Origin of the sequence: Thauera sedimentorum (assembly GCF_014489115.1) — a bacterium.
GTDB classification, from domain to species: Bacteria; Pseudomonadota; Gammaproteobacteria; order Burkholderiales; family Rhodocyclaceae; genus Pseudothauera; species Pseudothauera sedimentorum.
Genome location: NZ_JACTAH010000001.1, coordinates 963,678 through 1,021,348 on the forward strand (window position 1 = coordinate 963,678; position 57,671 = coordinate 1,021,348).

A 57,671-nucleotide genomic window follows, 5' to 3' on the forward strand; every position below is an offset into this window, starting at 1 on the left:
CGAGCGCGAGCCGGTTGGCGAGCTGGGCGGCGCTGGAGCAGCCGGAGCAGGAATAGACCAGGGGCGGTTTGGGTCTGGCGGGGCGGGAGGCAGGGGGTGTCATGGCGGCGCTCCGGTTCACGGCGGGGGCGCGATGCCGTGTTCGACCGCGTACACCGCGGCCTGCACCCGGCTGGCCAGTCCCAGTTTGCGCAAGGTGTTCTGCACGTGGATCTTCACCGTGCTCTCGGCGAGGTCCAGCTCGCGGGCAATCTCCTTGTTGCTGCCGCCACGCGCGATGAAGCCGAGGATCTCGCGCTCGCGCGGGGTGAGGCGTTCCGGGCCTTCGCCGCGCAGCGTCGGGGTGGCGGGGCGCCCGCCGGCACGTTCGGCAGACGGCTCGGCAGGCGCGCCACGCAGGCCGCCGAGCAGCTTGCCCATCATGCGCGGCGAAACCACCGACTCGCCGTGCGCCGCGGTACGGATGGCGGACACCAGGGTGTCGGTCTCGATGTTCTTCAAGAGATAGCCGCAGGCGCCGGCGCGCAGGGTCTCCAGCAGGTCCTCGGCTTCTTCCGAGACGGTGAGCATCAGCACGTGGGAGTCGGGTGTTTCGCGGCTGATCAGCTGGGCGGCCTCGCGCCCGGAGAGGCCGGGCATGTGCAGGTCGAGCAGCACCACGTCGGGCTTGAGCTGGGCGGCGCGCTTGACGCCTTCCATGCCGTCGCCGGCCTCGCCGACGATGTCGAACTCCGGGTGGCGCTGCAGCAGCGAGCGGATGCCGCTGCGGAACAGGCTGTGGTCGTCCACCAGCAGGATGCGGATGCGTTGTTCTTCGCCGGACGCTTCCATCAGGCGGTCTCCTCTTGCTTGCGGTGCAGGTCCAGGCGGATCTCGGTGCCCTTGCCGCGCGAGGAGCGCACGAAGAACTGGGCGCCGATGCCGGCTGCGCGCTCCTTCATGATCTGCAGGCCGATGTGGGCCTGGCCGTCGTCGGCCGGGTGTTCGGGGTCGAAGCCCACGCCGTCGTCGCGCACGGTCACCGACAGGCCCTCCAGCCCGCGGCGCAGCAGCACGGTGACGGTGTGCGCATTGGCGTGCTTGCGCACATTGGACAGCGCCTCCTGCACGATGTACAGCAACTGCGTCTCGCTCTGCGGGTCGAGCGGCGCGCCGTCGCCCTGGATGTCGAGGTCGGTGGCGATGCCGCTCTGTTCGGCCAGGCGGCGCAGCGCGGCGTCGATGGCGGCGTCCAGATCCTGCTGCGCGCCCACCCGGGTGCGGAAATGCACCAGCAGCTCGCGTACGTCCTCGTAGCTCTCCTGCACGCCCTGGCGGATCATCGCCAGGATGGCGCGCATCTCGGCCTCGTCGCCGCGGCCGATGGTCTCGTCGAGCATCTGCGCCTGCAGGTTGAGGAAGGCGAGCGACTGGGCGATCGAGTCGTGCAGTTCGCGGGCCAGCAGGGTGCGTTCCTCCGACACCGCCATCTCGCGCTCGCGCGCCTGCAGGCGCAGGTTGTCGATCGCGGTGCCGAGCTGCTGGCCCAGGGTGGCGAGCAGCTGGCGCTCGGACTCGTCGGCCGGCCGCGGCTGGTCGAAGTACAGGTTGAACACGCCCATCGGGCGCCGGTTGGCGCTGATGGTGGCGGCGGCCACGGTGCGGAAACCCGCGCGCCGGCAGGTGTCCAGCGGCAGCAGCGAGGGGTTGTGGTCCACGTCGGCGATGAAGGCGACGTTGTGCTCGGCGGCCGAACCGCAGACGCACTGGCCGCAGGCGAGCACCGCCTCGTCGTCGAGGAAGCGCTCGTCCAGGCCCTCGCACACGGTGATGCACAGCTTCTGCGAGTCGCGGTCGAGCAGGCGCACCGAACTCGCGCGCGCGCCCAGGGTGTGCTGCACGCGCTGCAGGAAGCCGCGGCACAGGCCGTCGATGTCGTTGGGTTCGTGCAGGAAACCGCTGGTGGCGTAGAGGATCTCCAGCTCGCGGTTCTTCTCGGTGAGCCGGCGGGTCTTGTCCTCGACGCGCTGCTCCAGCGTGGCGTGCAGGTCCTGCACGTGGTGGGCCATGGTGTTGAAGCCTTCCGAGAGTTCGCCCAGCTCGTCGCGCGCGAACACCGGCACGCGCACCGTGAAATCCTCGGCGGCCATGCGCCGCACGCCTTCGGTGAGCTCGGACACCGGGCGGATCACCAGCACGAAGAAGAAGCGGATCAGCGCCAGCGTGCCGATCACCGCGAGCGCGATCAGCACCACCTGCGAGCTGCGCAGGATGTTGGTGCTGCGCGCGTAGCTGTGCTCCATCTTCAGCACCGCGTCGTTGATGCCGCCGACGAAGGCGGTCACCGTGGCGTCGAAGCCGTTCATGTGCAGACGCAGGGTGAAGGGTTCGGGGGTGGCCGCCAGGCGTTCGAGCAGCGGGCGGATGTCCAGCGTCCACACCTGGGCCAGGTGGGCGATGTCGGCGGGGATGTCGTCGTCGCGCGGGATGAACAGCGGGCGGGTAGGGTCGCCACGGCCGAGCTGGGCCAGGGTGTCCTCGAAACCCTGGATCTCCTCATGGATGGTGGCGGAGAAGGCGCTGCGGTCCTGCAGTTCGGCATCGGCGCGCGCCAGGTGGTAGGCGATGCGCCAGGCGCGCATGCGCAGGCTGCCGGCGTCGTTGATCGCCGCGGCCGCGCCTTCGAGTTGCCAGGAAATGAACAGGGTGAGCGCGATGGCCGACAGGGCCACCATGAAAAAGCCGAGCAGGATGCCGAGGATCTTGCCCGACAGACGCTGTCCGAACCACGCGGACGGCGGCGGCACCGGCTTCATGGCCGGCTCCGCGCACGAGGCGGGAGCCGGCCGCCGGCCTGGCGGGGAAGGGGTTGCACGCGTGCGGGGCGGATCATCGGGGTGATGCGTCCTGCGGGGAGATTCGATCTTGCGGATTGTGGAAAAGCGCCGGCCGGCACGCCTTGACCGCTGTCAATCGCATCCGGCCGGTCCGGTTCAGACCGACGCCCGCACCCGGCGCTTGCTGCGCACGATCTGGTAGGCGCGGCCCATGTAGGTGAAGGGCGCGGTCCACACGTGCACCAGGCGGGAGAACGGGAACAGCAGGAACACCGTCATGCCGAGGAACATGTGCAGGCGGAACACCGGCTCCACCTTGGCCAGCAGCTCGGGCTGCGGGTCCAGGGTGATGATGCTGTTCACCCAGCCGGCCAGCGCCAGCATGACGTCCGGATTGCCGTGGCTGGCGTGGCCGATGGACACCGGCAGGGTGGACAGGCCGAGCAGCAGGGTGATCAGGATCAGCGTCAGGATGGCGTTGTCCATGTAGCGGCTGGCCGCACGGATGCGCGGGTTGAACACCCGGCGCAGCCACAGGATCACCGCGCCGATCAGGCACATGGTGCCGAACACGCTGCCGGCGACGATGGCCAGCCACTGGTGGGCCATGTCGGAGACGCCGAGCGCGAGCCAGAAGGCGTGCGGCATCACCAGGCCGGCGAAATGGCCGAGGAAGATGGAGATGATGCCGACGTGGAAGAGGTTGCTCGCCAGCACCATGTGGCGCTTGGAGAGCAGCATCGACGAGTCGGTCTTCCAGGTGTATTGCTCGTTGTCGTAGCGGATCCAGCTGCCGACGAAGAACACCGTCAGCGCGATGTAGGGATAGACCCCGAAGATCAGTTTGAGCAGGTTCATGTGGCGCTCCTTCAGGCGGCGAGGCGGGCGAGGCTGCCCTGTTGTTCGACGATGCGCAGCAGCGGCGCGTAGCGGCTGGCGGACTTTTCCAGGTTGGCGGCGAGCACGCTGAGCACCTTGGCCACGTCGGCGAGGAACACGCGCGCCTCGTCCAGCCCCAGCGTGGACACGAACTCCAGCATCAGCGGCAGGAAGTCGGGCAGTTCGCGCTCGTCGGCCTTGAGGCCGTAGCTGCGGTAGAACTCGCCCAGGTCGATCAGCGCCGGGCCGCGGGTCTTCTCCTCGCCGAACAGGTGGTGGGTGAGGTGCAGGCTGTGCTCGGCGGTGAGGTCGAAGGTCTGCACGTACTCGGCCTGGCGCTCGGCCGGCTCGGCGGCGAGCAGCTCGGTGATGAAGGCCGCCAGCGTGGCGTGGTCCTCGGCGCCGAGGACACCGGCGGCGTCCTCGATGGCGACGAACTTGGCCGGGTCAGCGGCCTCCACGCGCAGCGCGGCCAGCATGTCGTCGGCCGGGTAGTCGAGCAGGGCGGCAAGCAGTCGGAAGATTCTCATCGTCGTTTCTCCTTATTCGCGCGGGGCGAGCGGGGCGGGTTCGCGCGATTCCACAGTCTCGCGGCGGCGCTCGGGGAACAGCGAGTTGGGCGACACGCCCGGCGAGGAGTCGTTGCCGAAGGTGAAGCCGTTCTGGCCCTGGAAGCCGTAGTAGTCGTCCAGGCGGATCTCCTCGTGCGAGGTCGGGATGACGAAGCGGTCCTCGTAGTTGGCGATCGCCAGGTAGCGGTACATCTGCTTGGCGGTGTGCTCGTCGATGCCGGCGGCCTGCAGGGGGCGGGTGTCCGGCTTGCCGTCGACGTTCACCGAGCGCATGTAGGAGCGCATGGCGATCAGGCGGTTGAGCGCCGAGGTGACGTACTCGGTCTTGCCGGCGGTGAAGAGATTCGCCAGGTACTGCACCGGCAGGCGCATCGCCTCGGCCTTGGGAATCACCCCGTCGGCCTCGGTGGGCAGATTCTTCTGGTCGATCTGCGACTGCACCGGGGAGAGCGGCGGCACGTACCAGATCATCGGCAGGGTGCGGAACTCGGGGTGCAGCGGGAAGGCGATCTTCCACTCCACGGCCATCTTGTAGATCGGCGACTTCTGCGCGGCGTCGATCCACGCCTGCGGCACGCCGTCGGCCAGCGCCTGGGCGATGACCGCCGGGTCGTAGGGGTCGACGAAGAGATCCAGGTGGGCCTTGTAGAGGTCCTGCGGATCATCGGTGCTGGCGGCGTCGAGCAGCTTGTCGGCGTCGTACAGGATGATGCCGTTGTAGCGGATGCGGCCGACGCAGGACTCCGAGCACACCGTGGGCAGGCCGGATTCCACGCGCGGGTAGCAGCCGATGCACTTCTCGGCCTTGCTTGACTCCCAGTTGAAGAACACCTTTTTGTACGGGCAGCCGGAGATGCACATGCGCCAGCCGCGGCAGCGGTCCTGGTCGGCGAGCACGATGCCGTCTTCCTCGCGCTTGTACATCGCGCCCGAGGGGCAGGAGGCCACACAGGCCGGGTTGATGCAGTGGTTGCAGATGCGCGGCAGGTAGAGATGGAAGGTGTTCTGGAACTCCTTGTACATCTCCTTTTCCATGCGCGAGAAGTTGGGGTCCTGGGCGCGTGCGGCGAATTCGCCGGCGAGGTCGTCCTCCCAGTTCGGGCCCCAGGTGATCTTGTCCATCTTCTCGCCGGTGATCTGCGACACCGGGCGCGCGGTGGGCGCCGCTTCCGACAGCGGGGCGTTCTGCAGCCGCGCGTAGTCGTAGGTGAAGGGCTCGTAGTAGTCGTCGATCTGCGGCATGTTGGGGTTGGCGAAGATCTGCACCATCTTCTTGATCTTGCCGCCGGCCTTGAGCTCCAGCTTGCCGTTGACCTTCTCCCAGCCGCCTTTCCACTTCTCCTGGTTTTCCCACTGCTTCGGGTAGCCGATGCCGGGCTTGGATTCCACGTTGTTGAACCAGGCGTACTCGATGCCCTTGCGGTTGGACCACACGTTCTTGCAGGTCACCGAGCAGGTGTGGCAGCCGATGCACTTGTCCAGGTTGAACACCATCGCGAATTGCGCGCGGATTTTCATTCGTAATCTCCGTTAGCTGATGCCTCCTCCCCCCTTCAAGGGGGGAGGCCGGGAGGGGGGATGGGTTTCGGTTCAGGCGGGCGCTTCGTGTCGTCGAAGCCGCCGCTGGAAACCCATCCCCACCCAAACCCTCCCCTTGAAGGGGAGGGCTTAACCGCCCTCGCTGTCTCTCGTCCTTACTTCGCCCCGACCCCGACCGGATTGCGCTGCTCCTCGCGCTCGGGCGTCAGCGGGCGCTCCAGCCAGTCGATGTCCTGGTCGGCCACCTTGTGCAGCACCACCACCTCGTCGCGCTGGCAGCCCACCGTGCCGTAGTAGTTGAAGCTGTAGGCGAGCTGGGCGTAGCCGCCGACCATGTTGGTCGGCTTGACGATGACCCGGGTGACCGAGTTGAGGATGCCGCCGCGCTTGCCGGTGGAGGGCGAGCCGGGCACGTTCACGTTCTTCTCCTGGGCGTGGTACATCAGCGCCATGCCGCGCGGCACGCGCTGGGAGACCACCGCGCGGGCCATGGTGGCGCCGTTGGCGTTGATCGCCTCGACCCAGTCGTTGTCGTTCAGGCCGATCGACTTGGCGTCGTCCTCGGACACCCACACGTAGGGGCCGCCACGGAACAGCGACAGCATGCGCAGGTTGTCCTGGTAGGACGAGTGGATGCCCCACTTGGAGTGCGGGGTGATCCACGACAGCGTCAGGTGCGGCTTGCGGCGCACGCTGTCGGGCACCTTGTCCTGCGCCTTCAGGTCGATCGGCGGCTTGTAGGCGCACAGGCCTTCGCCGAAGTCGAGGAACCACTCGTGATCCTGGTAGAACTGCGCGCGCCCGGTCAGCGTGCGGAACGGGATGTGCTCGTGGATGTTGGTGTAGCCGGCGGTGTAGGACACGGTCTCCGACTCGATCCCGGACCAGGTCGGCGCGGTGATGATCTTGCGCGGCTGGGCCTGGATGTCGCGGAAGGTGATCTTGTCCTCGTGGCGGCCGGCGTACAGGTGGTGGTGGTCGATGCCGGTCTTCTTGGAAAGCGCCGACCACGACTTGTGCGCCACCTCGCCGTTGGTCTCGGGGGCCATGCGCATCACCGCGTCGCACACCGAGATGTCCTCTTCCAGCGAGGGCATGCCGTAGGAGACGCCGGGCAGCTCGACGGTGCGGTTGCACTTCTTGAGCTCCTCGTACTCCTGCTCGGTGTTCCAGTCGATGCCCTTGACGTTGTTGCCGATCTTGGTCAGCAGCGGGCCCAGGGCGATGAACTTGCGGTAGGTGTTGGGGAAGTCGCGTTCGACCACCTTCAGCAGCGGCAGGGTCTTGCCCGGCACCGGCTCGCATTCGCCCTTCTTCCAGTCGCGCACTTCGCCGAACGGCTGGGCGAGCTCGAAGGGGGAGTCGTGCTGCATCGGCAGGGCCACCACGTCCTTCACCACGCCCAGGTGCTTCTCCGCCAGGTCGGAGAACTTCTTCGCGATCGAGCGGAAGATCTGCCAGTCGCTCTTCGATTCCCAGCCCGGCGTCACGGCTTCGGACAGCGGGTGGATGAAGGGGTGCATGTCGGTGGTGTTGAGGTCGTTCTTCTCGTACCAGGTAGCGGTCGGAAGGATGATGTCCGAGTAGGCGCCGGTGGAGTTGAGGCGGAAGTTGATGTCCACCATCAGGTCCAGCTTGCCGGCCGGGGCCTCGTCGCGCCACTTCACCTCATGGGTGCCCTTGCCGTCGCCGCCTTCCTGCAGAACGCCGTTCTGCGCGCCCAGCAGGTGCTTCAAGAAGTACTCGTGGCCCTTGGCCGAGGTGCCGATCAGGTTGGCGCGCCACACGAACAGGTTGCGCGGCCAGTTCTCCGGCGCGTCCGGGTCGGCGAAGGCGACGTCGAGCTTGCCGGACTTGAGCTGGTCGACCATGTACTGCGCCACGCCGGCCTCGTCCCTGGCGCCGGCCTTCTCGGCGTCGGCGACGATCTGCAGCGGGTTGGCGTTGAAGTGCGGCGCCGAGGGCAGCCAGCCCAGGCGGGTGGCGACCACGTTGTAGTCGGCCAGGCGGTAGCCCTTGTACTTGGCCTTGGCCGCCGGGTGCATCAGCTGGTCGGCGTCGATGGTCTCGTAGCGCCACTGGTCGGTGTGGAAGTACCAGTAGGAGGTCGAGTTCTGATGACGCGGCGGACGCTGCCAGTCGGTGGCGAAGGCGATCGGCGCCCAGCCGGCCTGCGGGCGCAGCTTCTCCTGGCCCACGTAGTGCGCCCAGCCGCCGCCGGTCTGGCCCACGCAGCCGCACATGTGCAGCAGGTTCATGATGGACCGGTACTGCATGTCGTTGTGGTACCAGTGGTTGATCGCCGCGCCCATGATGACCATGGACTTGCCGCGGGTCTTGGCGGCGTTGTCGGCGAACTCGCGCCCGGTGCGCTCGATGTCGGCAGCCTTCACGCCGGTGACCTTGGCGGCCCAGGCCGGGGTGTAGGCCACGCTGTCGTCGTCGTAGCCGCTGGCGACGTTGGGGCCGCCCAGGCCGCGGTCGATGCCGTACTGCGCGACCTGCAGGTCGAACACCGAGCTCACCAGCACTTCCTCGCCGGAGGCGAGCGTGATGCGGCGCGCCGGCACGTTGCGGTAGAGCAGGCCGGGTTCGCCCGGCTGGAAGTGCGGGAAGCCCACCGGCACCACTTCGTCGCGGCCGGTCAGGCAGGACAGCTCCGCCTCGATCTCGTCCTGGGTGGCGCCGTTCTTCGGCAGCAGGTTCCACTTGCCTTCCTCGCCCCAGCGGAAGCCGATCGAGCCGTTGGGGGCGACGAAGGCGCGCGCCTTGGCGTCATACACCACGGTCTTCCACTCGGGGTTGTTGGCCTCGCCCAGCGCGCCGTCGAAGTCCGAGGCGCGCAGGTTGCGCCCGGAGACGTAGCCGTCCTCGTGCGGGCGCAGGATGACCTGCATCGGCAGGTCGGTGTACTTGCGCGCGTATTCCTGGAAGTAGGGCTCCTCGCGGTCGATGAAGAACTCCTTCAGCGCGACGTGGCCCATCGCGAGGAAGGCCGCCGCGTCGGTGCCCTGGCGCACCGGCATCCACAGGTCGGCGAACTTGACGTATTCCGCGTAGTCCGGCGCCATGGAGACGACCTTGGTGCCCTTGTAGCGCACCTCGGTGGCGAAGTGGGCGTCCGGGGTGCGGGTCATCGGCAGGTTGGCGCCGGTGATGATCAGGTAGGTGGAGTTGTACCAGTCGGCCGCTTCCGGCACGTCGGTCTGCTCGCCCCAGGTCTGCGGGCTGGCCGCCGGCAGGTCGCAGTACCAGTCGTAGAAGGAGCCACAGGCGCCGCCGATCAGCGACAGGTAACGGCTGCCCGCGGCGTAGGAAATCATCGACATCGCCGGGATCGGCGAAAAACCGTAGATGCGGTCCGGGCCCCACTTCTTGATGGTGTAGATGTTGGCCGCGGCGATGATCTCCAGCACCTCGTCCCAGTTGGTGCGCAGGAAGCCGCCCAGGCCGCGCACCTTCACGTACTTGTCGCGCTTGGCGTCATCCGCCTGGATCGCTTCCCAGGCCTGCACCGGGTCCTTGCCGGCGCGCTTCTCGGCGCGGTAGAGCTCGAGCAGGCGGCCGCGGATCATCGGGTGCTTGATGCGGTGCGGCGAGTACAGGTACCAGGAGAACGAGGCGCCGCGCTGGCAGCCGCGCGGTTCATGGTTGGGCAGGTCCTCGCGGGTGCGCGGGTAGTCGGTCTGCTGCATCTCGAAGGACACCAGGCCGTTCTTGACGAAGATCTTCCAGGAGCAGCCGCCGGTGCAGTTCACGCCGTGGGTGGAGCGCACCACCTTGTCGTGGCGCCAGCGGTTGCGGTAGGCGTCCTCCCAGTTGCGGTCCTCGTTGGTGACGATGCCGTGGCCGTTCGCGAAGGTGTCCTGCACCTTGTCGAAGAACCGCAGGCGATCGAGAAAGTGACTCATGGTGTGCTCCTTGTTCCAGGGATGCGGGTATTGCCGTGTCGTGGTGCGGCGCCGTGTGTTCTGTTGTCGCGCGCCGCGTTCTCTGTTCGGGGTCGGGGGGCAGGGGTCAGGGGTTGCGGATGTAGGCCTTGCGGCGCAGGTAGAACCACCAGTTGATCAGCACGCAGGCGGCGTAGAACACCGCGAAGCCGTACATCGCGTTCTCCGGCGTGCCGGCCTTGATCTGGCCGCCGATCACCACCGGGGCGATGAAGGAGCCGTAGGCCGCCACCGCCGAGGTCCAGCCCAGCACCGGGCCGCGCTGGTCGCGGTCGAACACCACGCCGACGGTGCGGAAGGTGGAGCCGTTGCCGATGCCCGAGGCGGCGAACAGCACGACGAAGAGCAGCATGAAGAGCAGGAAGTACTGCTCGGGGGTAGCCGACTGGTAGGCCAGGTGCATGACGTAGCCGGTCGCCCCGGAAGCCACCACCAGCACGATGGAGATCCACTGGGTGACGATGGAGCCGCCCAGCTTGTCGGAGATCCAGCCGCCCACCGGGCGGATCAGCGCGCCGACGAAGGGGCCGATCCAGGCGAACATCAGCGCCGAGGGGGCGTTGGGGTTCTTGGCGTGCACCCAGGCGCCGGCATCCGCGTCGAACACGTGGGTGCTGCCGAAGATCACCGTGATCGACAGCGGCAGCGCCATCGAGAAGCCGATGAAGGAACCGAAGGTCACCACGTAGAGCGCGGTCATCGACCAGGTGTGCTTGTCGCGGAAGATCGCGAACTGCTTGCCGAGGTTGGCCTTCATCTCGCCGGTGGCGAGCGCCTTCATCGCGAACAGCGTGCCGAAGATGACCCCCGGCAGCACGATCCACATGCCGGCGCCCGACAGCAGGCCGGAGCCGCTGGGCGCGGGCAGGTAGAGCCAGAGGCCGATGCCGGCGACCACCAGCGCCATGCCGTAGAACAGCAGGATGCGGCCGAAGGCGGCGGCGGTGGAGCCGATGTTGGGCGATACGGTCTTCAGGTTGTTCATGCCGAACCAGCCCACCACCGCCAGCGGCACCAGCAGCACCAGCCAGACGAAGCCGGCGTTCTGCACCCAGGTCGGCGTGCCGGCGGCGATCGAGCCGATCAGCGTGGCCGAATCCTTGACCAGGGCGATCGGCTCGCCGGCGGCGGCGCCGAACACGCCCACCGTCATCACCGCCGGGATCAACAGCTGCGAAGTGGTGACGCCGAAGTTGCCCAGGCCGGCGTTCAGGCCCAGCGCGGTGCCCTGCAGGCGCTTCGGATAGAAGGTGGAGATGTTGGCCATCGAGCAGGCGAAGTTGCCGCCGCCGATGCCCGAGAGCAGGGCCATCAGCTGGAACACCCACAGCGGGGTGGTGGTGTCGCGCAGCGCCAGGCCGGTGCCGAGCGCCGGGATCATCAGCAGCGCGGTGGTCAGCCACACCGTGTTGCGTCCGCCGCAGATGCGGATGAAGAAGGACGCCGGGATGCGCAGCGTGGCGCCGGACAGGCCGGCGATCGCGGCGATGGTGAACAGCTGGTCGGGCTTGAAGGGGAAGCCGGCGTTGGCCATCTGCACGGTGATGATTCCCCACATCAGCCACACCGCGAAGCCGCACAGCAGGCTAGGGATGGAGATCCACAGGTTGCGGCTGGCGATGCGGCTGCCGCCGTCGCGCCAGAACTGCTCGTCCTCCGGGTTCCAGTGCTCGATGTCGACGCCGCTGGCGGCGCGCGGGGCGTGCAGCGGCTGGACCTTGACAGTGTTCATGGGCAGATCTCCAGGCAAATGGGGGCGTGCGGGTCAGCGCGAGAGGACGGTGACCGGGGCCGCGCTGCGCGCCTCGTCGGCGCCGTGCAGCACGTCGGTGCGCCGCACTTCGGTCCAGTACATCCAGATCAGCGACACCCAGGTGACGCCGTAGAGCAGCATGAAGGCGCTGGAACGCACGCCGGTGAGGTCGAGCAGGGCGCCGAACATGATCGGCAGCAGGAAGCCGCCCAGCCCGCCGATCAGGCCGACGATGCCGGACACCGCGCCGATCTCGTGGGGGAATTCGTCCGAGATGTACTTGAACACCGAGGCCTTGCCGAAGGCCCAGGCCACGCCGACGACGAACATCAGCGCGGTGAAGACCCACACGTTGTGGTGGATCTCGAAAGTGCGCGGGCCATCCACCGTTAGCACGGTGAATTCGGTGTGCGGGTAGGAGAGCAGGAACAGGCAGATCCACGACACCCACATCACCCACCAGGTGACCTTGTGCGCGCCGTAGCGGTCGGAGAGCCAGCCGCCCACCGCGCGCAGCACGCCGCCGGGCAGCGAGAAACAGGCGGCCAGCAGGGCGGCCACTTCCAGGCCGAGGCCGAACTCGGACACGTAGTACTTGGTCATCCACAGCGCCAGCGCCACGTAGCCGCCGAACACGATGGAGTAGTACTGGCAGTACTTCCACACCCGCGGGTTGCGCAGCACGCGCAGCTGGTCGGAGAAGCTCACCTGCGAGCCCACACGGTGCCCTGGGTCGTCATAGGTGAAGAACCAGAAGGCCAGGGCGACGATGAGCATCGCCGCGGCGAAGGCCTGCGGCACGAACTGCCAGCCGAAGGCCACCACCAGCGCCGGGGCGACGAACTTGGTGAGCGCCGCGCCGGAGTTGCCGGCGCCGAACACGCCCATCGCGAAGCCCTGGTTGCGGCGCTCGAACCAGCGCGCGCAGTAGGCAATGCCTACCGAGAAGGAGCCGCCGGCCACGCCCACGAACAGGCCGGCGAGCAGGAACTGCCAGTACTGGGTGGCCTGCGAGATCAGCCAGATCGGCAGCACGGTGGCGAGCATCAGAAGGAAGAACACCACGCGCCCGCCGAACTTGTCGGTCATCATTCCCAGCGGCAGGCGCACCAGCGAGCCGGTGAGCACCGGGGTGGCGGCGAGCAGGCCGAACTGGGTCTCGTTGAGCGCCAGCAGTTCCTTGATCGGGATGCCGATCACCGCGAACAGCATCCACGCGGCGAAGCACATGGTGAATGCCGTGGTGCTCATGATCAGTACCGAGAGTTGCTGCCAGCGCCGTGTTGCCATCTCCCACCTCGTTCCGTGAAAGCCCTGTGGCTCCATACGGGGAGGAAGTCTGGCGATTCGCGCGGGCGGCGACCATTCGCCGGAAGCAGGGGGTGGGGGACTAGTTCTTCCGGGTAAAGCGCAGGGCCGGGGGCGTCCGTGGATGCACGGTGGGCCGCAGCGTCAACGAAAAAAACGGCTGCCGCGGCACGATATCGCGGCAGCCGTCGGGAAAGACCAGCGCACTCAGTGTGCGTGGTCGGGGAAGGGTGCCGGGGTGGTCAGCTGCACCAGCTGTTCGCGGGCGCAGATGCGGATGCGGCGGCCCGAGACGCGCAGCACGCCGGAATCCATCATCCGGCGCAGCACGCGCGACAGGCTTTCCTTGCTCAGGTTGAGCAGCGAGGCAATGGTGGCCTTGGGTGCCGGCAGGGTCAGCCAGGGTGCAGACGGCTCGGCGCGCTCGGCCAGTTCCAGCAGGTAGGCCGCCACGCGCACGTCGGCGGTGGTCGGCGAGGCCACGCCTATGCTGTCGATCAGGCGCTGGATGCGCGCGGTCACGGTGCGCAGCATGCGCTGGCACAGCGCATGGTCGGTGGCCACGGCGGTGAGCACGCAGGCCTTGTCCACGTGCAGCAGCGTGGTCGGGGCGACCGTTTCGGTCCACGTGCGGTAGCGCTCGCCGGTGAATACGCCGATCTCGCCGAACATGCGGCCGTGCTCGAAGAGTTCCACCACCCGGCTGCGCGCATCCGCACCCAGCGCCACCAGCTTGACGCCACCGGCGACCACGAAGAACAGGCCGGTGGGCGCCGAGCCGCGGTCGAACACCGGCGTGCCCGGTTCGTACTCGATCAGGCGTGCACCGGCCGCCAGCCCGGCCAGCGAGTCCGCGTCGATGTCCTGCAGCACCGGCATCGTGGCGAGCAGTTGCGCAAGATCAGGCGCCGCCTCGGCTTCCGGCGCGCCGAGGCCGCAGGCGGAACATCGGACATGCGGGAAAGCATCGATGGCGAGGCCGGGAATGGACATGCTTGAATCTCCTGCCTGGACGGAAAAGGCCATTGGGGCAGATGCATGCTAGGACGGGGCTGCGCGGCCGGCCATCCGCCGGATGGGCTAGAAGCTCATCCAAAAGGACTAGTCCTCCGTGCTTGCGGCGCTTGCCGGGCGGTGCCGAAAAAGTCCGCCAAAAAGCGAATCGCCGCGGGTATTCTTTGCGTACCGGTGCTGGCGGGCGCTGTCACGGCGGCAGCCGGAACCGGAAGAACCGGTGTTTTGCGTCCGTGTTCATCGAGAGTTTTTTCAGGGGCCGATGCTGCGTAAGCTGACCACCTTCTTCCGGCCTGCTGCCATGGCCGCGACCGCCGCCATGGCGTGCGCCCTGCTGCTGGCGGGCTGCGATGCCGAGCATGCCGCGCGTACCGTGCGCGTCGGCATCTACGACAATCCGCCCAAAGTGTATGTCGACGACGACGGGCGGCCTGCCGGGCTGTTCGTCGACCTGCTGGAGCGGATCGCCGCCGAGGAAGGCTGGCGCATCGAGCCGGTGCGCTGCGGCTGGGCGGCCTGCCTGGCGCAGCTCGAGCGCGGCGAGCTGGACCTGATGCCGGACGTGGCCTACTCGGAGGAGCGTGCCGAGCGCTTCGATTTCCATGCCCGCTCGGTCACCCACGACTGGTCGCAGGTTGCCGTGCGGCCCGGTTCGCCGATCGCCCTGATGTCCGATCTCGCGGGCAAGCGGGTGGCGCTGCTGCGCGGTGGCCTGCATCAGCCGACGCTCGACGAGCAGATGGGGGACGCTGGCTTCGCCTACGAGGCGGTCGAAGTCGACTCCCTGCCCGAGGCCTATGCCGCGGTGGCCGAAGGGCGGGTGGACGCGGCGGTGGCCAACCACTACTTCGCGGCGTGGAACAACGCCCGCTACGGCCTGGCGGAGACGCCTATCGCCTTCCGCACCGTGAGCCTGTACTTTGCCGCGCCGCGCGGCAGCGGCGCCGACCTGCTGGCGACCATGGACCGCTACCTGGATGCCTGGCGGCAGGACCCCGACTCGCCGTACTACGAATCCCTGCGCCGCGCGCTGGCGCCGGCCGAAGGCGATGCGCCCGCGCACCTGCGCGCCGGACTGGTCGCCGTCGCCCTGCTGGCCGTGCTGCTCGGCGGCGCAGCGCTGGCGCTGCGCTGGCAGGTGGCGCTGCGCACCCGCGAGCTCGAAACCGCCAGCCAGCGGCTCAACCGCGTGCTCGAATCCGGCCCCTGCGTGCTCTACGCGCTGCGCCGCAGCGACGACGAGATCAGCACCGAATGGGTCAGCGCCAACATCGCCCGCCTGTACGGCTACTCGGTGGCCGAGGCAATGCGCCCCGACTGGTGGGCGGAGCATGTGCATCCCGACGACCTGGAACGTGCGCAGGCCGCCTTCGACATGCTCGACGACCAGGCTCACGTCATCCACGACTACCGCATCATCGACGCGGCCGGCAATGTGCGCCATGTGCGCGACGAACTGCGCCGTGCCAACGAAGGCGGGCAGGTACGATACTTCGGCATCTGGAGCGACGTCACCGAGATCCGCGAGCAGGAAGCGCAGATCGGCTTCGTCACCAGCCACGACCTGACCACCGGCCTGCCCAACCGCGCGCTGTTCGGCGACCGGCTGGCCCATGCCCTGCAGCGCGCACATCGCCACGCCGGGCGGCTCGCCCTGCTGTTCATCGACCTGGACCGCTTCAAGCATGTCAACGACAGCCTCGGGCATGCTGCGGGCGATCAACTGCTGTGCGAAGCGGCCATCCGCATCGGCCGGCTGGTCGCCGAAGAACACACTTTCGCGCGCGTGGGCGGCGACGAGTTCGCCGTGCTGCTGGAGGATGCCCGCCCGCAAGAGGTCTCGCTGCTCGCCGAGCGCATCGTCGGCGCCTTCTCGCAGCCGATCGCGCTCGGTGGCCATTCGATCGTGATCACCGCCAGTGTGGGCCTGGCCCTGCACCCGGACGACGGCAACGATCCCGACACCCTCATCAAGCACGCCGAACTGGCCATGTACGAGGCCAAGAACTCCGGGCGCAACACCTGGCGCTTCTTCGCCCCGCAACTGGGCGAGGCCGCCTCGCGCCGCCTGCTGCTGGAAGGCGCGCTGCGCCAGGCTGCCGGCAAAGGCGAACTGCTGCTGCACTACCAGCCGCAGTACGAGCTTGCCGACGGACGGCTGGTGGGGCTGGAGGCGCTGGTGCGCTGGCAGCACCCGGAGCAGGGCCTGGTGCCGCCGGCCATGTTCATCGGCATTGCCGAGGAGATCGGCATCATCGAGCAGATCGACGCCTGGGTGCTCGACGAGGCCTGCCGCCAGCTCGCCGCATGGGACCGCAGCGGCCTGCGGGTGCCGCGGGTGTCGGTGAACCTCTCTGCGCTGGAACTGGAAAGCGCCGGACTGGTGGATCGGGTGGGCGCTGTGGTGGCGAACCACGGCCTGGGCGCCGACCGCCTCGAGCTCGAAGTCACCGAGTCGGTGATCATGCGCGATCCGGCCACCGCCGAGCATGCGCTGGCCGGCCTCAAGGCCCTCGGGGTGCAGCTGGCTGTCGACGACTTCGGCACCGGCTACTCCAGCCTGGCCTACCTCAAGCGCCTGCCGATCGACCGCCTCAAGATCGACCGCTCCTTCGTGCAGGACATCGGCAGTTCGGCCAGCGACGAATCCATCGTCCGCGCCATCATCGCCCTGGCAGACAGCCTGGGCCTGGAGACGGTGGCCGAAGGCGTGGAGACGGCCGAGCACGCCGCCTTCCTGCGTGCCGAAGGCTGCCGCATGGGCCAGGGCTACCTCTTCGCCCGCCCGCTGCCGGTGGACGAACTGGCGGCCTTGCTGGGTGGCGGCGCCGAACTTGCCGACGGCGCCCAAACCGTCGGCTAGGCAGGGTGCCGTCGCCCCGAACTCCAACGCCTACCACATCATCTCCCGTTGGAGCGGCCTTGGCCGCGATGCGGCGGTTCTTCAGCCCTTGGCGTAAGGAAGATGCGTGGATGCCCTCGGGTCGTGGTGCTGCGCCGTTTCCTACTCTGCCGCCTTCAGCGAGTTCAGCTCCTGCCCGCGCTGCAGTTCCAGGCGGCGGTGCACCACGTCTTCCGGCGCGCCGGTCAGGCTGAGCACGCGACCGGCCAGTTGCAGGCTGGCTTCCAGGGTCTCGGGCACCACCTCGGTGGCGCCCAGGGCCAGCAGCCGCGCGGCGTGCCTGGCGTCGCGCGCACGGGCCAGCACCGGCAGCTGGGGCCATTCGGCGCGCACCACTTCCACCACGTGCTCGACCGCGTTCGGGTTGTCCATGGTCAGCACCAGCATGCTGGCATTCTCGGCGTTGGCGCGGCGCAGCAGTTCCAGCCGTGAAGCGTTGCCGAAGAACACCGGCAGGCCGTCGGCGCGCGCGTCGGCCACGTGCTTGGCGCTGGTGTCCAGCGCCACATAGGGAATGTTGTCCGCGTCCAGCGTGCGCGCCAGCAGGCGGCCGATGCGCCCGAAGCCGGCGATCAGCACGTGGCCCTGGATGGGGCCGAGGCTTTCCAGGTTGCCTTCTTCGGTCTGCTGCGTGCTGGCGCTGGTGAGCCGCGAGGACAGACGGCTCGCGGTGCTGGCCACCAGCGGAGTGACCACCATGGTCATGCCGGTGACGATGAGCATGAACTGGGCGACGTCGGTGGGAATCAGTCCCAGGCTCATCGCCAGGCCGACCACCACGAAGGCGAACTCGCCGCCCTGGCCGAGCAGCAGGCCGGCTTCCAGCGAGGTGTGGCGCGGCAGGCCGAAGGCGATGCACAGCCCGGCGGTGATCACCGACTTGATGACGAAGAGGCCGATCACCGAGGCCACGATCCAGCCGAAGGCGTCGGCCACCACGCGGTAGTCGATGCCCATGCCCACCGACATGAAGAACAGCCCGAGCAGCAGGCCCTTGAAGGGCTCGATGTCCACCTCGATCTGGTGGCGGAACTCGGTCTCGGCCAGCAGCAGGCCGGCGAGGAAGGCGCCCAGCGCCATCGACAGCCCGGTGGCGCCGGTGATCGACGAGGCCACCACGATGGTGAGCAGGGTGGCGGCCATGAACATCTCGGCATTGCCCGAGCGGGTGACCATGGACAGCATCGGCCGCAGGATCAGCCGGCCCCCCAGGTAGATGGCCACGATCACCGCCGCAGCCTTGCCCAGGGCCATGGCCAGCGACATGCCGAGGTCGCCGCCGGTCTTGGCACCCAGCACGCCGACGATGAACAGGATGGGCACCACCGCCAAGTCCTGCATCAGCAGGATGGAGAAGCTGGAGCGCCCCAGCGGCGAGGCGAGCTCGCGCCGCTCCACCAGCAACTGCATGACGATGGCGGTGGACGACAGCGCCAGGCAGGCGCCCAGCACCACCGAGGCGCCCGGCGTGTTGCCGAACTCGCGCGCCACCAGGCCGATCACCGTGGCGGTGATGAGGATCTGCAGGCTGCCCAGGCCGAACACCAGCTTGCGCATCGCCCACAGGCGGTCGAGCGAGAGCTCCAGGCCGATCATGAACAGCAGGAAGATCACCCCGAGTTCGGCCAGCGCCTGCACGCCCTTGAGGTCGGTGATGACCGCGTATTCGAGCCAGGGAAAGTCGGTGGCGAACAGGCCCAGGCCGTAAGGGCCGACGATGCCGCCGATGATCAGGTAGCCCAGCACCGGGCTGATGCGCAGGTGGTGGAGCAGGGGCACCGCGATGCCCGCGGTCATCAGGAAGACGACGATCTCGCGCAGATGGGGGATGGCGTGGGCTTCCATGCTCAGGCGATCCGGTGTGCGTTGGCGGGGTGGGGGCGTGCGGCCTTGGGTTCGGACATGATGTAGTGGTGTGGTCGTGGTGCCGGCCGCTGGCCAATCCGGGCGGTCATGCGCATCCGGGGTGTGCGGCCTTGTTTTGGTGCATTGTAGCCGAGGGGGGCTGCACGCCGGTGGGGCGTGGCAGGGTGGGTGCGGTGTTGGCGGCGATGCAATGCTTGTTTCCTTGCAGGCCGCAATCGCGGGCAAGCCCGCTCCTACACAACCGACGGTCGCTTTGGTAGCGGTAGGAGCGGGCTTGCCCGCGATGCGGCGCTCGTTTCCCGGGGGCGCTGATCGCGACAGGGGTCACTTCTGCCCCTTGGCACGGCGATTGCAAAGCAGCTCGCACCCTCCCGCCCCGGAACCCGCATGTCCCCCTCGCCGTCCCCTTACTCCCCGGCGCCCGCCGCGCCGCCGCAGCGCGTGATGAAGGTGCGCCGCGACTACAACGCCTGGGTGGCGCGCGAGACGCTGGAGGACTACGCGTTGCGCTTCACCCCGCGCAGCTTCCGGCGCTGGAGCGAGCTGCGCGTGGCCAACACCGCCTTCGGCGCGGCCGCCTTCCTGGTGCTGGAGGCGGTGGGCGCCACGCTGTTGGTCAATTACGGCTTCATCAACACGTTCTGGGCCATCGTGCTGATGAGCGGGATCATCTTCGCCACCGGCCTGCCGATCAGCGTCTATGCCGCGCGCCACGGCGTGGACATGGACCTGCTCACCCGCGGCGCGGGCTTCGGCTACATCGGCTCGACCATCACCTCGCTGATCTACGCCAGCTTCACCTTCATCCTGTTCGCGCTGGAGGCGGCGATCATGGCCTACGCGCTGGAGCTGGCCTTCGGCCTCGCGCCGGTATGGGGCTACATGGTGAGCGCGTTGGTGGTGATTCCGCTGGTCACCCACGGCATCACCCACATCAGCCGGCTGCAGACCCTGTCCCAGCCGCTGTGGCTGATCATGCTGGTGCTGCCCTACGTCTTCCTGCTGATGCAGGAGCCCGAGGTGCTGGACGGGCTATTCACCTATCCGGGGCAGGACGGGCAGGGCGGCGTGCTCGATATGCACCTCGTTGGTGCGGCGGTGACCGTGGGCATCGCGCTGATCACCCAGATTGGTGAGCAGGTGGACTACCTGCGCTTCATGCCGGAGCGCACCCGGGCGAATCGCGCGCGCTGGTGGTTCGCGGTGCTGCTCGGCGGGCCCGGCTGGGTGGTGATGGGGGCGGTGAAGATGCTGGGCGGCGCGCTGCTCGCCTACCTTGCATTGACCGCGATGGTGCCGGCCGACAAGGCGGTCGACCCCAACCAGATGTATCTGATCGGCTTCGGCTACGTGTTCGACGACCCGCGCGTGGTGCTGGCGGTGACCGCGGTCTTCGTGGTGGTCTCGCAGTTGAAGATCAACGTCACCAACGCCTACGCCGGCTCGCTGGCATGGTCCAACTTCTTCGCCCGCGTCACCCACAGCCACCCGGGCCGCGTGGTGTGGATGGTGTTCAACACCCTGATCGCGCTGATGCTGATGGAGCTCGACGTGTTCCAGGCGCTCGGCCAGGTGCTCGGGCTGTATTCCAACGTCGCGGTGGCGTGGTTCGCCGCGGTGGCCGCGGACCTGGTGATCAACAAGCCGCTGGGGCTGTCGCCCAAGGGCATCGAGTTCAAGCGCGCGCATCTCTACGACATCAACCCTGTGGGCGTGGGGGCGATGCTGCTGGCCTCCACCTTGTCGGTGGCGGCCTTCCTCGGCGCCTTCGGCCCGGCGGTGCAGCCCTTCGCCACCCTGATCAGCCTGGGCGTGGCCTTCGTCGCGGCGCCCTTGATCGCCTGGGCCACCGGCGGGCGCTACTACCTGGCGCGCGCCGACCACGCGCCGGCGGGCGGCGCCGCGCGGCGCTGCGTGGTGTGCGAGCGCGAGTACGAATCCGACGACATGGCCCACTGCCCCGCCTACCAGGGCCACATCTGCTCGCTGTGCTGCTCGCTGGACGCGCGCTGCCACGACCTGTGCAAGCCGCAGGCGACCATGGCCGCGCAGTGGGCGGCGCTGGTCGAGCGCCGGCTGCCGGCGGCGCTGCAGCCCTGGCTGCATTCCGGCCTCGGACACTTCCTGCTGCTGATGCTGCTCATCGTGCCGGCGCTCGCGCTGCTGCTCGGCCTGCTCTACCTGCACGAGGCCGAGGCCCTGGGGCGCGAGCACGCCGCGCTGGTGCCGGCCCTGCAGGCGAGCTTCGTCAAGGCCTACGCCGCGCTGCTGCTGGTGGCCGGGGTGGTGGCCTGGTGGCTGGTGCTGGCGCACAAGAGCCGCCAGGTGGCGCAGGAGGAATCCAACCGCCAGACCCACCTGCTGACCCGCGAGATCGAACTGCACCGGCGCACCGACGAGCAGCTGCAGCGCGCGCGCGAACAGGCCGATCACGCCAACCAGGCCAAGACGCGCTACATCACCACCATCAGCCACGAGATGCGCACGCCCTTGAACAGCATCCTCGGCTACGCGCAGATGCTCGGCGACGACCCCGCGGTGCCGGACAACCGCCGCCAGGCGCTGCGGGTGATCCGCCGCAGCGGCGAGCACCTGCTGTCGCTGATCGAGGGCACGCTGGACATCGCCCGCATCGAGGGCGGCAAGCTCAAGCTGGAGAGCGCGGCGCTCGACTTCCCGGAGTTCGTCGACGATCTGGTACACCTGTTCGAACTGCAGGCGCGCGACAAGGGGATCGCGTTCCGCTACCAGCAGGAGGGCGACTTGCCCGCGGTGGTGCGTGCGGACGAGAAGCGCCTGCGCCAGATCCTGATCAACATCGTCGGCAACGCGGTGAAGTTCACCATGCGCGGCGAGGTGGTGCTGCACCTGCGCCACGCGCGCGAGATGGCGGTGTTCGAGGTGCGCGACAGCGGGCCGGGGATCGCCGCCGAGGATCTCGCGCGCATCTTCGAGCCCTTCGCGCGCGGCGTCTCCGGCAACGCGGAAGCCAGCGGCACCGGCCTGGGGCTGACCATCGCGCGCATGCTCACCGACCTGATGGGCGGCGAGATGCAGGTGGAAAGCACTCCCGGGCAGGGCACCACCTTCCGCATCCGCCTGTTCCTGCCGCGCGTGGCCGAGGCGCCCGCGCGCAGCCGGCCCCGACCGGCGCCGCGCCGCGTGTCCGGTCCGCCGCCGGCACCGGCGCTGGTCTATCCGCAAGCCGCCGCGCTGCATGCCCTGGACGAGCTGATCGGCCTGGGCTACCTGCGCGGCATTCTCGAAAAGCTCGACGAAATCGAGGCGGGCGAGCCCGCCTGCGCCGAGTTCGTCCGCCGCCTGCGCCTGCAGGCGCGCGAGTTCCAGTTCGACGCCATGCGTTCACTTGTCCTGGCAGGCCATGAATCCCGTCCGTAACCGAATCGATAGCGACATCGTCCTGATCGTGGACGACGTGCCGGAAAACCTCTCGCTGCTGCACGACGCGCTGGATGAAGCCGGCTACACCGTGCTGGTCGCCACCAACGGCGAGGCTGCGCTCGCCCGTGCGCGCCAGAGCCTGCCCGATATCGTGCTGCTCGACGCGGTGATGCCGGGCATGGACGGCTTCGAGGTGGCGCGCCGGCTGAAGGCCGATTTCGTCACCCAGCACATCCCCATCGTGTTCATGACCGGGCTCACCGAGACCGAGCACCTGGTCGCCGCCTTTGCCGCCGGCGGGTCGGACTACGTCACCAAGCCGATCCGCCCGGCCGAGGTGCTGGCGCGCATCGCCGCCCACCTGCAGAGCGCCCGCCAGATGCGCCAGGCGAGGAGCGCGCTGGACGCCTTCGGCCAGGGCACGGTGGCCATCCACTGCGCCAGCGCGCGCATCACCTGGCAGACCGCGCTGGCCCGCACGCTGCTGGCCGAGTGGTTCCCGGAAGCCGGCGGGGCGACGCCGCCGCGCCTGCTGGCCTGGGCCGAGCACGCCGAGCGCGCCCGGCGCAGCGGCGAGGAGCCGCCGCAACTGGTGCACGCCGACGGCCCGCGCCGGCTGCTCGCCACCTTCCACGACCGCAGCGCGGAGGAGGGCGAGGACGAATGGCTGATCGTGCTGCGCGAGGAGAACGACGCCTCGGCCATCGAGGCCCTGGTGGCCGCTTTCCGGCTGACCGCGCGCGAGGCCGAGGTGCTCTACTGGGTGATCCGCGGCAAGACCAACCGCGACATCGGCGACATCCTCGGCACCAGCCCGCGCACGGTGCACAAGCACCTGGAGCACGTGTTCGACAAGCTCGGCGTGGAGACGCGCACCGCCGCCGCGTCGATGGCGATGGGCAAGATCCGCGGTGCCGGCGGCGAGGGCTGAAGCATGCACCCGCACGGCGCGCCGCAGGACCTCTTTGCCCGCCCGCTGCTGCGCCGCCATGCGCGCGGCGAGTTCATCTGCACGCCCGGGCGGCGCGGCGATACGGTGTTCCTGCTGCAGGAAGGGCGCGCCCGGGTGTTCCTCGCCGGCGAAGGCAAGGAACTGACGCTGGCCTTCCTGGAGCCGGGCGAGATCTTCTCCACCCACAGCCGCGCCTGGGTGGAGGCGGTCACCGACTGCCGGGTGCAAGTGGCCGATACCGCGGGCTTCCAGGCCCGCCTGCTGGCCGAACCGCAACTCACCCCGGTGGTGATCCGGGTGCTGGCGCGCCTGCTCGCCGGCTCCATCGACATCATCGAGAACCTCGCCTTTCGCGACGTGCCGGCGCGGCTGGCGAACTTCCTGCTCGGGCTGGCGCGCGAGGCCGACCCGGCGCTGCCGCCGGGGCTGCGCGTGCCGCTGGCGCTGCGCACCGAGGACATCGCCCGCCTGCTCGGCACCACCCGCCAGACGGTGTCCTCGCTGATCGGCGAGCTGGTGCGCGAGGGCGTGCTGGCGCGCGACGGCCGGCGCGCGCTGCTGCTGCGCGACCCCGCGGCCCTGCAGCGTCGCGCCGGGGCGGGCGGACTGTCGGCTGGCTGACAGACGGGGGGTGGCCGTGCGGGGACAATCGCCCCGTCTCCACCCACTTCTGCGCCCGCCATGTCCGACACCGAAAACAAGGCCTACGCCACCGCGCTGGCCGCCAACCCCTTCGCCCAGGCGCTCGAGGCGCCCGACCGCTATGTGAGCTTCTGCGGCATCGATTGCGACGGCAACGCCCGTCTGCTGATGCAGCACCTGCGCCGCCACATCGACGACCCGGCCAAGAACAACGCCTTCTGGGACAAGTTCCGCGACAAGCTCGAAGGGCGCAGCAGCGAGCGTTGCGACGAGCTCTTTCTGGTGCACAGCTACGTCAACATGATCCGCGAGCTGTTCGAGACCTACGGCGACGACGAGGCGCTGGCGCTGCTGGAGAAGATCGAGGAAGAGTGCTGCTGACACGGCCGCGCCGGATGCGCCATCATCCCGCAGTCACCCGTCCGGGTCGCGCCGGTCTGCAGGAGAACCCGTCATCGTCCTCGCCAAGTTTCTGTTCTATCTCGCTGCCGCCGCCTTGGCCGCGGCCGCCCTGCGCATGGCCGCCCACCAGGCGATCCGCCGCGCGCTGGCGGCGCCGCGGGTGCGCGAGCTCGCCGATCCGGCGGGGCAGGGGCTCCGCTTTGAGACCGTGCGCATCCCCACCGCCAATGCCCGCACCCTGCACGGCTGGTTGATTCCGCCGCCCCTCGCGGCGGCGCGCCCGGCGCCTGCGGTGGTGGTGCTGCACGGCTGGGGCGGCAATGCGCAGATGATGCTGCCGCTGGCCGCGCCGCTGCACCGCGCGGGCTTCGCGGCCCTGTTCATCGACGCGCGCTGCCACGGCCTGTCGGACGACGACGATTTCGCCTCCCTGCCACGCTTCGCGGAGGACGTCTCGCAGGCCTGCGACTGGCTTCGCGCGCACGCCGCCGATGTGGCCATCGACCCTGCGCGCATCGCGCTGCTGGGGCATTCGGTGGGCGCTGGCGCGGTGCTGCTTGCGGCGGCCCGGCGCCAGGACCTGGCGGCCGTGGTCAGCGTCTCCGCCTTCGCCCATCCGGCCGAGATGATGGCGCGCTGGCTCGCCGGCAAGCGCATCCCGCCGCTGGTGGGGCGCTATGTGCTGCGCCATGTGGAAGCCACCATCGGCCACCGCTTCGACGACATCGCCCCGTTGCGGAGCATCGCGCGGCTGTCCTGCCCCGTTCTGGTGGTCCACGGCGCGCAGGACGAGGCGGTGCCGGCAGACGATGCGCGCCGCCTGCATGCCGCCTCGGCTGGCCGGGCGGAACTGCTCGTGCTGCCCGGTGACCACGAGTCCTTTGCCGATCTGCAGGGCGAGTTGCAGGCTGTGATCGCCTTCCTCGCGGCGGCCAGCGCAGCCGGCGGGGCCGTCGGTCATGATTCCGTATAAATACGTAGGCAATCTTCATCGCATAGTTTCTGCACTCCTGTAGTATCTTGATGCTGCAGCGTGATTGCCGTGCAGGCGCGTAAACAGGGGTTCTGCGGGCATTCGAGAGCTGGCGCAGGACTTGCTAAAGACATACGCGCCAGGGCAGGCCGGTCGCCGTGACCGGCTGGCAGCAGGCAGGGAGGCGGGCCGCTCGGCCCGCATGCGTTGGATCGCCCGGACAGCGGAGGAATACGATGGGTGCCAGGGAAAGTCTCGTGCAATGGGATGACAGCTACAGCCTGGGGCTGGAGCAGATCGACGATCAGCACAAGGTGCTGTTCGACATCATGAACCAGCTCTGGTCCGCCATCGTGCGGCGCGCCGAGGGCGCCGAGATGCAGCGTATCCTCGACGAACTGGAGCGCTATACCGTTTCGCACTTCAGCGCCGAGGAAGCCTTCATGCTCAGCGCGGGCTTCGCCGGCGTGGACGAACATCGCCGGCAGCACGCCGGTTTTGTCGAGCGCATCCGCAGCGCGCGCAGCGACCTGCGCCAGGGCAAGGAGGTCAGCCTGGAGCTGCTGCACTTCCTGCGCGACTGGCTGGTGCAGCACATCCAGGCCGAAGACCGCGCCTACGCGGCCGACTACCGCAAGAGCCGCCAGGTCGGCGGCATGCTGGGGCGATTCTTCGCGCAGTTCAGGCGCGCCTAGCCGCGCCTCCGCACCGCGCCCGGCTGCAGCGCTGGCCGGATCAGCGGTCGTGCGCTAGTGTTACCGGCTGCGGGCGCGGGCGCCGCGCCATGGATGCCGGTAATGAGTGAACCGCAACGACCTCTTTCCCCGACTGGCCGGATCGTGTTCGGCCTGTTGTTCGTCGGTTTCGGGATCTTCCCGATGCTGGCCGCCTTCGATCTCGGTCCGCTGCGCCAGGCGGACATCAATGGTCCGCCGTGGCTTGCCTTCGCGGCGGGCGGGGTGTTCGTCGCGGCCGGACTGGCGGTGATTGCCGGGCCGCAGCGGCGCCTGCTCAACGCGCTGCTGGTCCTGCTGGTGCTTGCCGGCATGGCCGCCTTGGGCAACTGGATCGCCTTCGGTGCCGGAGAGCGGGTGTGCGCCGGCAGCTTCCCGCTGTTCGGCATGCACGAACTGTCCGGCCTTGGCTGCCGCATTCCCTTCGGCATGGGGGCGTTGATCGTCAATGCGGTGCTGGCGTTGTTTGCGGTGACATCGCTGCAGCGTGCGCTCGGCGGCCCGCCGCGCCTTGCCCGCCTGCGCCGTTTCACCGAATCGCTGTTGTTGCTGAGCCTTGCGCCGGTGCTGCTGCCCGTGCTGCTGATCCTGTTCGGTCGCGTCGGTTTCGGCGCCCTGCGTACCCGCCTGCGCACCGGCGCGTGGCCGCGCAACGAGGCCTTCATCGCCCGCCGGCAGGCGGCCGGGAGCAAGCGCGAAAGCGGGGATGCCGAGTGAGCAGCCTGCCTTCCCTGCGGGACTACACCGACGCCGACCTGAGCGAGGTCGTCGCGCTGTACACCGCCGCAATCCATGGCCTGACCGGCGACCACTACACCGCCGCCCAACGCATGGCATGGGCGCCCTTGCAGCCGGACCTGGCCGGGTGGCGGGAGCGCCTGCGCGGCCTGCGCGTGCTGCTCGCCGAAGAGCGCGGCGTCCTGGCGGGCTTCATCGCCTGGGACGCCGACGGTCACATCGACCTGCTGTTCACCGCGCCGGCCTGCGCACGCCGCGGTGTGGCCGGCATGCTTTACGCACGGGCGGAGGCGGCGCTGCGCGCCGCGGGCGTGGGCGAGTTGCGCACCGAGGCCAGCCTGGTGGCGCGCCCCTTCTTCGAAGGCCAGGGGTTCGATGTGGTGGAGGTGGAGGACGTGCTGCGTGGCGGGGTGTCCTTGCGACGTTTCGCCATGCGCAAGCGCCTGTCCGCAAGCTGACGCCGTTCGGTCGCCGGTGCGCACGCCGCCGGGCGTGCGGCTCAGCGCTTCAGGCTGGCTTCCAGGCCCTCGGCGGGAACGGGCGGCGAGAAGAGATAGCCCTGGAAATGGAGACAGCCCTGCACGATGAGTTCATCCCGCTGCTCTGCGGTTTCCACGCCTTCTGCGATCACCTGCAGGCCCAGGGCCCTTGTCAGGGAGACGATGGTCCGGGCGATCGTTGCGTCGTTCGGATCGGTGAGCAGATCGCGCACGAAGGAGCGGTCTATCTTCAACTCGTCCAGCGGCAGGCGCTTCAGGTAGGCCAGTGAAGAGTAGCCGGTGCCGAAATCGTCGAGCGAGAAACGGATTCCGTGCGCCTTGAGCGCGTGCATGCGCGGCAGGGTGTCGTCGATGTCGTAGATCAGGCTTTCGGTGAGTTCGAGCGTCAGCCTGTGCGGATTGGCGCCGTGGCGCGCCAGGGTGTCTACCACCAGCTCAACGAAGTCGGACTGGCGGAACTGCAGGGCGCTCACGTTCACCGACACGGTCCACCCGGCGGTGTCGGGCGATGCACTCCAGCGCCGCAGTTGATCGCAGGCACATTCGAGCACCCAGTTGCCGATCGGCAGGATCAGGCCGGTTTCCTCGGCGAGTGGGATGAAGGCGTCGGGGGCGATGGCGCCGCGGACCGGGTGTGTCCAGCGCAACAGGGCCTCGACTCCGATGGTCGTGCCGTCGACGTTGACCTGCGGTTGATAGTGCAGGGCCAGTTGGCCGGCTTCCAGTGCCGAACGCAGCTCGCTTTCCAGTTCCGCCCGCTCGTTGAGCCTGGCCTGCATCTTCGGATCGAAGAAGCGCATGCCGTTCCGCCCGGATGCCTTGGCCTGGTACATCGCCATGTCGGCTTGCTTGAGCAGGTCTTCCACCCTCGACTGGTGTCCGGCAAACACCGTCACGCCAATGCTGGGGGTGCTGACATGTGACCGGCTGTCGATGTGATAGGGCTGGCGCAGGGCTTCCAGGATCTTCTCGCCCACAGCCTTGGCGTGCGTCGCGGCGCTGGTGGGGGTGTCGCCCAGTTCGTTGAGCATGCAGACGAACTCGTCGCCGCCGAAACGGGCAACGGTGTCGCCCTCGCGCACGCAGAAGCCGAGTCGATGGGCAACCTGCTGGAGCAGCAGATCGCCGGCGTCATGGCCGAGGGTGTCGTTCAGGGTCTTGAAGTTGTCCAGGTCTATGAACAGAAGCGCACCGTACTGGCCGCTGCGCGCACTGGCCAGGAGTTGCTGCTGCAGGCGGTCGATCAGCAGGCGGCGGTTGGCGAGCCCGGTCAGCGCGTCGTAGAACGCAAGCTGGCGGATCTCGTCCTCCATCCGCTTGCGCTGAGTGATGTCGGTGGAGATGCCGCACAGCGCATAGATCTCGCCATCGTCATGGCGCAGCGGCAGCTTGACCGACAAGAAAGTGCGGGCCTCGCGGCCGTCGTGGGTCACGTTGTGTTCCTCGATCGCGACGCGCTCGCCCTGTTCGATCACCAGCCTGTCGTTCTCCAGCAGGTTTTGGGCGGTGTCCGCGTCGAAGAAGGCGTCGTCGCCGCGCCCGATGACGGCATCGAGTTCGCAGCCGAACAGTTCGCGCACCTGGCGGTTGGCGTAGCGATAGCGGTATTGGGGGTCCTTGATGTAGATGTAGGCTTCGACGCTATCCAGGATGGTGGCGAGTCTGTCCTCGCTCTCCCGCAATTTGCTGGCCTGCTGGCGCAGCGCCCCGCGCTGTGCGGAGTTCTCCTCGTGATAGGCGCGGAACAGGCGGCGGGACCATTGTGAAAAGAGCAGTGACCCGCTCATGGCGATGAGCAGGACGACGCCGATGACGAGACCGAAGTTCAGCAGGCGGCCCCCGTTTACGGCCTCCGCGCTGAGGCGCTCGCGGGTGAGCTCGTCGTGGAGTTCCTTCTCGGCGACCGTGGCGATCAGCGTCCAGTCCCAGGTCTCGGTCTTCTGTGCGAAAGCCAGTTTCGGTATCGAAGGACCTGCTTCCCGCCCTGGCCATTCGTAACGCATTACCCCGCTGCCATCCCTGGCCTGGTCTACGATCACACCCAGCAGCTGTGCAACCGACGGCGGGATCTCGTCCAACCGCTTGCCCTCCAGCTCGGGGGTGTCGGCCGACAGCAGCACGCGGCCGTCACGGTCGATCACCGAGAAACTCCCGCTGTCGCCAAATCGCAGGCTGCGCAGGCGAGCCAGCACGGCGCGCTGTTGCCGGGCCTCCCATTCGTGGATGTAGTCACCGGTGCCGATCAGCCAGTCGAAGGGCTGGAAATGCCGGACGTAGGCAAGCTTGTCCGCCATGCGCTCCGGGTCGTCCGGGCGGTACCAGCGGTAGCGGGAAAAGCTCTCCTCCCTTGGCTTGCGGGCCGCCTCGATGAGGCCGCGCATGATGAAGTGACCGGTATCGTCGCGGTTGTCGGGCAACAGTCGGCCTTCCAGCTGCGGCGCGGTGGGCAGCAGGATGAAGCGGCCCTCCATGTCGTCGATGAAGTAGTAGCCGCGTCCGTCGAAGAAGCGCGCCGGACGCAGCGCCTCCACGATGAGCCGCCTGACGGCCTCGGGCGTGTGAGCTTCGGAAGCGCTCCGGTAAATGCCCTCGGCGATCGCTACCGCCTGATCGACTTGCCCCACCAGTTGGACGCGCAGCAGCTCTTCAGTGCCTGCGCGCGTGAAGCGCACATAGTCCAGTGCAAGGGCCATCTCCGATTGCAGGCGCTCGACCAGTTGCCGCGAAATGGCCTCGTCCAGGCGCTCGATGGACTGTTTCTGGTCGACCAGGTTCTGCCAGGTGAAGAAGCTGCCGAGCAACACCGTGAGCACGGTGACGATGGTCAGGGTGCCGAGCAGGTGGATGCGGGGAACGGTACGGGCTTTGTCGGAAAGGCTCACTCGGCGGGCTCGCAGCGGATGCGTTTAGCACTAAAGGTATAGCGCAAGTCTAGCCCAGCGTAATCTTTCCGAAGTGACCGGCTTCACGTATCCAGATTGATTGGCGCTTGTGCGGCAATTATGCCGGCGCCGGCAACTGGCCGGCGCGTGCGTGCGCTCAGCCCAGGGAGCGCAGACCGCCGGGCGTGCGGATCAGCGCCTCCAGCCCGGGGGCGCTGCCGGGCGCCGCGGCCTGGACGACGATGCGTTCGTCCGCCATGCCGATGGCGGCCAGCAGGCGGGTCATCCGCGCCGGCTCCGGGTGATGGATGAGCAGGCGTTCCAGCGACAGTCCGCTTTCTTCCATGCGGTCCGCCGGATGGACGTCCGCCGGCCATTCGATCAGCGCGGGGCCGACGCCGTCCACCGGCACCCGCCCATCGGCCGGGATGGTGATCAGCCATTCCAGCGCGCCGCGGCTCATCGCATCCACCGTGCCCAGGGTTTCCGTGCTGTGCCGGGCGGCGCTGCGGATGTCGTCCGCCCGCGCCACCCAGGCTGCCAGCGCGGGGGCGGCGCCGGCCGGGCGCTCGTCCAGACCGAACCAGCGCGGCCGGCCGGGTGCGGGCAAGTGCGGCGCGATGGCGATCACTTCCAGATAGGTCCGCCCGCCCAGGTTCAGCAGCAGGTTGTGCGTGCCCATGCGGGGATGCTCGCCGCCGGGCTGCGGTGTCACCCCGAGACGTTCGGCCACCCAGTCGGCCCCGGCTGCCAGCGTGGGGGCGGCAATCGCGAGATGGTCGATGCGGCAGGCGCTCATGGCCGGCTCAGCGGTTCGGCTTGCGAAGGTCGGCGATCAGCGCCCCGGCAGCGAGGGCTTCCTGGTCGTGGCCTTCGTCGCGCCAGGGCTCGGCCAGCGCGGCAGCTTCCCATTCGCGCATCGCCGGCAGGCCCAGCAGTTGGTCGACGTAGGCGCGCGCGGGCGGCGACAGCGGCAGGTCGTAGGTCTGCACGCGGAAGGCGACCGGCGCGAAGAAGGCGTCCACCGCGGTGAAGCGCTCGCCGGTCAGGAAGGGGCCGCCAAAGCGCATCAAGCCTTCGCGCCACAACTCGTCCACGCGGTCGAGGTCATGGTGCAGGTCGGGGGCGACGGCGCGCATGCGGATGCGGAAGCCGCAATGCATCGGGCACTGCCCGCGCAAGGCGTTGAAGCCGCTGTGCATCTCGGCGGCCGCACAACGCGCCCAGGTGCGTGCGGCGGGGTCGGCCGGCCAGACGCCGGGGTGCTGTTCGGCCAGGTATTCGGCGATGGCCAGCGAGTCCCACACCAGCTGGCCGCCGTCATGCAGGCAGGGCACGCGCCCGTTGGGCGAGAAGGCGCGGAAGGCCGCCCAGTTGGAACCGGCCTCGAACGGGTGCAGGCTTTCGTCGAAATCGATGCCCAGCGCGCGCATCAGCACCCAGGGGCGCAGCGACCAGGACGAGTAGTTCTTGTTGCCAATGTGCAGGACGTAGCGGGACATGGCTGCCTCTCTTGGTGGTGGCGGTTGCCGGGATCATACGCCGCTCCGCCGGCAGGAGCGGGCTTGCAGGCGATTGCGGCCTTCGTTCTTTCACCGGCCGCATCGCGGCCAAGGCCGCTCCTACAGGCCGCGTGGCCGGTTCTTCGGCGGTAGGAGCGGGCTTGCCCGCGATCGGGGCCTTCGTTCTCCCACCGGTCGCATCGCGGCCAAGGCCGCTCCTACAGGTGGCGCGGCCGGTTTTCCGGCGGTAGGAGCGGGCTTGCCCGCGATCGGGGCCTTCGATCATCCACCGGTCGCATCGCGGCCAAGGCCGCTCCTACAGGTCGCGGGGCCGGTTTTCCGGCGGTAGGAGCGGGCTTGCCCGCGATTGCGGCGTCTGTTCATCCGCCGACGGCATCGCGGCCAAGGCCGCTTCTACGGAGTCTTCGCCGCGATGTCGGGGCTGGCGCGTTCGTTGCGCAGCAGGCGGGCCAGCGCCGCGGTGACCAGCACCGCAAAGGCCAGCCGTGCCCACAGGATGGCGGACAGGTCGGCGCCGATCAGCACGATCAGCAAGGTGTCCTCGATGAGGCTGTGGCACAGGCCGAGGAAACTCATGGTGAGGAAGATGTCGCGGCGCGAGAGCTGGCCGGAGCGCGCTTCGCGGATCAGCAGGCCGGCGCCGAAGCTGATGCCCAGCGTGGCGCCGATGATGGTGACGTTGGCCGCCTCGCGGCCGATGCCGATGACGCGCAGCAGCGGCGCGAGCAGCGCATGCATCAGGCGTTCGATGCCCAGCGCGCGCAGCAGGCGCAGCAGGGCCATCAGCGCGGCGATGATGAAGAACACCATGACCAGCATCTGTGCCTGTTCCAGTGCCCAGGCGGCCAGGGTGTCGGCCCGCGCGGCGGGCTGCCACAGCAGGCGGGCCGGCTGCTGCAGGAAGTCGCCGGCGCGGTAGGCGAGGTTGAGCAGGGCGCCGAGCACCAGTGCGCCGCCCAGGCGCAGCGCCAGCGTGGCGCCCCAGGCCACGCCGGTGGCGCGCGCCACCGCGCCTTCCACCGGCAGCGAGTGCGCCACCAGGATCATCGTGCCTAGCACGCTGGCCTGCGCCACGGAAAGCGGCACGCTGGCCGCCACGTCCACGTACACCACCAGCGCGGTGTAGATGTTCACCAGCATGCCCGCCGCCCACACGATGCCCATCGCGTCCGGCAGACCGACCAGCTGCATCAACGGCGACAGACCCTGCGCCAGCCAGGCGGTGGCACCGGCCATGTCCAGCGCCTTGACCACCACGAGCGCCGGCACCATGACGCGCAACAGGGTGAGGTAGACCCCGCCCACCTCGCGCAGGAAGCGGCCGGTGGCATGCAGCGCGGGGGCAAATCGGTGAAGCATGGTCAGGGCAACTCCTGCTGGACAAGGGTGCGGACGGATGGATTCATTGTATTCGGCGGGTGGATAATAATTTCTCCTGAATCGGCGGACACTTTTCATAAAGTTTCCAAGATTCGAGCGTAGAGAAATTTTGTTTTTCAACGGAGCGCCGCATGCCCGCCGAAACGCTGGACCGCCTGGATCGCCGCATCCTCGCCGAACTGCAGCAGGACTGCAGCCTGACCAACGCCGCGCTGGCCGAACGGGTGGGCTTGTCGCCGCCGGCCTGCCTCAAGCGGGTGCGCCGGCTCACCGAGCGCGGGGTGATCGCCCGCCAGGTGGCGCTGCTCGCGCCGGAAAAGCTCGGCCAGTGGCTGCACGTGGTGGTCGAGGTGCAGATGGAGCGCGACCGCAAGGATCTCTACCAGCAGTTCCTGCGCCGCGTGCACGCCGCGGCCGAGGTCAAGCAGTGCTACCAGGTGACCGGCGAGACCGACTTCGTGCTGATCGTGGTGGTGCCGGACATGGACGCCTACGACCGCTTCTGCGACCGCGTGCTGTACGCCGACGGCAACATGCGCAAGTTCCGCACCATGGTCTCGCGCTTCCGCAACAAGTTCGACACCACGCTGGAGATCGACCACCCGTAGGCGCGCCCTTGGCCGCGACCGGGGGCCGCGGCAGACCAACCGCCGCAATCGCGGGCAAGCCCGCTCCTACCGCAGGGAAACCGCCGGTGGAAATGTAGGAGCGGCCTTGGCCGCGATGCGGCGTGCGAAAGACCAAACGCCGCAATCGCGGGCAAGCCCGCTCCTACCGCAGGGGAACCGCCGGAGGCAATGTAGGAGCGGCCTTGGCCGCGATGCGGCGCACGCAAGGCCAAACGCCGCAATCGCGGGCAAGCCCGCTCCTGCCGCAGGGGAACCGCCGGGGGAAATGCAGGAGCGGCCTTGGCCGCGATGCGGCGCACGCAAGACCAACCGCCGCAATCGCGGGCAAGCCCGCTCCTACCGCAGGGAAACCGCCGGTGGAAATGTAGGAGCGGCCTTGGCCGCGATGCGGCGTGCGCAAGACCAAACGCCGCAATCGCGGACTCAGGCGGGCGCGGACAGCAGCAGTTCGGCCTCCACCCGGTTGCGGCCGGCTTCCTTGGCGCGGTAGAGCGCGGCGTCCGCGCGGGCCAGCGGCAGGTCGCTGCCGGTGTCGCCGGGGTGCAGCAGGGTGATGCCGATGCTGATGGTGACCTTCACCCGGGTCTCCCCGAGCTCGCACGGCGTTCCGGCGACCTTCAGGCGCAGGCGCTCGGCCAGCAGGCGCGCGCCGTCGGCGTCGGTGCCCGGTAGCAGGGCGGCGAACTCCTCGCCGCCCAGGCGGCCGAGCAGGTCGATGCGGCGCAGGCCGCTGCCGGCGATGTCGGCGAAGTGGCGCAATACCGCGTCGCCGGTGGCATGGCCGTGGCGGTCGTTGACCTGCTTGAAGTGGTCGATGTCTACCATCAGCAGCGCCGCCGGCGTGCCGAAGCGGCGGAAGCGGCCGAGTTCCTGGTCCACGCGCTCCAGGAAGTGGCGGCGGTTGGGCAGGCCGGTGAGGAGATCGGTGGTAGCCAGGCGGTGCAGTTCGCGCTCGCGCGTCTTGCGTTCGGTGATGTCGCGGTACAGCCACAGGTGGCCGAGGAAGCGCTCGCCATCCAGGATGGGCAGGCAGTCGCGCTCCAGCGCGCGGCCATCGGACATGAGCAGTTCCTCGCCCACCCGCGCCTCGCGGCGTTCCAGCAGCCGGGCGGTGCTCTCGGAGAACTGCTGCGGCGCGGCGAAGCGGCCGGTCGCACGGTCGAGCACCTCGGCCGAGGGCGCACCGGTGAGCGTCTCGGGCGTGTCGAATGGGGCGAGCAGGTCGCAGAAGGTCTGGTTGGTGAGCAGGACCTTGCGCTGCTCGTCTTCCAGCAGGATGCCGCCGTGGAAGTTCTCGATCACCGTGGCCAGCCGCGCGCGGGCGGTGAGCAGGGCTTCCTCGGCGCGCTTGCGGGCGGAGATGTCGGTGTGTGTGCCGACCATGCGCACCGGCTCCTTGCCGTTCCACTGCACCACCTTGCCGCGGCTCTGCACCCACAGCCAGCCGCCGTCGGCGCAGCGGTAGCGGAACTCGGCCACGAAGACCTCGCCGCGCGCGAGCTGGCGGCGTACCGATTCGGTGGCCGGCTGCAGGTCGTCCGGGTGCAGCAGGTTCTGCCAGGTTTCGAAGGTGACCGGGAAGGCCTCTGCCGGATGGCCCAGCATGTGGAAGCTGCGCTCGTCCCAGAATACGGCGTTGGTGGGGATGTGCCAGTCCCACAGGCCGTCTTCCACCGCGGCGAAGGTGCTGCGGTAGCGTTCCTCGCTGGCGCGCAGTTCCAGTTCGACGCATTTGAGCGCGGTGACGTCCTGCACCGTGCCCAGCGCGGACACCAGCCGCCCGTGTTCGTCGCGCACCAGTTCGGCCATCTCGTGCACCCAGCGGGTCTCGCCATTGACCACGATGCGGTGTTCGATGTCGTAGGGGGCGCCAGCCAGCGCGGCGCGCCAGGCGGCATCGACCTCCGCGCGGTCGTCCGGGTGAACGTGCTCCAGGAAGGTGGGGTAGTCGGCCGGTGTGTCGGGCGGCAGGCCGAAGATGCGGTAGGTTTCCGCCGACCATTCCAGGCGCTTGTTGCGCGCGTCGACCTCCCAGCTGCCGAGCCGGGCGACCGACTGCGCGCGCCGCAGCATGTCTTCGGATACGCGCAGCGCCGCGGTGGCTTCGTCGATGCGCTGCAGCAGCCCCCGCCGGGTGGTGCGCAGCAGCCACAGCAGCAGGCCCTGAGACAGCAGATAGGCGCCGAACAGCATCGCGGCGGTCACGCGCTGGTGATCGCGCCAGGTGGCGAGCACCGCGGTCTTGTCGCGCCAGACCAGCACCGAACCCACCGCCGCGCGGGCCGGATCGACCGAGCCGAGATAGTCGCGCAGCGGGAAGCGGGTCAGGTGCCAGTCCTTGCCTTCCCACCGCAGCACGTGGGAGAGGGTTTCCGCGGCCTGCAGACGGGGCAGGGCGGCGGCGGCCATCCAGGCGCGCACTTCGTCGCGCGAGGCCGCTTCCAGGTAGCACTTGCAGCCCTGTTCCTCGTGCGGGCCGTTGAGCGGGCGGAACTGGTTCCACACCGCGTCCTCAACGTGTTCCTGCTTGAGCAGTACCGCAAAACCCGCGCCCACCTGGCGGTCCAGCCGTTCGAGCTGCGTATCGAAGGAGGTGCCGGCTTCCAGCGCGCCGATGTAGCTGCGCGCGCCGTCGTCCGCGGTGGCCCACACCGGCACCACGCCGCGCACCCCGGAATAGATGCGCCCGGTCTCGAAGCCGACCCGCGCTTCGTGGTCGCGATTGACGTCCTCGATGATGTGGCGCAGGCCGTCCATGCGGTCGCCGAACTTCTGCGGGGTGTGCACCCGCAGGTAAGACAATGAACCCGGGCCGAACTGGAAGTGCAGCTGGCGCAGTCCGTACTGCTTCTGCATGTCGGACCAGGCCGGCGCGACATGGCGGTACAGCGCATCGCGCCACTGCGCCGCGCGCTCGCCGCCGGGGCCGCCGCCTTCCGCATCCACCGCGTCCTTGCCGCGCTGGAACAGGCTGCGCACCTGCGGATCGGCCGCCACCATGGAGGCCAGGGTGAGCATCTGCTGCTGGAGGTCGGAAAGCGCTACTTCAAACGTGGTACGCAGCGCGCTCGACTCGTTGGCCAGGGCCTGGTCCAGTTCCTCGCGGTCGTGTTGCCACAGCAGTACGCCGAATGCGGCGTAGATCAGTGCCAGCAGGATGCTGGCGAGCGTGGCGACGACGGGGAAGGACAGACGGCGCATCGGATGGCTCCGCTGCAGGAAAATTAGCATTTTGCCTTATGACGTAGGGCACAGGAAGCGTACGCCTGTGGCTTGACGCCGCCGGCGCGGGCGCGGATCGTTGCGCTCTCGGCAAACGGAGGACGGGAATGAAACTGGGAACACCGCTGTCGGTAAGCGCAGTGCGGGTCATGCTGCTGGGCGCCGGCGAACTGGGCAAGGAAGTCGTCATCGCGCTGCAGCGCCTGGGCGTGGAAGTGATCGCCGTGGACCGCTATCCCAACGCGCCCGGCCACCAGGTCGCCCACCGCGCGCACGTCATCCCGATGACCGACGGCGCCGCGCTGCGCGAACTGATCGAGCGCGAGCGCCCCCACCTGGTGGTGCCGGAGATCGAAGCCATCGCCACCGACATGCTGGTGCAGGTCGAGGCCGAGGGCCTGGCCGAAGTTATCCCCACCGCGCGCGCCGCCCAGCTCACCATGAACCGCGAAGGCATCCGCCGCCTGGCCGCGGAAGAACTCGGCCTGCCCACCTCGCCCTACCGCTTCGCCGATTCGCTGGAGGACCTGCAGGCGGCCATCGACGGCGGCATCGGCTACCCGTGCATCGTCAAGCCGGTGATGTCCTCCTCCGGCAAGGGCCAATCGACCGTGCGCGGCCCGGAAGACGTCGCCCGCGCCTGGGACTACGCCGCCGCCGGCGGACGGGTGAATCAGGGTCGGGTCATCGTCGAAGGCTTCATCGACTTCGACTACGAAATTACCCTGCTCACCGTGCGCGCCTGCGACGAGGCCGGCACGGTGCAGACGTACTTCTGCGAGCCCATCGGCCACAAGCAGGTGGCCGGCGACTACGTCGAATCCTGGCAGCCGCAGCCGATGAGTGCGGTGGCGCTGGGCAAGGTGCGCGAGATCGCTGCCGCGGTCACCGGCAACCTGGGCGGGCGCGGCCTCTTCGGCGTGGAACTCTTCGTCAAGGGCGAGCAGGTGTGGTTCTCGGAAGTGAGCCCGCGCCCGCACGACACCGGCCTGGTTACCCTGTGCTCGCAGCGTTTCTCCGAATTCGAACTCCACGCCCGCGCAATCCTCGGCTTGCCGGTGGACGTCGCCCTGCGCGAACCCGGTGCCTCCGCGGTGATCTACGGTGGCATGGACGAAGCCGGCGTGGCCTTCGAAGGCGTGGCCGACGCGCTCGCCGTGCCGCGCAGCGACCTGCGCCTGTTCGGCAAGCCGGAAGCCTTCACCAAGCGCCGCATGGGCGTGGCGGTGGCCAATGGCGACACGGTGGAGGAGGCGCGCGAGCGGGCGAAGCTGGCGGCGGGCCGGGTGCGGGTGGTGAAACCTGCGGCAGGAGACTAGAGGCCGGTCAGCCGGAACGGACTAGGTAAGCACCGTCCGGCCGAAGGACGCTCACGAGGATTCGACGCGGGAGGGGACCCATGCGGAAGCTTGCGCTGTTTGTTGTTCTGGGTATTGCGGTGTTTGCACCTGTGGCGAGCAGTGCTCCGATGGGTCTGCAACCCTGTGGCGATGCCTGGTATCGCTCGGTCGAGGCGCAGTTGCCGACCGGCGACGGGCAGGGCCATGGGCCGGATGTCGGCTCCGCGGAATGGAAGTCGGTGGTCGAGTTCCGGCTGGGCGTCCGAGGCGAAGTCGGCATACCGCCCCGGGACGATGAAGCCTGGTGCCGCTTCGTGGAGGCGCGCCTGCAGCAGCGCGGTCCGTCTTTCGACTGCGGCGGCGTGGCGGCAGGCAGTGTCGAGGCGATGATCTGCGGGGACGGGGAGCTGTCGGCGTTCGACCGTGAACTGTCGGGCGTGTATGCGGCCGCTTCGCGCAAGGCGGTCAAGGAGCATCCGCCGCGCCTGAAGGCGGAACAACGCGGCTGGATCAAGGGCCGCGACGATTGCTGGAAGAGCGAGGACAGGCGTGCTTGCGTCCGCGATGCCTATCGTCTGCGCATCGCGGCGCTGCAGGCGAGCTACCGGCTGGTGCCGGAGATCGGGCCAGTGCACTACATGTGTGACGGCAATCCGGCCAACGAGGTGGTGGTGACCTTCTTCCACACCGAACCGGCAACGCTCATCGCCGAACGGGGCGACAGCGTTTCGCTGATGTACGCGGCGCCCAGCGCCAGCGGCGCGCGCTACCTGGGGCGCAACGAGTCTTTCTGGGAACACCAGGGCGAGGCGCGGGTGACCTGGGGATATGGCGCGCAGGAGATGCGCTGCGAGAAGGCCAAGTAGGGCGGGGCCTTCGTCTGCGCACTGCCGTTCCGAGGCCCACTGCGGATACCGGACCGCTATGCCGCTTCCGGGCATGCATCCACCCGTCCGGCTGCCGGGCGCCCCTACGCAACCTTGCGTATTCCGCGCATCCCCCCGCCTCCCTAATCTGTGATCGTGCAATGCAGCAACGCGGTGCATCCGATCACTACCAGGGAGACCTTCCATGCAGACCCGTCGCAACTTCCTCAAGGCACTGACCCTTTCCGCTTCCATCGCCGCCATCGGCCTGCCGGTGGGCGCGCATGCGGCCGACACGATCAAGGTCGGCATCCTGCATTCGCTCTCGGGCACGATGGCGATCTCCGAGACTGCGCTGAAGAACGTGGCGCTGATGACCATCGAGGAGATCAACGCCGCCGGCGGGGTGATGGGCAAGAAGCTGGAGCCGGTGGTGGTGGACCCGGCCTCCAACTGGCCGTTGTTCGCCGAGAAGGCGCGCCAGCTGCTGACCCAGGACAAGGTGGCGGCGGTGTTCGGCTGCTGGACTTCCGTGTCCCGCAAGTCGGTGAACCCGGTGTTCAAGGAACTCAACGGCCTGCTGTTCTACCCGGTGCAGTACGAGGGCGAGGAGCTGGAGAAGAACGTGTTCTACACCGGCGCGGCGCCCAACCAGCAGGCGATTCCGGCGGTGGAATACCTGATGAGCGAAGAGGGCGGCGGCGCCAAGCGCTTCGTGCTGCTGGGCACCGACTACGTGTATCCGCGCACCACCAACAAGATCCTGCGCGCCTTCCTCAAGAGTAAGGGCGTGAGCGATGCGGACATCATGGAGGACTACACCCCCTTCGGCCACTCGGACTACCAGACCATCATCGCCAAGATCAAGCAGTTCGCCGCGCAGGGCAAGAAGACCGCAGTGATCTCGACGATTAACGGCGACTCCAACGTGCCCTTCTACAAGGAGCTGGGCAACGCGGGCCTGAAGGCGACCGACGTGCCGGTGGTGGCGTTCTCGGTGGGTGAGGAGGAACTGCGCGGCGTGGATACCAAGCCGTTGGTCGGCCACCTCGCGGCATGGAACTACTTCATGACCGTGGAGAACCCGCAGAACACCGCCTTCATCGACAAGTACAAGGCCTGGGCCAAGAAGAACGGCGTGCCCAACGCCGAGACCGTGGTCACCAACGATCCGATGGAAGCCACCTACGTGGGCATCCACATGTGGAAGCAGGCGGTGGAGCAGGCCAAGACCACCGACGTGGATGCGGTGATCAAGGCCATGGGCGGACAGACCTTCACGGCGCCCAGCGGCTTCACCCTGACCATGGACAAGACCAACCACCACCTGCACAAGCCGGTGCTGATCGGCGAAGTGCGTCCGGACGGCCAGTTCGACGTGGTGTGGCAGACCAAGGAGCCGATCCGCGCCCAACCGTGGAGCCCGTTCATCGAGGGTAACGAGGGCAAGCAGGGGCTTTGATGCAGGTTTGACTGCTGTAGGAGCGGGCTTGCCCGCGATATGCGGCCTCGGTCGCGGGCAAGCCCGCTCCTACGACGATGCAGCCTTACCGCTGGCGAGGCCGCTTCTGCAGTGATTAACGCCGCATCGCGGCCAAGGCCGCTCCTGCACGGCGGCCTTCACGAGTAGTGACATGAAAAAGAGCTCCCACTGGACACACCGCGCCTGGCTGATCCTGCCGCTGCTGGCAGCCTTGTTTCTGCTGATGGCGGCCGGCAAGGCGCGCGCGGCGCTGGATGAGGCAGCGCTGCAGCAGCTGGCCACCGGCGACTTCGGCGCGCGCATCGCAGCCATCGAGGCCATCGGCGCGGGCGGCGGAGAGGATGCGCGCCGGCTGATCGCCGCGCTGGAGGCGGGCGAGCTGGGCGTGCTGGACGGTCGTGTGGTGATCCTGACCGGCGGCACGGTAACCGACGCAGCCAGCGGCGCCACGCTGGAGGCCGCGGCGAATGCGGTCGATACCCTGCGGGTGAACAACCGCGTGCGCCGCGCAATCGGCACCGCCAAGGCGGCGCTGGATCTCACGGCGGGCGAGCGCGACACCCGTCTTGCTGCCGCCAACACCCTGCGCGACAACGCCTCCGAAACCCTGCTGCCGGTGCTCGAGCGCGCGCTGGAAACCGAGCAGGACGAGGCGATCCGCGACATCGTGCTGCTCGCCGCCGCACGGGTGAACCTGAATGCCGCCGAACCGGCCAAGCGCCTGAAGGCGGTGAGCGCGCTCGGCCAGTCGTCCGACCCGGCGGTGCGGACGATGCTGGAACCCTTCCTGCTGCCGGCCAACGAGCCCGACGCCCTGGTGCGCGAGGCCGCCGCCGATTCGATCAACGCCATCGAGCGCCGGGTGGCCTTCGCCCAGCACGTGGGCACGGTGTTCTCCGGCCTGTCGCTGGGCTCCATCCTGCTGCTCGCCGCGCTTGGCCTGGCGATCACCTACGGGGTGATGGGCGTCATCAACATGGCGCACGGCGAACTGCTGATGATCGGCGCCTACGCGGCCTACCTGGTGCAGGGCCTGTTCCGCACCCATCTGCCGGAGTGGGTGGACTGGTACGTGGTCGCCGCCATTCCCGCCGGCTTCTTCGCCGCCGCGGCGGTGGGCGTGCTCATGGAACGCAGCGTGCTGCGCTTCCTCTACGGCCGGCCGCTGGAATCCTTGCTGGCCACCTGGGGCATCTCGCTGGTGCTGATCCAGGCCGCGCGGGTGATCTTCGGGCCGCAGAACGTGGAGCTGGCCAACCCGAGCTGGATGTCCGGCGGGGTGGAGCTGGCCGCCGGCGTGGTGCTGCCCTACAACCGCATCGTCATCCTCGGCTTCGGCGTCTTCGTGCTGGTGCTGGTGTGGCTGATGATGAACCGCACCCGGCTCGGGATGTTCGTGCGTGCGGTCACCCAGAACCGCCCGATGGCCGGCTGCGTGGGTGTGCCCACCGCGCGGATCGATACGTTGGCCTTCGCCATCGGCGCGGGCATCGCCGGGCTGGGCGGGGTGGCGCTGTCGCAGATCGCCAACGTGGGCCCGGCCATGGGCACCGGCTACATCGTCGATTCCTTCATGGTGGTGGTGCTGGGCGGCGTCGGCCAGCTGGCCGGTGCTGTGTGGGCCGCGATGGGCCTGGGCATCGTCTCCAAGTTCCTGGAAGGCTGGGCCGGCGCGGTGATCGCCAAGATCCTGGTGCTGGTGTTCATCATCGCCTTCATCCAGAAGCGTCCGCAGGGCATCTTCGCCTTGAAGGGCCGCTTCGCAGACAGCTGATTCTCAACGGAGGAAGCGCCGCATGCGCACCCCATACACCGTCCGCCTGTTCACCAGCATGCCGCGCGCCGGCTGGGTGGCGCTCGTCCTCTTCGCCCTGTTCGCCTGGGTGTGGATGCCGATCGCCCACCTGGCGCTGCCGCCCGAGCATGCGCTGCATGTGTCGTCCTACTGGGTGAGCCTGCTCGGCAAGATCCTCTGCTACATGGTGGTGGCGGTGGCGATGGACCTGATCTGGGGCTACGCCGGCATCCTCAGCCTGGGGCACGGGCTGTTCTTCGCCCTCGGCGGCTACGCCTTCGGCATGTATCTGATGCGCCAGATCGGTCGTGACGGCTCCTACGGCGCGGAGCTGCCGGACTTCATGGTTTTCCTCGACTGGAAGGAGCTGCCCTGGTACTGGAGCGGGTCGGATTCTTTCCTGTGGGCGCTGTTCCTGGTGGTGGCGCTGCCGGGCGTGCTGGCCTGGGTGTTCGGCTTCTTCGCCTTCCGCTCGCGCATCAAGGGGGTGTATTTCGCCATCATCACCCAGGCGCTCACCTACGCCGCGATGCTGCTGTTCTTCCGCAACGAGACCGGCTTTGGCGGCAACAACGGCTTTACCGACTTCAAGCGCATCCTCGGCTACGGCATCACCACGCCGGAGATGCGGGTGGTGCTGTTCGGGCTCTCCGCCGCGCTGCTGGTCGGCGTGCTGCTGCTCGGGCGCTACCTGGTGACTTCGCGCTTTGGCCGCGTGCTGGCGGCGATCCGCGACGCCGAGAGCCGGGTGATGTTCATCGGCTACAACCCGCTGCACTACAAGCTCTTCATCTGGACGCTCTCGGCGGTGCTGTGCGGGCTGGCCGGCGCGCTCTACGTGCCGCAGGTGGGCATCATCAACCCCTCCGAAATGAGCCCGGCCAACTCCATCGAGATCGCGGTGTGGGTGGCGGTGGGCGGGCGCGGCACGCTGGTGGGCGCGGTGCTCGGGGCCGGCATCGTCAATCTTGCCAAGAGCTGGTTCACCGTGTCCTTCCCGGAATACTGGCCCTTCTTCCTCGGCTTCCTGTTCATCGCGGTGACGCTCTTCCTGCCCAGGGGCGTGGTCGGGCTGTGGGAGCAGCTGCGCAGCCGGCGCGGCCCGCAGGCCGCCAGCGATCCGGCGCCGGAAGCCGCGCCTGCGCCCGTGTCCGCCGCGCAGGGGCCCCGGCCGCCGGATACGGTGGTCCCCGCGCAAGTTTCCGAATCCACCCGCGGAGCCACCGCATGAGCACCGTCATCGAGCGCGACGCCGCGCAACAGGCCAACCAGCGCGAGCAATGGGAGGGCGAAGCCACCACCGCCCACCTGGTGCGCCCGGGCGAGCTGGACCTCTCGCACAATGTCATCCTCTACCTGGACGACATCACGGTGAGCTTCGACGGCTTCCGGGCGCTCAACAAGCTCAGCCTGGCCATCGATGCCGGCGAGCTGCGCTGCATCATCGGCCCCAATGGCGCCGGCAAGACCACGATGATGGACGTCATCACCGGCAAGACCCGCCCGGACGAGGGCAAGGCCTTCTTCGGCCAGACCATAGACCTGACCCGCATGAGCGAGCCCGAGATCGCCCACGCCGGCATCGGGCGCAAGTTCCAGAAGCCCACGGTGTTCGAGCAGCACACGGTGTTCGAGAACCTGGAACTGGCGATGAAGGCCGACAAGCGCGTGCGCCGCAGCCTGTTCGCGCGCCTGTCCAGCGAGGAGGGCGACCGCATCGCCGCGGTGCTGGACCGCATCCGCCTGGCAGGCGAGTCCGACCGCGTCGCCGGGCTGCTCTCGCACGGCCAGAAGCAGTGGCTGGAGATCGGCATGCTGCTGATGCAGGAGCCCCGCCTGCTGCTGCTCGACGAACCGGTCGCCGGCATGACCGACGACGAGACCGAACGCACCGCGGAGCTCTTCGTCAGCCTCGCCGGCGAGCATTCGCTGGTGGTGGTCGAGCACGACATGGCCTTCGTCGAGGCGCTGGGCGGCACGGTCACCGTGCTGCATGAAGGCTCGGTGCTGGCCGAGGGCGATCTGGCCACGGTGCAGAACGACCCGCGGGTGATCGAGGTGTATCTGGGCCGCTGAGGCAAAACACCGACTGTAGGAGCGGCCTTGGCCGCGATGCGGCGGTCCCCGCACCAACGCACGAATCGCGGCCAAGGCCGCTCCTACCAACCCATCGCAGGTCCCCGGCAGTAGGAGCGGGCTTGCCCGCGATGCGGCGGTTCCGGTACCAACGCACCAATCGCGGCCAAGGCCGCTCCTACCAACCCATCGCAGGCCCCGGCGGTAGGAGCGGGCTTGCCCGCGATGCGGCGGTTCTTGTACCAACGCACGAATCGCGGCCAAGGCCCCCTACCAACCCATCGCAGGCCTCGGCTGTAGGAGCGGCCTTGGCCGCGATGCGGCGGTTCAGACCATGCCGCCGGCCTTGGTTACAATCGCGGCTTTCGTTCTCCCGGAAGTTGCGATGAGCTCACCGATCCCTGCCCAGCCGGGCGTTCTGGCGCCGATCCCGCCGCTGGCCCGTCACTTGTTCTTCAGCCTCGAATCGGTCGAGGCGCTGCCGCAGGCGCTCGACGCGCTCGCCACCCAGGTCGATGGCGGGCACTGCGTTGCCGGCCTTGGCATCTCGCTGCTGCAGGCGCTGGACGCGAAGGTGGACGGACTGAAGGCCTTCCCGGCGCTGAGCGGCGCGGGCGTGGATGTGCCGTCCACCCAGCACGCGCTGTGGTGCTGGCTGCGCGGTGACGACCGTGGCGAGCTGCTGCACCGCGGCCGGGCGCTGCAGGCCGCGCTGGCCCCGGCGCTGCGTCTGGTGCAGGCCACCGACGCCTTCCGCTACCGCAGCGGCCACGACCTGACCGGCTACGAGGACGGCACCGAGAACCCGGAAGGCGAGGAAGCAGTGGCCGCAGCCTGCGCCACCGACGCGCCGGACGGCCTGCGGGGCGGCAGCTTTGCCGCCATCCAGCACTGGTTGCACGACCTGGCCGGCTTCGAGACGCTGCCCGAGGCCGAGCAGGACGACATCGTCGGCCGCCGCAAGTCGGACAACGAGGAACTGGACGACGCTCCCGAGTCGGCTCACGTCAAGCGCACCGCGCAGGAGAGCTTCGAGCCGGAGGCCTTCGTGCTGCGCCGCTCCATGCCGTGGGCGGACGAGCAGGGCGCCGGGCTGGTGTTCCTCGCCTTCGGGCACTCGCTGGACGCTTTCGAGGCGCAGATGCGCCGCATGGCCGGGCTGGACGACGGCATCGTCGACGCGCTGTTCCGCTTCAGCCGCCCGCTGACCGGCGGCTACTACTGGTGCCCGCCACTGCGCGAGGGGCATCTCGACCTGCGCGCCGTACTGCGCTGAAAACGCGTGAATAAATCTACTGCGCGGGCCGATGGCGGCGTTGCACGGTGCTCGCTTCCTCGCCTATCCATCTGATATGTCTCGGTCGCTGTGCGCCGCGCGCCTTGCCACCGACCCGCTCGCTACGATTTCTTCACACGTTTTGAGCGCGTCGCGCCGGGTACGCAATCTGGCGTATTCCGGCGCCGGCGGGGCTTCCGTAGTCTGTTCGCCATGATGCCTGGCGGCCGCTGAGCGTGCCGCTGCGGCGAACAGACCGGGAACTCCGCCAACCATGCTGAAAGTCGACAACCTCAACCAGTACTACGGCGGCAGCCACATCCTGCGCAACCTGTCCTTCGAGGTGCCGGCGGGCAAGGTCACCACCCTGCTCGGGCGCAACGGCGTGGGCAAGACCACGCTGCTCAAGACCCTGATGGGGCTGGTGCCCGCGGCCAGCGGCAGCGTCAGCTTCGACGGCCGCGAGATCACCCGGGCGCCATCCTACGAGCGGGTGCGCGCCGGCATCGGCTACGTGCCGCAGGGGCGCGAGATCTTTCCGCGCCTGACGGTGGAAGAGAACCTGCTGATGGGCCTGGCCACCCGTCCGCGCGGCGCCGCGGTGCCGGAGCGCGTGTTCGGCATGTTCCCGGTGCTGAAGCAGATGATGGCGCGGCGCGGCGGCGACCTCTCCGGCGGCCAGCAGCAGCAGCTGGCCATCGGCCGCGCGCTGGCCTTCGGCCCGCGTCTGCTGATCCTCGACGAACCCACCGAGGGCATCCAGCCGTCCATCATCAAGGACATCGGCAACGCCATCCGCCAGCTGGCCGGGACCGGCGAGATGTCCATCCTGCTGGTCGAGCAGTACTACGACTTCGCTCGCGACCTGTCCGATCACTACCTGGTGATGGAGCGCGGCGAGATCATCATGCGCGGCGAGGGCGCGACGATGGACGCCGACGGCGTGCGCGAGGCGCTGGCGGTGTGAGCCGGACCGAGCACTGCTGCACGGATACGCAGTAATACCTGTTCGGCTTTCCCGGCGTACATCGTAAGATATAGCCCCTTCCAATTTGGGGTCATTGCGTCCGTGGGCGCCCCAGCCTTGCTTCTGCCGGCTGCATTGGCCCTGCGATCTTGCCGAACACACCGTGAACAAGCTCTGGAACACCATCACCGAGCACATCGTCGCGCCGACCCGGCTGACCGCCGACCAGCTGCTCGGCCTGCTCACGCCCATAGGCCGTTCGGTACATATGCGGCGTCATGCCGCTTCGGTCATCGTCGCCCGCGTGCAGCTCATCTCGGCGCTGTTCGCCCTGCTGGTGCCCCTGTGGGCGGTGGTGGACGTGCTGGTGTTCGACGGAATCACCGCGACCTGGCTGGTGCTGCTGCGCCTGGTTTCGGCGGGGGTGTTCGTCGCCCTGGCCTGGCCGCGCGAGGTGTCGGCGACCCGACCCTACACCCAGGCGGTGGTGATGCTGCTGATCATGCTGATGGTGCCGCCGCTGTTCTACCTGGTGTCGCTGCAGATCATCGATCCGGTGGGCCTCACCGACAGCCAGCGGCTGGTGGCGCAGCTCTACACCTTCATGCCCACCATCGTGCTCGGCGGGCTGGCCATCTTTCCGCTCACCGCGCTGGAAATCCTGCTGTTCTCGCTGCCGGTACTCGGCATCGCGCTCACCGGCATGACCAGCGGCGGCGCCGAACTGGCGCTCGACCAGCACGGCGCGGCGCTGTGGTTCATGCTGATGATGATGGGCGTGGCGATGTTCTCCGGCATGAGCCAGTCGCACTACATGGAAAGCCTGGTGTACAAGGCGATGACCGATCCGCTGACCGGCGCCTACACCCGGCGCTCCGGCACCGAGGCGCTGGAGCTGATGTTCCGCCTCTCGTCGATGTCGGGCAAGCCGCTGGCGGTGGCTTTCTTCGACCTCGACCATTTCAAGACCATCAACGACAACTACGGCCACGAGGCCGGCGACCACGCGCTGTGCACCCTGGTCGAACGCCTGCGCGGCACGCTGCGGCGCGGGGACGTGCTGGTGCGCTGGGGTGGCGAGGAGTTCATCGCGGTGCTGCCGGACATGCCGGCCGACCAGATGCCGGCCTTCCTGCAACGCCTGCGCGGTGCGGGCTTCGGCACCCGGCCGGACGGCACGCCGCTGACCGCGTCCATTGGCGTGGCCGAAAGCATGGCCGACGGCGTGATGGACTGGCCGGCCCTGGTGGAACTGGCCGATCAGCGCATGTACGCCGCCAAGCACGGCGGGCGCGACCGCGCGGTGCTGCCCGGCGAACTGACCGTGATGCTCGAAGGCGCCGCTACAGCGGCCACACCCACAGCAGCATCGGCAGGCTGACCGCCACCACCAGGATCTCCAGCGGCAGCCCCAGGCGCCAGTAATCGCCGAAGCGGAAGCCGCCCGGCCCCAGGATCAGGGTGTTGTTCTGGTGGCCGATCGGGGTCAGGAAGGCGCACGAGGCGCCGACCGCCACCGCCATCAGGAAGGGATCGGCGCTCACCCCCAGGCTGGCCGCGGTGCTCAGCGCGATCTGGCACATCACCGCCGCGGTGGCGGCGTTGTTCATCAGGTCCGACAAGGTCATGGTGACCACCAGCACCACCGCCAGGGCGATGACCGGCTGGCCGCGGGCCAGGTCCTGCATCAGTGCGCCGGCGATCAGGTCGGCCGCGCCGGTTGTCTCCATGGCGCCGGCCACCGGCAGCAGGGCCGCGAGCAGCACCACCACCGGCCAGTCCACCGAGGTATACACCGCGCGCAGCGGCACGGTGCGCAGCGCCATCGAAGCCAGCACACCGGCGGCCAGCGCGACATGCGCCGGCAGCAGGCCGAGCGCCGCGACGCCGATGGACAGCACCATGATCGCCGCCGCCCGCCAGGCCATGCCGTCCGCGGGCAGCCTCAGCGGACGCTGGGCCAGCGGCACGCAGCCGGTTTCGGCGGCGAAGTCGGCCACCGCGTCCGGGTGGCCCTGCATCAGCAACACATCGCCGGCCATGAGACGCTGATGACGCAGACGGGCCACGCTGCGCTGGCCCTGGCGCGACAGCGCCAGCAGGTTGATGCTGTAGCGCGTGCGCAGCTGCAGCTCTCGCGGGCTGCGCTGGATCAGCGAAGACTGCGGCAACACCGCCAGTTCGGTGAGCGCCACCTCGTCGCCGTTGGCAGGGCGGGCGTCCTTTTCGGTTTCGTCCTTGTCGCCTTCGTCTTCCTTGTCCGACGCCTTGTCCTTGGCGCGTCCGCCGTCCTCCTTGTCCTCGTCTTTGTCCTCGTCCGGCTTGCGCGCCTCGGCCAGCTCCAGCCCAGCGGCCGACAGCGCCGCGGACAGGGTGTCGGCCTCTGCCTCGATCATCAGGATGTCGCCCGCGCGCACCCGGCGGCGCGGGTTGGGCGCGTGGATGCGCAGCTCGTTGCGCACCATGCCGATGAGCTGCGCGTCGTCATTGCTGAACAGCGCCTCGATCTCGCCCAGCGTCATCCCCACCGCCTTGCCGTCCTCGGGTACGCGTGCTTCGGTGATGTAGGCGCCGGTCTCGAAGCTTTCGACGCCGGCCGCGCGCCGCGCCGGCACCAGGCGCCAGCCGAGCAGGGCGATGAAGGCCACGCCGCTGGCGGCCACCGCGAGGCCCACCGGGGTGAAGTCGAACACCCCGAAGCTGCCGGCGCCGCTGGCCTGGCGGAAACCGGCGACGATGAGGTTGGGCGGGGTGCCGACCATGGTGGTCATGCCGCCGAGGATGGAGCCGAAGGCCAGCGGCATCAGCACGCGGCCGGGCGGCAGGTCCAGCCGGCGGGCGATCTGCACCGCCACCGGCATCAGCAGCGCCAGGGCGCCGACGTTGTTCATGAAGCCGGACAGCACCGCCGCCAGTGCGGTGAGTGCGGCGATGCTGGTCATCGCCCCGGCCGAGGCGGGCAGCACCCGGCGGGTGAGGGCATCGACTGCCCCGGTGTGCTGCAGGGCGGCGCTGAGGATCAGCACGCAGGCCACGGTGACCACTGCCGGATGGCCGAAGCCGGCGAAGGCGTCCTGGTAGCTCACCAGGCCGCTCAGCACGCAGGCGAGCAGGGCGCCGACCGCCACCATGTCGTGCCGCCAGCGTCCGAACAGGAACATCGCCATGGTGGCGAGCAGCACGGCAAGTATGGTGGCCTGGTCTGCGCTCATCGGCATTCCATCTCCGCGGATGTGGCTGGCTGCGTCCCCGGCCGGCGGCTTTCCAGGCCGGCGGCGGCTGGGCTACCATCGAAAGCGTCGACACGCACGCGCGGAGGGCGCCATGTTCAAACGCATCCTGGTGGCAATGGATGATACCGAACCGGGCCGGCATGCGCTCGGCAAGGCCATCGAGCTGGCCGCGGTGACCGGCGCGCAGCTGCGCGTGCTGCATGTGCTGGATCTGGCCGACCTGGCGCGCGACGCCGAGTTCGTAAACTGGTCCGAGCAGTCGGCCGAGCGCATGAACGCCGGCCAGGCGCTGGTGGACGCCGCGGTGGCGCGCGCCCGCGAAGCCACGGTGGACGCCGACGGCGTGCTGCTGCCGGTGGAAACCAAGGAGCAGAAGGTGGACGAGACCGTGGTCGCCCAGGCCGCCGACTGGTCCGCCGACCTGATCGTGCTCGGCACCCACGGCCGCAGCGGCCTCAGCCGCCTGCTGCACGGCAGCGTGGCCGAAGCGGTGCTGCGCGCCGCGGGGCGGCCGGTGCTGCTGTTCCCCCCGGAAAAGGACGAATAGCTGCTGTAGGAGCGGCCTTGGCCGCGATTGCGGTCTGCGGGAGAACCAAGGGCGTATCGCGGCCAAGGCCGCTCCTACAGGGGGTTGCGGTGCATGCGATTGGCATTGAGAATGCCGCGCATGTACGCATCTTCACTCCCCCATGCGAAACGCTTGCGTCATGGCCGTGTTTCCGAGCCGGGACGTGTCTATCTGGTGACCACGGTCACCCGTCGCAGGCGGCCCGTATTCGCTGATCTGACCCTGGCGCGTCTGGCAATTGGTGAGCTACGCGCCTGCGATGCCGCGGGCGAGTGCGAAACCCTGGCTTTCGTGCTGATGCCCGATCACCTGCATTGGCTGCTGGCACTCCGCAGCGCGAACCTTTCCGCCCTCGTCAGGCGCTTCAAGTCCAGTAGCGCGCGCCGCATCAATGCGGCCGGCGTGCCGGGCGATTGCGCACTCTGGCAACCCGGCTTCCACGATCATGCGCTGCGACGGGAGGAAGACATGGCGCAGATCGCGCGTTACATCGTTGCCAACCCCTTGCGGGCGGGGCTGGCCGGGTCCGTGCGGGACTACCCCCACTGGGATGCCGTCTGGCTGCAGCCCCTGTAGGAGCGGCCTTGGCCGCGATTGCGGTCTGCGGGAGAACCACGGCCGTATCGCGGCCAAGGCCGCTCCTACAGGTCGAGGACTTCCGGTAGCGGCACCACCTGCCAGCCCGCCGCCTGCAGCGCGGCGCGCAGTTGACGGGCGCTGTCGACTGCGCCGGGGGTGTCGCCGTGCACGCAGATGCTGTCCATGCGGCAGGGCAGCGTGCGGCCGCCGACGGTGACGATGCCGCCCGCGTCCAGCATGCGCAGCACGTGGGCGGTGAGCGCGTCGTGGTCGTGGATGACTGCGCCGGGCTGGCCGCGTGGCACCAGGGTGCCGGCGTCGGTGTAGGCGCGGTCGGCGAAGATTTCGGCGGCCACCCTCAGTCCGGCGCGCTCGCCCGCCTTGTGCAGTTCGGAGAGCGCGGGGGCGAGCAGGATCAGTGCCGCGTCGGCGGCCTTGACCGCACGCGCGATGGCGTCGGCCAGCGCGGCGTCCTCGCAGGCCTGGTTGTTCAGTGCGCCATGCGGCTTGACGTGGGTGACCCGGCTGCCTTCGGCCGCGGCGATGCCGGCGAGTGCGCCGATCTGGTAGATCACCATCGCCTCCAGCTCGGCGGGCGCCATCTTCATCTGCCGTCGGCCGAAGCCTTGCAGGTCCGGCCAGGCGGGGTGGGCGCCCAGGCTGACTCCGGCATCCAGCGCGGTGCGCACCGTGCGGCGCATCACCAGCGGGTCACCGGCGTGGAAGCCGCAGGCGATGTTGGCGCTGGCCACCACCTGCAGCAGCGCCTCGTCCTCGCCCATCTTCCAGGGGCCGAAGGATTCGCCGAGGTCGGCATTGAGATTGATGCGTTTGTTCATGGCGTGCTCCTGCGGGCGGGTGTCAGTTCAGCGGGCGGTATTCCGGGGCGAGCGCGTGCACCGCGTCGCCCGCCAGGTTGGCCGCGTACAGCGCGGCGAGGTCGATGCCGCCGGCGAGCGGGCGGATGGCGGCGAGCAGGCGCCGGGTCGCGGCTTCGCGCTCGCGCGCGGCCGCTCCGCCGGCGGCGGCGTCGACGCGCGCGAAGCGCAGCGTGTCGCCCGGCCGGCACTGCGCCAGGCGCGGCAGGTCGGCGCCGATTACGGTGGCGATCTTCGGGTAGCCGCCGGCGGTCTGTGCGTCGGCCATCAGCACGATGGGCAGGCCGTTGCCGGGTACCTGCACCGAGCCGGGCACGGTGGCGTCGGAGATGATCTCGCGCGCGCCGAGGTGCGCGAGCGCGCTGCCTTCCAGGCGCACGCCCATGCGGTCGGCCTGGGCGCTGACGCGGTAGTCGGCGGAGAAGAAGGTCTCCAGCGCCTCGCTGCTGAAGTGGTCGTCCTGCGGGCCGGGCATGGCGCGCAGCGGGCCGTCGTCGTCGGCGGGCGGGGTGCCGAGCACCCGTTCCAGGCCGCTGGGGGCTGCGGCCGGCAGGCGGGCGCCGGCAGCCAGCGCGCGACCATCCAAGCCGCCGAGCAGCGCACGCGGATAGGTGGCGGCGCTGCCCAGCACCGCCGGTACGGCCAGCCCGGCGACCGCGACCACCGCGATGCGCCCGCTGTTCATGCGGCGGATGCGCAGCTGCTCGCCATCGTTCAGCGTCACCGAGCGCCAGGCGGCCAGCGGGCGGCGTTCGCCGCCGGACTCCAGTTCGACCGCGGCGTCGCCCGCCACCGCCACGCGCAGCGCGCCACCGCGCGCGGCCAGATGCAGGCCGCCGTCGAAGCATTCGATCACCGGGGCGTTCTCGGCATTGCCGGCCAGGGTGTTGGCGATGCGCATCAGGCGCACGTCGAGCACGCCCGCCCAGGGCACGCCGATGCGCCGCCAGCCGCGCCGGCCGGCATCCTGCAGCGAGGCGTAGGCACCGGGGGCGAGGATCTCGATGTGGGGGGCGGTGTCGGTCATGTCCCGGTCTCGTTTGCGGTTGCGGCGACGAGCCAGCGCTGCGGATCGATCTCGCCGGCAGCCAGTGCGGCGGCGAGGCGTTCGTATTCGGCCATCGTCACCGGCTCGAAGCGCACCCGGTCGCCGGCGGCGAGCAGCGAGGGCGCGGCACGCGTGGCGTCGAACAGCGGCACCGGGCAGCGGCCCAGCAGATGCCAGCCGCCGGGGCTCTCCCAGGGGTAGATCGCGGTCAGGCCGGTGGCGATGGCCACGCTGCCCGGCGGCACGCGCACCCGCGGCTCGGTGCGGCGCGGCAGGCGCAGGGCCTCGGGCAGGTCGCCCATGAAGGGGAAGCCGGGCAGGAAGCCGAGCATGTACACCAGGTATTCGCTGCCGCTGTGCAGCGCGATGACCTCGTCCGCGCTGCGGCCGATGGCGCGCGCGGTGTCGGCGAGGTCGGGGGCGGCCTCGCCTTCGTAGCACACCGGCAGGCGCCAGCGCCGCCCGGCCGGCGGCGCAGCGTGTTCGGCGGCGGCGAAGAGCGGCTGCAGTTCGGCGAGCAACCCGGCGCGCGAGGTGGCCAGCGGATCGAAGAACACCGTCAGCGAGCGGAAGGTGGGCATGGTCTCGATCACGCCGGCCAGCCCGCCGGCGGCCTGGCGTGCGGCGATGGCGGCGTCGAGCGCATTGACCGCGGCGAGCAGGCGCGGGTCGATGGCGTCGCCGAACTCGATGGTGAGCGCGGCGTCGCCAGCGTCGAGTATGCGGATGGTCATGGTCGGCCCCGTGGGCGCTTACAGCACCGAAGTCGAGGCCGCGCGCGCGGCCTGGTCGTAGCGCCCGGAGAGGGTGCGCAGCAGGCGGGCGAGTTCGCCGATCTGCGCGTTGTCCTCGGGCGTGCCGGTGAAGCCGGGCATCAGGCAGGCCTCGCGCACGTCGCGGTAGGCGAGGCAGATCTCGCGCCCCTGGTCGGTGACCGCGAAGAAGGCTTCCTTGCCGCGCTTGGCGCTGGAGACCAGGCCCAGCCCGGCGAGCTTGCGCAGCGAGTAGGACACCACATGGGTGTCCTCCACGTTGAGCACGAAGCAGATGTCGGCCAGTCGCTTCTCGCTGTCGCGGTGCGCGACGTGATGCAGCACCAGCACGTCGATCGGCGTCATGTCCTTGACGCCGGCGGCGGTCATGCAGCGCATCATCCAGCGCGCGAAGGCGTGCCACGCGATGATCAGGCCGAACTCGAGCTCCGACAGTTCCGGCGACTTGGGCGACACCAGATGCTGCGAGGAGACGATGCGGCTGCTGTCCGCGGCGGGGGTGGTCAGCGTCGGCTTGCTCATTTTTTTCTCACGATACGTTTACGAATTCTTGACAATTTATAGACGAAATCCCAATCTTTCAACAGCGACGCATCCGTCGAGGCGGTTTCGTCGTTCTGTTTCACGTGCGAGAACACCCCTACAAGCCCTTTTCCGGAGACACACACGATGAACCTGAAGCACCGCATCCTGCAGGCCCTCGGTTGTTCCATGCTTGCGCTCGGCGTCGGCGGCGCCGCGCAGGCGCAGACCACCTGGGACATGCCCACCCCGTACCCGGCCAGCAACTTCCACACGGAGAACATCCAGCAGTTCGCCAACGAGGTCGCCGAGGCCAGCGGTGGCAAGCTGAAGATCACCGTCCATCCGAACGGCTCGCTGTTCAAGGCCAACGAGATCAAGCGCGCGGTGCAGGCCGGGCAGGCGCAGATCGGCGAAGTGCTGCTCTCCAGCCTGGCCAACGAGGACGCGCTCTACGCGCTCGATACCGTGCCTTTCCTCGCCACCAGCTATGCCGATTCGCTCAAGCTGTGGCAGGCCTCGCGCGCCGCGGTGGAAGCCCGCCTGGCGAAGAACGGCCTGAAGCTGCTGTATTCGGTGGCCTGGCCGCCGCAGGGCATCTACTCCAAGACCGCGCTCAGTTCGATGGCCGATCTCAAGGGCGTGAAGATCCGCTCCTACAGCCCGACCGTCGCCCGCATGATCGAACTGATGGGCGCGCAGCCGGTGACCGTGCAGGCCGCCGACCTGACCCAGGCGCTGTCCACCGGCGTGGTGTCGGCCAACATCACCTCCTCGTCCACCGGCTATGACTCCAAGAGCTGGGAGCAACTCGACTACTTCTTCGACGTGCAGGCCTGGCTGCCGAAGAACGTGGTGTTCGTGTCGAAGAAGGCCTTCGACGCGCTCGATCCCGCCACCCAGCAGGCGGTGAGCAAGGCTGCCGCCGCCGCCGAAGAACGCGGCTGGAAGGTCTCCGAGGAGAAGACTGCCTGGTACGTTGCCCAGCTCAAGGCCAACAACATGAAGGTGCTGCCGGCTTCCGACGCGCTGCAGGCCGAGCTGCTGAAGGTGGGCGAGAAGATGACCGCCGAGTGGGTGGAACGCGCCGGCGCCGACGGGCAGAAGATTCTCGACGCCTACCGCGCGGCCCGGTAACGCGACCGCCCCCCTGTAGGAGCGGCCTTGGCCGCGATCCGCCGCTTGGGTGCGGCGATGAACGCCGCTATCGCGGGCAAGCCCGCTCCTACGCGTTTTTTCTTGGTTCATCTGTCAGGAGTCCGCCATGAGAGCGTTCCTCGATTCCCTCTACCGCCTGTCCGGCGCACTGGCCGCGGTCGGCATGGTCGCCACGCTCGTCATGGTGTCCGCCGGCATCGTCAGCCGGCCGCTGGGCATCTACCTGCCCGGCACCGACGACTACGCGGGCTACGCCATGGCCGCCTGCGGCTTCCTGGCGCTGGCCTACACCTTCAAGCACGGCGAGCACATTCGCGTGAGCCTGGTCATCGAGCGTGCCGGCCCGCGCCTGCGCCGCGCCCTCGAATGCTTCTCGCTGGCCTCGGCCACCGCGGTGGTCGCCATGCTGGCCTGGTACTCGGTGCGCCTGGCCTGGCAATCGCACGAGTTCGAGGAGATCTCGCAGGGCGTCGATGCGACGCCGCTGTGGATCCCTCAGCTGTCGATGGCCTTTGGCGCGCTGGTGCTGCTGATCGCAGTAGTCGACGACCTGGTGCTCGCCACCCTGGGGCGCGAGCCGCGACGCCTGGCCACGGCCGGCGGCGAAGCCGTGCGCATGGAGTGAGCCGGACATGGAACTGACCATTGCTGCACTCCTGATCGGCCTGATGCTGGCGCTGCTGGCCGGCGGGCTGTGGATCGGCCTGGCGCTGATGGCCATCGGCATCCTCGGCACGCTCGGCTTCACCCCGCGTGCGCCGGGCGACGGCATGGCGGTCGCGATCTGGGGGGCGAACTCCAGCTGGACGCTGACCGCGCTGCCGCTCTTCCTGTGGATGGGCGAGATCCTCTTCCGCACCAAGCTCTCCGAGGACATGTTCAAGGGCCTGTCGCCCTGGCTGGAGCGCCTGCCGGGCCGCCTGCTGCACACCAACATCATCGGCTGTACGCTGTTCGCCGCGGTGTCCGGCTCCTCGGCGGCCACCTGCGCGACCATCGGCAAGATCGCGCTGCCCGAGCTCACCCGCCGCGGCTACCCGGAGTCGATGGCGCTGGGCACGCTGGCCGGCGCGGGTACGCTGGGGCTGCTGATCCCGCCGTCCATCATCATGATCGTCTACGGCGTGTCGGCCGACGTATCTATCGCCAAGCTGTTCATCGGCGGCGTGCTGCCCGGCATCCTGCTCGCCGGGCTGTTCATGGGCTGGGTGGTGGGCTGGTCGCTGCTGAACCATGCGCGCATCCCGCCGGCCGACCTGCGCACCAACTTCGTCGGCAAGCTGCGCGCCTCGCGCAACCTGATCCCGGTGATTCTGCTGATTGGCGGCGTGCTCGGCTCGATCTACGCCGGCATCGCCACCGCCACCGAGGCGGCGGCGATCGGCGTGGTCGGCAGCCTGATCATCGCCGCCAGCCAGAAGTCGCTCACCCGCAAGAGCTTCATCGATGCGCTGATGGGCGCCACCCGGCTGTACTGCATGATCGCGCTCATCCTCGGCGGTTCGGCCTTCCTGACCCTGGCCATGGGTTATATCGGCCTGCCGCGCCATCTGGCCGAATGGATAGGTTCGCTCGGCCTGTCGCAGGGCATGCTGCTGGTGGCGCTGGCGGTATTCTTCGTGCTGCTCGGCTGCTTCCTCGACGGCATTTCCATCGTGGTGCTCACCATGGCGGTGCTGCTGCCCACCATCCACGCGGCGGGCATCGATCCGCTGTGGTTCGGCGTGTTCGTGGTGGTGGTGGTGGAGATGGCCCAGATCACCCCGCCTGTGGGCTTCAACCTGTTCGTGCTGCAGGGGCTCACCGGCAAGCAGATCACCGAGATCGCGCGTTACGCGCTGCCGTATTTCCTGCTGATGGTGCTGGCGGTGGTGCTGCTCTACCTGTTCCCCGGCCTGGTGACCTGGCTCCCCGCCCATATGATGGGCTGAAACCGGGCACGACCCGAAGGTGTGCACTGCAATGGTGCATGAACGGCCCGCGGCGCTTGCGTTGCGGGCCGTTTTGCATCTGGAGTGGCTGGTTATTGAGGGCAAGATGCTGATCTGAAAGCATTTAGACGATCTGGCGCGCCGATTGCTAAATAGCCGGCATGAACGCCGTCACCGAGCGCCCGGACCTCCTCGCCCAGCCCGCCGTCACGCCAGCCCGCGCCGGCTGGCATGCCGCGCTCGCGCTCGAGTACCGGCGCCGCGGCGCGCGCACCCTGCTCGCCGCACGCCGCCACCATGGCCCCCTGGTGGTGCAGCGCCCGCTCTACCCGGAAGGCGAGGCGGTGTGCCACACCATCCTGGTGCATCCGCCAGCCGGCATCGTCGGCGGCGACCATCTGAACTTCTCCGCCACGCTGGGCGAGGGCGCCCACGTACTGCTGACCACGCCCGGCGCCGGCAAGTGGTATCGCTCGGCCGGTGGCGATACGCCGCCGGGACGCTTCGACCAGCGCATCGAACTGGCCGCCGGCGCACTGTGCGAATGGCTGCCGCAGGAGAGCATCGTCTATGACGGTGCGCTGGGCGAGCAGACCCTGG

The 57,671-nt window shown here is 68.9% G+C and carries 46 protein-coding genes (2 of these 46 cut by a window edge); 25 read left to right on the plus strand and 21 right to left on the minus strand.

The genetic code is table 11. From position 1 onward, the window contains the following. The 10 genes from IAI53_RS04350 to IAI53_RS04395 form a co-directional block, all read right to left on the minus strand. Positions 1-103, minus strand: the beginning of a protein-coding gene (locus IAI53_RS04350; protein WP_187716901.1) for a putative zinc-binding protein. Its footprint begins 323 nt before the window's first position; 103 of the gene's 426 nt are visible here — the first part of the coding sequence; the start codon lies at positions 101-103; the stop codon falls past the left edge of the window. Positions 104-117: 14 nt separating this feature from the next. Next, positions 118-831 carry a response regulator gene (locus IAI53_RS04355; RefSeq protein ID WP_187716902.1) on the minus strand — a complete coding sequence of 238 codons (714 nt, stop codon included), beginning with the start codon at positions 829-831 and terminating at the stop codon, positions 118-120. Beyond that, positions 831-2,795: a type IV pili methyl-accepting chemotaxis transducer N-terminal domain-containing protein gene (locus IAI53_RS04360; protein ID WP_187716903.1), complete on the minus strand. Its 1,965-nt coding sequence runs from the start codon at positions 2,793-2,795 to the stop codon at positions 831-833. Before IAI53_RS04360 ends, IAI53_RS04355 begins: the two co-directional genes overlap by 1 nt. Positions 2,796-2,972: 177 nt before the next feature. After that, the gene (narI, locus tag IAI53_RS04365) at positions 2,973-3,674 is read right to left on the minus strand and encodes a respiratory nitrate reductase subunit gamma (protein ID WP_187716904.1); all 702 of its coding nucleotides are present in this window, start codon (positions 3,672-3,674) and stop codon (positions 2,973-2,975) included. A gap of 11 nt (positions 3,675-3,685) precedes the next feature. Further along, the gene (gene narJ / locus IAI53_RS04370) at positions 3,686-4,225 is read right to left on the minus strand and encodes a nitrate reductase molybdenum cofactor assembly chaperone (protein WP_187716905.1); all 540 of its coding nucleotides are present in this window, start codon (positions 4,223-4,225) and stop codon (positions 3,686-3,688) included. Between the two features lie 12 nt (positions 4,226-4,237). Next, positions 4,238-5,785: a nitrate reductase subunit beta gene (gene narH, locus IAI53_RS04375; protein ID WP_187716906.1), complete on the minus strand. Its 1,548-nt coding sequence runs from the start codon at positions 5,783-5,785 to the stop codon at positions 4,238-4,240. Positions 5,786-5,961: 176 nt separating this feature from the next. Further along, complete coding sequence (locus IAI53_RS04380) at positions 5,962-9,717, minus strand: nitrate reductase subunit alpha (RefSeq protein WP_187716907.1); 3,756 nt, start codon at positions 9,715-9,717, stop codon at positions 5,962-5,964. Between the two features lie 106 nt (positions 9,718-9,823). Then, positions 9,824-11,488, minus strand: coding sequence for an MFS transporter (locus IAI53_RS04385; protein ID WP_187716908.1), 1,665 nt, complete (start codon positions 11,486-11,488; stop codon positions 9,824-9,826). 33 nt (positions 11,489-11,521) lie between these two features. Further along, the gene (locus IAI53_RS04390; protein WP_187716909.1) at positions 11,522-12,799 is read right to left on the minus strand and encodes an MFS transporter; all 1,278 of its coding nucleotides are present in this window, start codon (positions 12,797-12,799) and stop codon (positions 11,522-11,524) included. Positions 12,800-13,024: 225 nt separating this feature from the next. Beyond that, complete coding sequence (locus IAI53_RS04395; protein ID WP_187716910.1) at positions 13,025-13,810, minus strand: Crp/Fnr family transcriptional regulator; 786 nt, start codon at positions 13,808-13,810, stop codon at positions 13,025-13,027. Positions 13,811-14,093: 283 nt separating this feature from the next. Between IAI53_RS04395 and IAI53_RS04400 the strand changes: the two genes are divergently transcribed. Beyond that, complete coding sequence (locus IAI53_RS04400; RefSeq protein WP_187716911.1) at positions 14,094-16,694, plus strand: EAL domain-containing protein; 2,601 nt, start codon at positions 14,094-14,096, stop codon at positions 16,692-16,694. A gap of 141 nt (positions 16,695-16,835) precedes the next feature. Here IAI53_RS04400 and IAI53_RS04405 read toward each other — a convergent pair whose 3' ends face one another. Continuing rightward, positions 16,836-18,578 (minus strand): monovalent cation:proton antiporter-2 (CPA2) family protein, encoded by a 1,743-nt coding sequence (locus tag IAI53_RS04405; RefSeq protein ID WP_187716912.1) that lies wholly within the window; start codon positions 18,576-18,578, stop codon positions 16,836-16,838. A gap of 408 nt (positions 18,579-18,986) precedes the next feature. On the opposite strand from IAI53_RS04405, the gene IAI53_RS04410 reads away from it, so the two are divergent. From IAI53_RS04410 to IAI53_RS04445, 8 genes are all read left to right on the plus strand, one after another. Further along, the gene (locus IAI53_RS04410) at positions 18,987-21,998 is read left to right on the plus strand and encodes an ATP-binding protein (protein ID WP_187716913.1); all 3,012 of its coding nucleotides are present in this window, start codon (positions 18,987-18,989) and stop codon (positions 21,996-21,998) included. After that, positions 21,982-22,932 (plus strand): response regulator transcription factor, encoded by a 951-nt coding sequence (locus tag IAI53_RS04415; RefSeq protein ID WP_187716914.1) that lies wholly within the window; start codon positions 21,982-21,984, stop codon positions 22,930-22,932. Before IAI53_RS04410 ends, IAI53_RS04415 begins: the two co-directional genes overlap by 17 nt. A gap of 3 nt (positions 22,933-22,935) precedes the next feature. Continuing rightward, a complete protein-coding gene (locus IAI53_RS04420) occupies positions 22,936-23,574 on the plus strand; it encodes a Crp/Fnr family transcriptional regulator (RefSeq protein WP_187716915.1) in 639 nt (212 codons plus the stop codon). Between the two features lie 60 nt (positions 23,575-23,634). Then, positions 23,635-23,976, plus strand: coding sequence for a N(2)-fixation sustaining protein CowN (gene cowN, locus IAI53_RS04425; RefSeq protein ID WP_187716916.1), 342 nt, complete (start codon positions 23,635-23,637; stop codon positions 23,974-23,976). Between the two features lie 115 nt (positions 23,977-24,091). Next, positions 24,092-24,970 (plus strand): alpha/beta hydrolase, encoded by an 879-nt coding sequence (locus IAI53_RS04430; protein WP_432813911.1) that lies wholly within the window; start codon positions 24,092-24,094, stop codon positions 24,968-24,970. Between the two features lie 236 nt (positions 24,971-25,206). Beyond that, positions 25,207-25,665 carry a bacteriohemerythrin gene (locus IAI53_RS04435; RefSeq protein WP_187716917.1) on the plus strand — a complete coding sequence of 153 codons (459 nt, stop codon included), beginning with the start codon at positions 25,207-25,209 and terminating at the stop codon, positions 25,663-25,665. Between the two features lie 102 nt (positions 25,666-25,767). Next, entirely contained in the window at positions 25,768-26,421 is a 654-nt protein-coding gene (locus IAI53_RS04440; protein WP_187716918.1) for a hypothetical protein, read from the plus strand. Beyond that, complete coding sequence (locus IAI53_RS04445; protein WP_187716919.1) at positions 26,418-26,900, plus strand: GNAT family N-acetyltransferase; 483 nt, start codon at positions 26,418-26,420, stop codon at positions 26,898-26,900. The genes IAI53_RS04440 and IAI53_RS04445 overlap by 4 nt, the downstream gene beginning before the upstream one ends. 41 nt (positions 26,901-26,941) lie before the next feature. Here the strand turns inward: IAI53_RS04445 and IAI53_RS04450 are convergent, their stop codons facing one another. The 4 genes from IAI53_RS04450 to IAI53_RS04465 form a co-directional block, all read right to left on the minus strand. Next, positions 26,942-29,824, minus strand: a complete 2,883-nt coding sequence (locus IAI53_RS04450) for a bifunctional diguanylate cyclase/phosphodiesterase (RefSeq protein ID WP_349771889.1) — start codon at positions 29,822-29,824, stop codon at positions 26,942-26,944. A 157-nt stretch (positions 29,825-29,981) separates the two neighbouring features. After that, positions 29,982-30,623 (minus strand): VOC family protein, encoded by a 642-nt coding sequence (locus IAI53_RS04455; protein ID WP_187716920.1) that lies wholly within the window; start codon positions 30,621-30,623, stop codon positions 29,982-29,984. Between the two features lie 7 nt (positions 30,624-30,630). Further along, a complete protein-coding gene (locus tag IAI53_RS04460; RefSeq protein WP_187716921.1) occupies positions 30,631-31,326 on the minus strand; it encodes a glutathione S-transferase family protein in 696 nt (231 codons plus the stop codon). Positions 31,327-31,740: 414 nt separating this feature from the next. Then, positions 31,741-32,706, minus strand: a complete 966-nt coding sequence (locus tag IAI53_RS04465) for a hypothetical protein (RefSeq protein WP_187716922.1) — start codon at positions 32,704-32,706, stop codon at positions 31,741-31,743. Positions 32,707-32,858: 152 nt separating this feature from the next. On the opposite strand from IAI53_RS04465, the gene IAI53_RS04470 reads away from it, so the two are divergent. Continuing rightward, complete coding sequence (locus IAI53_RS04470) at positions 32,859-33,335, plus strand: Lrp/AsnC family transcriptional regulator (RefSeq protein ID WP_187716923.1); 477 nt, start codon at positions 32,859-32,861, stop codon at positions 33,333-33,335. A 444-nt stretch (positions 33,336-33,779) separates the two neighbouring features. On the opposite strand, the gene IAI53_RS04475 is transcribed toward IAI53_RS04470, so the two are convergent. Then, positions 33,780-36,557, minus strand: coding sequence for a sensor domain-containing diguanylate cyclase (locus IAI53_RS04475; protein ID WP_187716924.1), 2,778 nt, complete (start codon positions 36,555-36,557; stop codon positions 33,780-33,782). A gap of 128 nt (positions 36,558-36,685) precedes the next feature. Here IAI53_RS04475 and purT point away from each other — a divergent pair, with 128 nt between their 5' ends. The 9 genes from purT to IAI53_RS18725 all read left to right on the plus strand — a co-directional run bounded on the left by purT (position 36,686) and on the right by IAI53_RS18725 (position 47,762). Then, on the plus strand, positions 36,686-37,897 hold the full coding sequence (gene purT / locus IAI53_RS04480) for a formate-dependent phosphoribosylglycinamide formyltransferase (protein ID WP_187716925.1): 1,212 nt from the start codon (positions 36,686-36,688) through the stop codon (positions 37,895-37,897). An 80-nt stretch (positions 37,898-37,977) separates the two neighbouring features. Continuing rightward, the gene (locus IAI53_RS04485; protein WP_187716926.1) at positions 37,978-38,784 is read left to right on the plus strand and encodes an MliC family protein; all 807 of its coding nucleotides are present in this window, start codon (positions 37,978-37,980) and stop codon (positions 38,782-38,784) included. A gap of 205 nt (positions 38,785-38,989) precedes the next feature. Beyond that, entirely contained in the window at positions 38,990-40,246 is a 1,257-nt protein-coding gene (gene urtA / locus IAI53_RS04490; protein WP_187716927.1) for an urea ABC transporter substrate-binding protein, read from the plus strand. 172 nt (positions 40,247-40,418) lie between these two features. Continuing rightward, on the plus strand, positions 40,419-42,041 hold the full coding sequence (gene urtB / locus IAI53_RS04495; RefSeq protein ID WP_187716928.1) for an urea ABC transporter permease subunit UrtB: 1,623 nt from the start codon (positions 40,419-40,421) through the stop codon (positions 42,039-42,041). 22 nt (positions 42,042-42,063) lie between these two features. Continuing rightward, positions 42,064-43,293, plus strand: a complete 1,230-nt coding sequence (gene urtC, locus IAI53_RS04500) for an urea ABC transporter permease subunit UrtC (RefSeq protein ID WP_187716929.1) — start codon at positions 42,064-42,066, stop codon at positions 43,291-43,293. Beyond that, entirely contained in the window at positions 43,290-44,138 is an 849-nt protein-coding gene (gene urtD, locus IAI53_RS04505) for an urea ABC transporter ATP-binding protein UrtD (RefSeq protein ID WP_187716930.1), read from the plus strand. Before urtC ends, urtD begins: the two co-directional genes overlap by 4 nt. A gap of 385 nt (positions 44,139-44,523) precedes the next feature. Next, the gene (locus IAI53_RS04510; protein ID WP_187716931.1) at positions 44,524-45,414 is read left to right on the plus strand and encodes a Dyp-type peroxidase; all 891 of its coding nucleotides are present in this window, start codon (positions 44,524-44,526) and stop codon (positions 45,412-45,414) included. Positions 45,415-45,688: 274 nt separating this feature from the next. Beyond that, positions 45,689-46,381, plus strand: a complete 693-nt coding sequence (gene urtE, locus IAI53_RS04515; protein ID WP_187716932.1) for an urea ABC transporter ATP-binding subunit UrtE — start codon at positions 45,689-45,691, stop codon at positions 46,379-46,381. Between the two features lie 163 nt (positions 46,382-46,544). Further along, positions 46,545-47,762: a GGDEF domain-containing protein gene (locus IAI53_RS18725; protein WP_187716933.1), complete on the plus strand. Its 1,218-nt coding sequence runs from the start codon at positions 46,545-46,547 to the stop codon at positions 47,760-47,762. Here IAI53_RS18725 and IAI53_RS04525 read toward each other — a convergent pair. After that, a complete protein-coding gene (locus IAI53_RS04525) occupies positions 47,725-49,593 on the minus strand; it encodes an SLC13 family permease (RefSeq protein ID WP_187716934.1) in 1,869 nt (622 codons plus the stop codon). The genes IAI53_RS18725 and IAI53_RS04525 overlap by 38 nt on opposite strands. 112 nt (positions 49,594-49,705) lie before the next feature. On the opposite strand from IAI53_RS04525, the gene IAI53_RS04530 reads away from it, so the two are divergent. Then, positions 49,706-50,161: a universal stress protein gene (locus tag IAI53_RS04530; RefSeq protein WP_187716935.1), complete on the plus strand. Its 456-nt coding sequence runs from the start codon at positions 49,706-49,708 to the stop codon at positions 50,159-50,161. A gap of 120 nt (positions 50,162-50,281) precedes the next feature. Beyond that, positions 50,282-50,758 carry an REP-associated tyrosine transposase gene (locus IAI53_RS04535; protein ID WP_187716936.1) on the plus strand — a complete coding sequence of 159 codons (477 nt, stop codon included), beginning with the start codon at positions 50,282-50,284 and terminating at the stop codon, positions 50,756-50,758. Positions 50,759-50,823: 65 nt separating this feature from the next. Here the strand turns inward: IAI53_RS04535 and IAI53_RS04540 are convergent, their stop codons facing one another. From IAI53_RS04540 to IAI53_RS04555, 4 genes are read right to left on the minus strand one after another with little or no spacing between them, the layout of a single operon-like run. Next, positions 50,824-51,600, minus strand: coding sequence for a LamB/YcsF family protein (locus IAI53_RS04540; RefSeq protein ID WP_187716937.1), 777 nt, complete (start codon positions 51,598-51,600; stop codon positions 50,824-50,826). Between the two features lie 22 nt (positions 51,601-51,622). Next, complete coding sequence (locus tag IAI53_RS04545; RefSeq protein ID WP_187716938.1) at positions 51,623-52,666, minus strand: 5-oxoprolinase subunit C family protein; 1,044 nt, start codon at positions 52,664-52,666, stop codon at positions 51,623-51,625. Further along, complete coding sequence (pxpB, locus tag IAI53_RS04550; RefSeq protein WP_187716939.1) at positions 52,663-53,421, minus strand: 5-oxoprolinase subunit PxpB; 759 nt, start codon at positions 53,419-53,421, stop codon at positions 52,663-52,665. The genes IAI53_RS04545 and pxpB overlap by 4 nt, the downstream gene beginning before the upstream one ends. An 18-nt stretch (positions 53,422-53,439) precedes the next feature. Continuing rightward, positions 53,440-53,982: a winged helix DNA-binding protein gene (locus IAI53_RS04555; RefSeq protein ID WP_187716940.1), complete on the minus strand. Its 543-nt coding sequence runs from the start codon at positions 53,980-53,982 to the stop codon at positions 53,440-53,442. Positions 53,983-54,129: 147 nt separating this feature from the next. Here IAI53_RS04555 and IAI53_RS04560 point away from each other — a divergent pair, with 147 nt between their 5' ends. From IAI53_RS04560 to IAI53_RS04575, 4 genes are all read left to right on the plus strand, one after another. Then, positions 54,130-55,119, plus strand: a complete 990-nt coding sequence (locus IAI53_RS04560) for a TRAP transporter substrate-binding protein (RefSeq protein WP_187716941.1) — start codon at positions 54,130-54,132, stop codon at positions 55,117-55,119. 127 nt (positions 55,120-55,246) lie between these two features. Continuing rightward, a complete protein-coding gene (locus tag IAI53_RS04565) occupies positions 55,247-55,765 on the plus strand; it encodes a TRAP transporter small permease (RefSeq protein WP_187716942.1) in 519 nt (172 codons plus the stop codon). A gap of 7 nt (positions 55,766-55,772) precedes the next feature. After that, a complete protein-coding gene (locus IAI53_RS04570) occupies positions 55,773-57,071 on the plus strand; it encodes a TRAP transporter large permease (protein WP_187716943.1) in 1,299 nt (432 codons plus the stop codon). Positions 57,072-57,232: 161 nt separating this feature from the next. Continuing rightward, positions 57,233-57,671, plus strand: partial view of an urease accessory protein UreD gene (locus IAI53_RS04575; protein ID WP_187716944.1) — the 5' portion only. 446 nt of this gene lie beyond the right edge of the window; the window shows 439 of its 885 coding nt (coding positions 1-439); its start codon is at positions 57,233-57,235; its stop codon lies off the right edge, out of view.

Bases quoted from the DNA above. Each gene is read 5' to 3' on its own strand.
- IAI53_RS04380 (WP_187716907.1), bottom strand. From the start codon at position 9,717: ATGAGTCACTTTCTCGATCGCCTGCGGTTCTTCGACAAGGTGCAGGAC.
- IAI53_RS04465 (WP_187716922.1), bottom strand. From the start codon at position 32,706: ATGCTTCACCGATTTGCCCCCGCGCTGCATGCCACCGGCCGCTTCCTG.
- IAI53_RS04385 (WP_187716908.1), bottom strand. From the start codon at position 11,488: ATGAACACTGTCAAGGTCCAGCCGCTGCACGCCCCGCGCGCCGCCAGC.
- IAI53_RS04470 (WP_187716923.1), top strand. From the start codon at position 32,859: ATGCCCGCCGAAACGCTGGACCGCCTGGATCGCCGCATCCTCGCCGAA.
- IAI53_RS04525 (WP_187716934.1), bottom strand. From the start codon at position 49,593: ATGAGCGCAGACCAGGCCACCATACTTGCCGTGCTGCTCGCCACCATG.
- IAI53_RS04420 (WP_187716915.1), top strand. From the start codon at position 22,936: ATGCACCCGCACGGCGCGCCGCAGGACCTCTTTGCCCGCCCGCTGCTG.
- IAI53_RS04395 (WP_187716910.1), bottom strand. From the start codon at position 13,810: ATGTCCATTCCCGGCCTCGCCATCGATGCTTTCCCGCATGTCCGATGT.
- IAI53_RS04555 (WP_187716940.1), bottom strand. From the start codon at position 53,982: ATGAGCAAGCCGACGCTGACCACCCCCGCCGCGGACAGCAGCCGCATC.
- IAI53_RS04535 (WP_187716936.1), top strand. From the start codon at position 50,282: ATGTACGCATCTTCACTCCCCCATGCGAAACGCTTGCGTCATGGCCGT.
- IAI53_RS04540 (WP_187716937.1), bottom strand. From the start codon at position 51,600: ATGAACAAACGCATCAATCTCAATGCCGACCTCGGCGAATCCTTCGGC.
- cowN (WP_187716916.1), top strand. From the start codon at position 23,635: ATGTCCGACACCGAAAACAAGGCCTACGCCACCGCGCTGGCCGCCAAC.
- narH (WP_187716906.1), bottom strand. From the start codon at position 5,785: ATGAAAATCCGCGCGCAATTCGCGATGGTGTTCAACCTGGACAAGTGC.
- IAI53_RS04475 (WP_187716924.1), bottom strand. From the start codon at position 36,557: ATGCGCCGTCTGTCCTTCCCCGTCGTCGCCACGCTCGCCAGCATCCTG.
- IAI53_RS04510 (WP_187716931.1), top strand. From the start codon at position 44,524: ATGAGCTCACCGATCCCTGCCCAGCCGGGCGTTCTGGCGCCGATCCCG.
- IAI53_RS04565 (WP_187716942.1), top strand. From the start codon at position 55,247: ATGAGAGCGTTCCTCGATTCCCTCTACCGCCTGTCCGGCGCACTGGCC.
- IAI53_RS04390 (WP_187716909.1), bottom strand. From the start codon at position 12,799: ATGGCAACACGGCGCTGGCAGCAACTCTCGGTACTGATCATGAGCACC.
- IAI53_RS04415 (WP_187716914.1), top strand. From the start codon at position 21,982: ATGAATCCCGTCCGTAACCGAATCGATAGCGACATCGTCCTGATCGTG.
- pxpB (WP_187716939.1), bottom strand. From the start codon at position 53,421: ATGACCATCCGCATACTCGACGCTGGCGACGCCGCGCTCACCATCGAG.
- narI (WP_187716904.1), bottom strand. From the start codon at position 3,674: ATGAACCTGCTCAAACTGATCTTCGGGGTCTATCCCTACATCGCGCTG.
- IAI53_RS04560 (WP_187716941.1), top strand. From the start codon at position 54,130: ATGAACCTGAAGCACCGCATCCTGCAGGCCCTCGGTTGTTCCATGCTT.
- IAI53_RS04460 (WP_187716921.1), bottom strand. From the start codon at position 31,326: ATGTCCCGCTACGTCCTGCACATTGGCAACAAGAACTACTCGTCCTGG.
- IAI53_RS04485 (WP_187716926.1), top strand. From the start codon at position 37,978: ATGCGGAAGCTTGCGCTGTTTGTTGTTCTGGGTATTGCGGTGTTTGCA.
- IAI53_RS04355 (WP_187716902.1), bottom strand. From the start codon at position 831: ATGGAAGCGTCCGGCGAAGAACAACGCATCCGCATCCTGCTGGTGGAC.
- IAI53_RS04530 (WP_187716935.1), top strand. From the start codon at position 49,706: ATGTTCAAACGCATCCTGGTGGCAATGGATGATACCGAACCGGGCCGG.
- IAI53_RS04405 (WP_187716912.1), bottom strand. From the start codon at position 18,578: ATGGAAGCCCACGCCATCCCCCATCTGCGCGAGATCGTCGTCTTCCTG.
- IAI53_RS04435 (WP_187716917.1), top strand. From the start codon at position 25,207: ATGGGTGCCAGGGAAAGTCTCGTGCAATGGGATGACAGCTACAGCCTG.
- urtE (WP_187716932.1), top strand. From the start codon at position 45,689: ATGCTGAAAGTCGACAACCTCAACCAGTACTACGGCGGCAGCCACATC.
- purT (WP_187716925.1), top strand. From the start codon at position 36,686: ATGAAACTGGGAACACCGCTGTCGGTAAGCGCAGTGCGGGTCATGCTG.
- urtA (WP_187716927.1), top strand. From the start codon at position 38,990: ATGCAGACCCGTCGCAACTTCCTCAAGGCACTGACCCTTTCCGCTTCC.
- urtB (WP_187716928.1), top strand. From the start codon at position 40,419: ATGAAAAAGAGCTCCCACTGGACACACCGCGCCTGGCTGATCCTGCCG.
- IAI53_RS04455 (WP_187716920.1), bottom strand. From the start codon at position 30,623: ATGAGCGCCTGCCGCATCGACCATCTCGCGATTGCCGCCCCCACGCTG.
- IAI53_RS04360 (WP_187716903.1), bottom strand. From the start codon at position 2,795: ATGAAGCCGGTGCCGCCGCCGTCCGCGTGGTTCGGACAGCGTCTGTCG.
- IAI53_RS04570 (WP_187716943.1), top strand. From the start codon at position 55,773: ATGGAACTGACCATTGCTGCACTCCTGATCGGCCTGATGCTGGCGCTG.
- urtC (WP_187716929.1), top strand. From the start codon at position 42,064: ATGCGCACCCCATACACCGTCCGCCTGTTCACCAGCATGCCGCGCGCC.
- IAI53_RS04545 (WP_187716938.1), bottom strand. From the start codon at position 52,666: ATGACCGACACCGCCCCCCACATCGAGATCCTCGCCCCCGGTGCCTAC.
- IAI53_RS04400 (WP_187716911.1), top strand. From the start codon at position 14,094: ATGCTGCGTAAGCTGACCACCTTCTTCCGGCCTGCTGCCATGGCCGCG.
- urtD (WP_187716930.1), top strand. From the start codon at position 43,290: ATGAGCACCGTCATCGAGCGCGACGCCGCGCAACAGGCCAACCAGCGC.
- narJ (WP_187716905.1), bottom strand. From the start codon at position 4,225: ATGAGAATCTTCCGACTGCTTGCCGCCCTGCTCGACTACCCGGCCGAC.
- IAI53_RS04440 (WP_187716918.1), top strand. From the start codon at position 25,768: ATGAGTGAACCGCAACGACCTCTTTCCCCGACTGGCCGGATCGTGTTC.
- IAI53_RS04410 (WP_187716913.1), top strand. From the start codon at position 18,987: ATGTCCCCCTCGCCGTCCCCTTACTCCCCGGCGCCCGCCGCGCCGCCG.